44 protein-coding genes, 4 tRNA genes and 1 riboswitch are annotated in these 41915 nt (G+C 56.5%); of the genes, 28 read left to right on the forward strand and 20 right to left on the reverse strand.

All coding sequences use genetic code 11. The features are described from left to right. Positions 1-109 (forward strand): IS3 family transposase (locus tag Q6A51_RS25745; protein WP_304574666.1); only part of this gene is annotated, 109 nt, incomplete at its 5' end. A gap of 94 nt (positions 110-203) precedes the next feature. On the opposite strand, the gene Q6A51_RS25750 is transcribed toward Q6A51_RS25745, so the two are convergent. The 7 genes from Q6A51_RS25750 to Q6A51_RS25780 are packed head-to-tail and all read right to left on the reverse strand — an operon-like array spanning position 204 to position 5541. Continuing rightward, positions 204-524: a hypothetical protein gene (locus tag Q6A51_RS25750; RefSeq protein WP_198728076.1), complete on the reverse strand. Its 321-nt coding sequence runs from the start codon at positions 522-524 to the stop codon at positions 204-206. Then, the gene (locus Q6A51_RS25755; protein WP_232924628.1) at positions 521-1180 is read right to left on the reverse strand and encodes a DUF1178 family protein; all 660 of its coding nucleotides are present in this window, start codon (positions 1178-1180) and stop codon (positions 521-523) included. Before Q6A51_RS25755 ends, Q6A51_RS25750 begins: the two co-directional genes overlap by 4 nt. After that, the gene (dnaB, locus tag Q6A51_RS25760) at positions 1177-2523 is read right to left on the reverse strand and encodes a replicative DNA helicase (protein WP_304576024.1); all 1347 of its coding nucleotides are present in this window, start codon (positions 2521-2523) and stop codon (positions 1177-1179) included. The genes Q6A51_RS25755 and dnaB overlap by 4 nt, the downstream gene beginning before the upstream one ends. Next, positions 2520-3218, reverse strand: coding sequence for a DUF2786 domain-containing protein (locus tag Q6A51_RS25765; RefSeq protein ID WP_304576025.1), 699 nt, complete (start codon positions 3216-3218; stop codon positions 2520-2522). The genes dnaB and Q6A51_RS25765 overlap by 4 nt, the downstream gene beginning before the upstream one ends. After that, positions 3218-3898: a hypothetical protein gene (locus Q6A51_RS25770; protein ID WP_198728073.1), complete on the reverse strand. Its 681-nt coding sequence runs from the start codon at positions 3896-3898 to the stop codon at positions 3218-3220. Before Q6A51_RS25770 ends, Q6A51_RS25765 begins: the two co-directional genes overlap by 1 nt. Position 3899: 1 nt before the next feature. Then, positions 3900-4679 carry a hypothetical protein gene (locus tag Q6A51_RS25775; RefSeq protein ID WP_198728072.1) on the reverse strand — a complete coding sequence of 260 codons (780 nt, stop codon included), beginning with the start codon at positions 4677-4679 and terminating at the stop codon, positions 3900-3902. Position 4680: 1 nt separating this feature from the next. Further along, positions 4681-5541 carry a ParA family protein gene (locus Q6A51_RS25780; RefSeq protein WP_304576026.1) on the reverse strand — a complete coding sequence of 287 codons (861 nt, stop codon included), beginning with the start codon at positions 5539-5541 and terminating at the stop codon, positions 4681-4683. Positions 5542-6001: 460 nt separating this feature from the next. On the opposite strand from Q6A51_RS25780, the gene Q6A51_RS25785 reads away from it, so the two are divergent. Continuing rightward, on the forward strand, positions 6002-6472 hold the full coding sequence (locus Q6A51_RS25785) for a cyclophilin-like fold protein (RefSeq protein ID WP_304576027.1): 471 nt from the start codon (positions 6002-6004) through the stop codon (positions 6470-6472). Positions 6473-6496: 24 nt separating this feature from the next. On the opposite strand, the gene Q6A51_RS25790 is transcribed toward Q6A51_RS25785, so the two are convergent. Further along, entirely contained in the window at positions 6497-7390 is an 894-nt protein-coding gene (locus tag Q6A51_RS25790) for a LysR family transcriptional regulator (protein ID WP_304576028.1), read from the reverse strand. A gap of 290 nt (positions 7391-7680) precedes the next feature. On the opposite strand from Q6A51_RS25790, the gene Q6A51_RS25795 reads away from it, so the two are divergent. After that, positions 7681-8697, forward strand: a complete 1017-nt coding sequence (locus tag Q6A51_RS25795; protein WP_201017846.1) for an XdhC family protein — start codon at positions 7681-7683, stop codon at positions 8695-8697. A 140-nt stretch (positions 8698-8837) separates the two neighbouring features. Here Q6A51_RS25795 and Q6A51_RS25800 read toward each other — a convergent pair whose 3' ends face one another. Then, a complete protein-coding gene (locus tag Q6A51_RS25800) occupies positions 8838-9746 on the reverse strand; it encodes a LysR family transcriptional regulator (protein WP_304576029.1) in 909 nt (302 codons plus the stop codon). Between the two features lie 169 nt (positions 9747-9915). On the opposite strand from Q6A51_RS25800, the gene arfB reads away from it, so the two are divergent. Continuing rightward, complete coding sequence (gene arfB / locus Q6A51_RS25805) at positions 9916-10329, forward strand: alternative ribosome rescue aminoacyl-tRNA hydrolase ArfB (RefSeq protein WP_201003453.1); 414 nt, start codon at positions 9916-9918, stop codon at positions 10327-10329. On the opposite strand, the gene Q6A51_RS25810 is transcribed toward arfB, so the two are convergent. Both Q6A51_RS25810 and Q6A51_RS25815 read right to left on the reverse strand, forming a co-directional pair. After that, positions 10323-11537: an MFS transporter gene (locus Q6A51_RS25810; protein WP_201003451.1), complete on the reverse strand. Its 1215-nt coding sequence runs from the start codon at positions 11535-11537 to the stop codon at positions 10323-10325. The two genes, arfB and Q6A51_RS25810, sit on opposite strands and share 7 nt — an antisense overlap. A gap of 150 nt (positions 11538-11687) precedes the next feature. Beyond that, the gene (locus Q6A51_RS25815) at positions 11688-11867 is read right to left on the reverse strand and encodes a hypothetical protein (RefSeq protein WP_201003449.1); all 180 of its coding nucleotides are present in this window, start codon (positions 11865-11867) and stop codon (positions 11688-11690) included. Between Q6A51_RS25815 and Q6A51_RS25820 the strand changes: the two genes are divergently transcribed. Beyond that, positions 11847-12257 (forward strand): hypothetical protein, encoded by a 411-nt coding sequence (locus Q6A51_RS25820; RefSeq protein WP_304576030.1) that lies wholly within the window; start codon positions 11847-11849, stop codon positions 12255-12257. The genes Q6A51_RS25815 and Q6A51_RS25820 overlap by 21 nt on opposite strands. 5 nt (positions 12258-12262) lie before the next feature. Here Q6A51_RS25820 and Q6A51_RS25825 read toward each other — a convergent pair whose 3' ends face one another. Both Q6A51_RS25825 and phhA read right to left on the reverse strand, forming a co-directional pair. Continuing rightward, entirely contained in the window at positions 12263-12619 is a 357-nt protein-coding gene (locus Q6A51_RS25825; RefSeq protein WP_201003447.1) for a 4a-hydroxytetrahydrobiopterin dehydratase, read from the reverse strand. A gap of 14 nt (positions 12620-12633) precedes the next feature. Continuing rightward, positions 12634-13437, reverse strand: a complete 804-nt coding sequence (gene phhA, locus Q6A51_RS25830; protein WP_304576031.1) for a phenylalanine 4-monooxygenase — start codon at positions 13435-13437, stop codon at positions 12634-12636. Positions 13438-13663: 226 nt separating this feature from the next. On the opposite strand from phhA, the gene acs reads away from it, so the two are divergent. The 14 genes from acs (at position 13664) to astE (ending at position 29346) form a co-directional block, all read left to right on the forward strand. Beyond that, positions 13664-15619 carry an acetate--CoA ligase gene (gene acs, locus Q6A51_RS25835; protein WP_304576032.1) on the forward strand — a complete coding sequence of 652 codons (1956 nt, stop codon included), beginning with the start codon at positions 13664-13666 and terminating at the stop codon, positions 15617-15619. A gap of 522 nt (positions 15620-16141) precedes the next feature. Next, a complete protein-coding gene (locus Q6A51_RS25840; RefSeq protein WP_201017842.1) occupies positions 16142-16918 on the forward strand; it encodes an ABC transporter substrate-binding protein in 777 nt (258 codons plus the stop codon). Between the two features lie 84 nt (positions 16919-17002). After that, complete coding sequence (locus tag Q6A51_RS25845) at positions 17003-17692, forward strand: ABC transporter permease (RefSeq protein ID WP_201003439.1); 690 nt, start codon at positions 17003-17005, stop codon at positions 17690-17692. After that, on the forward strand, positions 17689-18387 hold the full coding sequence (locus tag Q6A51_RS25850; protein WP_201003437.1) for an ABC transporter permease: 699 nt from the start codon (positions 17689-17691) through the stop codon (positions 18385-18387). The genes Q6A51_RS25845 and Q6A51_RS25850 overlap by 4 nt, the downstream gene beginning before the upstream one ends. 1 nt (position 18388) lies before the next feature. Beyond that, entirely contained in the window at positions 18389-19501 is a 1113-nt protein-coding gene (locus tag Q6A51_RS25855; protein WP_304576033.1) for a succinylglutamate desuccinylase/aspartoacylase family protein, read from the forward strand. A gap of 22 nt (positions 19502-19523) precedes the next feature. Further along, positions 19524-20288 (forward strand): ABC transporter ATP-binding protein, encoded by a 765-nt coding sequence (locus Q6A51_RS25860; protein WP_201003433.1) that lies wholly within the window; start codon positions 19524-19526, stop codon positions 20286-20288. Positions 20289-20420: 132 nt separating this feature from the next. Next, positions 20421-21413 carry a GlxA family transcriptional regulator gene (locus Q6A51_RS25865; protein WP_304576034.1) on the forward strand — a complete coding sequence of 331 codons (993 nt, stop codon included), beginning with the start codon at positions 20421-20423 and terminating at the stop codon, positions 21411-21413. A 232-nt stretch (positions 21414-21645) separates the two neighbouring features. Then, a complete protein-coding gene (locus Q6A51_RS25870) occupies positions 21646-22863 on the forward strand; it encodes an aspartate aminotransferase family protein (protein ID WP_201003429.1) in 1218 nt (405 codons plus the stop codon). A 135-nt stretch (positions 22864-22998) separates the two neighbouring features. Next, positions 22999-24030: an arginine/ornithine succinyltransferase subunit alpha gene (gene aruF / locus Q6A51_RS25875; protein ID WP_201017840.1), complete on the forward strand. Its 1032-nt coding sequence runs from the start codon at positions 22999-23001 to the stop codon at positions 24028-24030. 61 nt (positions 24031-24091) lie between these two features. After that, complete coding sequence (astA, locus tag Q6A51_RS25880; RefSeq protein ID WP_201017839.1) at positions 24092-25117, forward strand: arginine N-succinyltransferase; 1026 nt, start codon at positions 24092-24094, stop codon at positions 25115-25117. Beyond that, entirely contained in the window at positions 25114-26583 is a 1470-nt protein-coding gene (astD, locus tag Q6A51_RS25885) for a succinylglutamate-semialdehyde dehydrogenase (RefSeq protein ID WP_304576035.1), read from the forward strand. Before astA ends, astD begins: the two co-directional genes overlap by 4 nt. 54 nt (positions 26584-26637) lie before the next feature. Continuing rightward, positions 26638-27984, forward strand: coding sequence for an N-succinylarginine dihydrolase (astB, locus tag Q6A51_RS25890; RefSeq protein ID WP_304576036.1), 1347 nt, complete (start codon positions 26638-26640; stop codon positions 27982-27984). Between the two features lie 64 nt (positions 27985-28048). Beyond that, positions 28049-28339 (forward strand): topoisomerase II, encoded by a 291-nt coding sequence (locus tag Q6A51_RS25895; protein ID WP_201003420.1) that lies wholly within the window; start codon positions 28049-28051, stop codon positions 28337-28339. 14 nt (positions 28340-28353) lie between these two features. Then, on the forward strand, positions 28354-29346 hold the full coding sequence (gene astE, locus Q6A51_RS25900; protein WP_304576037.1) for a succinylglutamate desuccinylase: 993 nt from the start codon (positions 28354-28356) through the stop codon (positions 29344-29346). Between the two features lie 70 nt (positions 29347-29416). Here astE and Q6A51_RS25905 read toward each other — a convergent pair whose 3' ends face one another. Further along, a complete protein-coding gene (locus Q6A51_RS25905) occupies positions 29417-29929 on the reverse strand; it encodes a 6,7-dimethyl-8-ribityllumazine synthase (protein ID WP_201017836.1) in 513 nt (170 codons plus the stop codon). Between the two features lie 124 nt (positions 29930-30053). Next, positions 30054-30222: riboswitch (FMN riboswitch) on the reverse strand. Positions 30223-30434: 212 nt separating this feature from the next. Here Q6A51_RS25905 and ltaE point away from each other — a divergent pair. The 7 genes from ltaE to Q6A51_RS25940 all read left to right on the forward strand — a co-directional run bounded on the left by ltaE (position 30435) and on the right by Q6A51_RS25940 (position 36401). Next, positions 30435-31439, forward strand: coding sequence for a low-specificity L-threonine aldolase (ltaE, locus tag Q6A51_RS25910; protein WP_201003414.1), 1005 nt, complete (start codon positions 30435-30437; stop codon positions 31437-31439). Between the two features lie 144 nt (positions 31440-31583). Next, a complete protein-coding gene (gene alaS, locus Q6A51_RS25915) occupies positions 31584-34208 on the forward strand; it encodes an alanine--tRNA ligase (protein ID WP_201017835.1) in 2625 nt (874 codons plus the stop codon). A 93-nt stretch (positions 34209-34301) separates the two neighbouring features. Further along, positions 34302-35534 carry an aspartate kinase gene (locus tag Q6A51_RS25920; RefSeq protein ID WP_122313746.1) on the forward strand — a complete coding sequence of 411 codons (1233 nt, stop codon included), beginning with the start codon at positions 34302-34304 and terminating at the stop codon, positions 35532-35534. A gap of 175 nt (positions 35535-35709) precedes the next feature. Beyond that, positions 35710-35898, forward strand: a complete 189-nt coding sequence (gene csrA / locus Q6A51_RS25925; RefSeq protein WP_002554426.1) for a carbon storage regulator CsrA — start codon at positions 35710-35712, stop codon at positions 35896-35898. Between the two features lie 62 nt (positions 35899-35960). Beyond that, a tRNA-Ser gene (locus tag Q6A51_RS25930) sits at positions 35961-36051 on the forward strand. A 109-nt stretch (positions 36052-36160) separates the two neighbouring features. Next, positions 36161-36237, forward strand: a tRNA-Arg gene (locus Q6A51_RS25935). Between the two features lie 87 nt (positions 36238-36324). After that, positions 36325-36401: transfer RNA gene (locus Q6A51_RS25940), tRNA-Arg, on the forward strand. Between the two features lie 43 nt (positions 36402-36444). On the opposite strand, the gene bamE is transcribed toward Q6A51_RS25940, so the two are convergent. After that, on the reverse strand, positions 36445-36924 hold the full coding sequence (gene bamE / locus Q6A51_RS25945; RefSeq protein WP_201018086.1) for an outer membrane protein assembly factor BamE domain-containing protein: 480 nt from the start codon (positions 36922-36924) through the stop codon (positions 36445-36447). A 322-nt stretch (positions 36925-37246) separates the two neighbouring features. Between bamE and mgtE the strand changes: the two genes are divergently transcribed. After that, positions 37247-38689 (forward strand): magnesium transporter, encoded by a 1443-nt coding sequence (mgtE, locus tag Q6A51_RS25950; RefSeq protein ID WP_201003408.1) that lies wholly within the window; start codon positions 37247-37249, stop codon positions 38687-38689. 63 nt (positions 38690-38752) lie between these two features. Here mgtE and Q6A51_RS25955 read toward each other — a convergent pair whose 3' ends face one another. From Q6A51_RS25955 to Q6A51_RS25970, 4 genes are all read right to left on the reverse strand, one after another. Further along, positions 38753-39832 carry a polyamine ABC transporter substrate-binding protein gene (locus Q6A51_RS25955; RefSeq protein WP_304576038.1) on the reverse strand — a complete coding sequence of 360 codons (1080 nt, stop codon included), beginning with the start codon at positions 39830-39832 and terminating at the stop codon, positions 38753-38755. Between the two features lie 189 nt (positions 39833-40021). Then, on the reverse strand, positions 40022-40348 hold the full coding sequence (locus Q6A51_RS25960; RefSeq protein WP_002554423.1) for an Arc family DNA-binding protein: 327 nt from the start codon (positions 40346-40348) through the stop codon (positions 40022-40024). 440 nt (positions 40349-40788) lie between these two features. Beyond that, complete coding sequence (locus tag Q6A51_RS25965) at positions 40789-40974, reverse strand: PA3371 family protein (protein WP_201003404.1); 186 nt, start codon at positions 40972-40974, stop codon at positions 40789-40791. Positions 40975-41010: 36 nt separating this feature from the next. Then, positions 41011-41511, reverse strand: coding sequence for a hypothetical protein (locus Q6A51_RS25970; RefSeq protein ID WP_236250172.1), 501 nt, complete (start codon positions 41509-41511; stop codon positions 41011-41013). A gap of 41 nt (positions 41512-41552) precedes the next feature. Between Q6A51_RS25970 and Q6A51_RS25975 the strand changes: the two genes are divergently transcribed. Further along, a tRNA-Arg gene (locus Q6A51_RS25975) sits at positions 41553-41629 on the forward strand. Between the two features lie 177 nt (positions 41630-41806). On the opposite strand, the gene Q6A51_RS25980 is transcribed toward Q6A51_RS25975, so the two are convergent. Beyond that, positions 41807-41915, reverse strand: a 109-nt coding sequence (locus tag Q6A51_RS25980) for an IS3 family transposase (RefSeq protein ID WP_304574666.1), incomplete at its 5' end; no start/stop codon positions are given.

Genomic DNA, 41915 nt, shown 5'->3' on the forward strand with positions numbered 1-41915 from the left:
TGATTACATCGAGATGTTCTACAACGCAAAACGCCGCCATGGTTTCAACAATCAGCTCTCACCGGTAGAGTTTGAAAAACGTTACACAATGAGCTTGCAAGGTGTCTAGAGAATCCGGGGCGATTCAAACCGCACCTTGAAGCTGTCTTCTTTTTTCATATTGAGCATGACGTTGAACTGGTCATCGAGGACTGGCTGCTGAATCATTTTGCTGGCCTTCTTTTCAGAAATGATTGGCTCCGGAATGGAATCCGGTGTTTCACCGCAATATCCCGACAGCGTTGTTGAGGTTGGCCAAGTTCAATTGCCGCCTCAGCCAGTGTTCTTTTCTCGGTGGCCAGACGCTTGAGCTTTGCTAAGAGGTCTTCGTCGTTGAGAGGAACTGTGCAATCATGATCCGCAGAGATCACCTTGCGCCCGCTGGCCAAGAACTCTGCAATCGCTTTAGCCAAGCTTTCTTGTTCTTCTACCTTGGCAGCCAGCGGAGGTGGATCGTTATCCGATGTATCGAATCGATCTCTCATGTGCGACCTCCCTGATATTGATCAAGATGGCCAGCTTGAATGTGGACGATCTCAGCTTCCTGCTGATCGTTAAATTTCTCAGCGAGTTTTACGAGAAAGTCGCTCGAAGACTCACGGGTTCCAATGACTCTGAAAACGACCGTGCAGTGCTGGACTTCGCCTACGGGTTCAAGATTAGGTAAGACTGCAACTTGGTAACCACGACTTTGTAGGTGATGAGGTACCCACACTGACCAGAAGTAGCTTGATAGCAAAGCTGACGGGCAAAGTAGGTCTACCTGCTGAGTGCCCTGTGTGGTTGGTTCAAGTTTGATGTAACCGAGCTCGGCCATCGTTTGTAAAGACTCAGCCTGGTTGTTAGTGATGATCGTGTTGCTGTGTTTCATCAGCCGTTGTATGGCCTGTGCAAGAGCATCCAGCTCGATACCATTGATGCCGTGCGCGTGAGCGTACGCAAACGTTGAGTTTTGAAAGTCTTGTTGTGCATGAAAGCGAGGCAACCTGGGCTCTGACGCACTTAACAGGCTCTCTAGCTCGGTGCTGCCGCACACTGGACAGGCGAGAGTCGACTGATGGCGAATCTTGTGTTCTGGATGATGAAGGTTACATCCCAAGCACTGGTGGGTAATACGAAGCTCGTTTGAAGGCAAACTCATGCGGGTGCTCCTTGCCAAGTGCTGGCTGCAAGATTCTCAAAGCGGGTCTGATTAGCTATGAACGCTGTGCGTACAGTTCCAGTCGGACCGTTTCGGTTTTTACCGATGATCAGCTCAGCAATTCCTTTGTGCTCAGTCTCTGGGTGATAAACCTCATCTCGATACACGAACATGATCACATCAGCATCTTGCTCAAGTGATCCTGACTCGCGCAGATCTGCGTTCACTGGTCGTTTGTTTTGCCGCTGTTCCAAAGAGCGATTCAGTTGTGATAAGGCCACAACAGGGCAGACCATTTCTTTGGCCAACGCTTTCAATCCATTGGAAATCTCTGCGATCTCATTATTTCTATTTTCTTTGCCCGGACACTTCATCATTTGCAAATAATCGACCATGATTAAGCAAGGTTTACCGAAGCGTCGTGAGGCTCTTCTAGAGCGGGCACGAATCCCTGATGGCGTTTGGTCAGAAGAATCATCTATGACTAAACGTTCCCCATAACTATTGATGCGGCTGATTGCATATGTGAGTTTTGGCCAGTCTTCATCTTTAAGAGCACCGGTCATGAGGTTTTTTACGTCAATTCGGCCCAAAACTGCAATCAAACGGTACAGCAACAATCTGGCAGGCATCTCAATACTGTAGATTTGCACCGAGGACTCAGGATTCTTTTCGAGTGCAGCATCTACAAAGTTTAATGCAAGGCTTGTTTTGCCCATGCTTGGCCTGGCAGCCACAATAATTAATTCTGAGTCAGTCAATCCTCCGGTGAACTCATCCAGGCCTTTTATTCCGGTAGCCAGACCAACTACGGTTTCACCCTTATTGAACCGTGTGTCAATTTCATCAACCACCTGAGACAGAACTGTGTTGATATTTATGAAGTCGGACTTCTGGTGATTTTGGCCTATGCTGAATAAGTGTTGTTCAACTGCATCCTGAACATGGGCTGCATCTACCCTTTCTTCTGAGGCTTCACGGGTACACTGATAGCCGAACTGGATTAACCGGCGCAAATGAGCACGGTTTCTCACAATCTCAGCATATGCCTTGATGTTGGCCACAGATGGGGTGTTCTTGGCCAACTCCGATAGATAGGGCAGGCCACCGCTCTGATCAATCTCGCTCATCGAGGAGGACAGGGTGACAACGTCGAATGGACTGCCCAGTTTTGCCAGGCCTTCGATGGCCTGGAAAATCAGCTTGTGCTCACGGCGGAAAAAGTCTTCTGCCGTGACCACATCTGCAATCAGGTCCCACGCATCGTTATCAAGCATGAGCCCGCCGAGGATGCCTTGTTCGGCTTCGGTCGAGTGGGGTGGGGATAGTTCTGCGATGTTCATCGTCTACCCCCAATCGCGAGCACCGGCTGTGTGGTGTTGGCTACGCCACGATGCAGGGCAGCGTTTGCGCCTTGTTCCCATCCTGCGATTAACGACCGCTGATCGTGCCCAACTGCTTTTGTGGTTTTGTGTTCAGTTGTTGTCACGTTCGGATGGTGGACTGCCAGATATGCCGTAATGGCTTGCTGAGCTTCCGGATCCAGGTCCCCTGCAAATTGATTGACTTTGCTGCTCACTGCGGAAATCCATCCTTCAGCGAATATCTGCCCCCGCCGACGCTTCGTCGCCAGTTTGCACCGCTTCTGCGCTGAAACATGCTGGCTACGTGCTTGACGCAATTGGAGAACAAGCGAGGAATAGGCGTAAGCAGCTAGCTCGGGCGAGATTCCGACACCCACAAACTTGAATGACCAGCCTGTGTTATATGAGTTGTAAGCGAGGTAATCGCAATCAAAAGCTTGTGCGCAGACACCTGCTAGAGAGTGCATCCAGCCCGATGGCTGTCGTAATGTCTTTGTCGTGACGCTGTGTTCCGACGCAAGCGAGGCGTGCAACTCATCCTCAAGCAGATTGTGCTGCTTCATCAAGTTTCTGGCCTGACGTAGAGCCGTCTCAACTTCGTTCGGTGATGCGCCCTGCGAGTGCGCAAGAGCAAAGCACTTGGCTACTTTCTCTATGATTCTTTTACGGTCCATCAGTGAGCCCTCCCGGTTGAAGACGATGCCGAGGGGGAGGGCTCAATGGCCTGTACCAGATTGCTCAGAAACTCACGTTCGCTGTCACAGATCTTCAGTACACAGGATGTGACCAGGAATTTGAGTTCTTCAAGGTTTGCCTTAACGCTTTCATGTGGGTAGCTATTCAGGTACTCCCGAATAACCCCTTGGCATTCAGCAAACAGGTTGAAAGTGAAGTTTTCCACTCCACCATTTTTACGAGCAGCTCTGGCGTCAACAAGCAGCTCGGATTTGAATTCCTCAGGTGACTTTTCTGGCCTGAGCAGTACCAACTGGTTCAAGCAAATGGTTATGCATAGGCCACCGATCTGCTGGTCCAGTGAGTCGTTCAGAAACGGAAAGTGGGTGGCGGTGAGATCTTGTTCTTGCACACTCCTGGACTCATCAAGCTTGCGTGCTTTTGCGGCTTCAACGCCTAGATTGACTTTCTGTAGCAGCTCAATTGAGCGCTGTAGCAGATCCAGTTCGACAGGGGGGAGCAGCTTCCCGAGCCCTTGCTCAATGTTGACGACTTGGGACAGTACATTGGATGTTCTGGTCAGCTTGGCTTGGAATACGCGCAGTTGGCGGACATTCTGAAAGAGAGAAAGCTCCAACAGTTGATCAATCGGCAAATTCACAGCTTTTGGGAGGCTCATATTAATTGACCTCCTTCGCGACGTTGTCATCAGGCTTCACTTCTGGAGCCAGAGCCTCAGTCCACAGGCGGATGGTTTCCTGTTCTTCAGTGGTGAGTGAGGCACGGGCGAGTGCGTCACTGACTTTCTGTTGTAGAGCTTTGAGACGTTCGTCGACTTCAGAGCCGTCGTCGTATGCGATATCGGAAGTCAGATCACTGATCAGATCCCAGCGAATTGAGCTGAGGGTGTTTGCACGGTACGAGGCAAGGTTTGGCCACCCCAGGAGTCTAACGGGAGGGGCAAGCTCGTTGCGGTACTCTTGGTTTAGTTCAGAGGGTAAATGGTAGGTGCGGTAAACACCTGCACGATTGAATATCAGAGCTGCCTTGAGCAGGTTCAACAGATCGTATGTACCTGTGGTGGGCAATGGGTAATTGGTAGCTATAAGTTGTTTGGCGCGAGCGTCCCGAGCTTCCTGGCGACGCTTTGAGGCTTTTTCTACACGGACTTTCTTCTCTTTGGCGTGCTCAACCTGAGTGTTGACCGAGTCAATAAGCTCTGCAGCCTCACGAAGCAACTGGCGCTGTTCGAGGCTCAGGTGATCGCCCAGACGTCCCAGAAGGGCATCTTGGCGGTTGGAAGACATCTTTCCTCCATTACCTAACTTACGAAGCTCCCGTGCTGTACTGGTCAGCTTGGTCTGTATGCCTCGAAGCTCTTGTGAAGAATAGTGTTGATTCAACCGTTGCATGACTTCAGGCGTAATGCCTTCGGCTTTGGTCATAGGGGCTTTGGCCATTTCAACGACCCCCCGCCGATATTTTCGCTACTGCTTCTTCCGTGAGCACGTCAAAGTGCTCTTTCCATTCAGGAAACAACTCGATTGCCAGGCTCCGCACAATTTCCAATGCAGAAGGCGCGACCCGGTTGCTGGGCTGACGGTACTCAAGTCGGTGGGCTGCTATGCCCTTAGTGGAGGACACATGGAAGATTGTCAGCGCAGGGATGACGTTTTTGATGATCTGAATATATTCATTGTTTTCAAACGACTCCCGGATGGCTTGGTGAATTTCCCGAGCATCGGTTGTGTTATCCAACATGTTCACCACCACCCTGACAGGTGGAACCGGAAGCCCCAATAGGGCGTAGGAGCGTAGCCCTTCAAGCATCTGGACTGTGCCGCGGTGAAATTCACGTGCGGCCAGCATGTTAGGCGGAAGAGGTGAAACCGCGAGATCTGCTGCCAGCATGCACATTTCGAGCACGACACTACGTGCTCCCTGTGTATCGATCAGTACCAGATCGAACTGGTCTTTGAATGCCTTGATTAGTTGTGCCAGCCGCAGACGACCGTCTGGTGCCTGGAGCAGCAGGTTGATCAGTTGGTTGTTTTCATCATTTGAAAGGATTACCGACAGGTTCGGGATAACCGTCCTTGAAATGACCCGTTCTGGTCTGGTCTCGTTGGTTGCTATGAGCTCATAAATGCCGCCTGGAGCCTCATATGCAAGGGGAAAATAGGACGACAGTGATGGCTGAATTGGATCAAGGTCGATCAAAAGGGTGCGACGTCCAGCATCAGCACTGATTGCGCCCAGGTTTGCGCATACCGTGGTTTTCCCGGCACCGCCTTTGGTGTTTGCTACAGCAACAACTTTCATGGATTTAGCCTCTAATGGGGGACATTAGAGGCTGCTAAAGCTAGAGGTAAATCAGTGGCTTATGGCTTCGTTTTAAGGCTGAATCCAATTGACTTTTAACCAATTGGTCGTAGGTTCGAATCCTACACGACCCACCATTTTTCAGGTCTTGAGTAATTCGCTCGGGGCTTGTCTAAACAGATCCAATCAAGCGATCTGGCAGAAGTTTTAAGATCTTGTAGAGGGCCTGGAGACTATATGTCTCCGGGCCTTTTTCATTCAGGGTTTCCAATCTCCCACATCATTTCTCTGTATTCGCCGCATGACTAGCCGTTGAGGGCGTCGGAATCGCGCCGAGCCTGCTGGCGAGGCGAGAATCTTTGATGACTCTGATTCATGACTCCATTCGCTCCGGCAGGGTGCTTTCATCCGGCAGGTCGTTAAATATGACGACTTCATCCGAACGCTTCAGGAGACATGCATGCCGATCAGGACCGCTGCACTGATGGCTTGTCTGCTTGTGATCCCCATGGCTGCCGGTATCGTGGAAGCAGCGGGGACGCAAGACCGGTCCAGCACTCGTCAGGAGAACTCAATGCACATCAGCATCGAAATAGAAGGAACGACCCTCGCTGCCACACTGGAGGACAGTGAAGCGGCCAGGGATTTCGCATCTCTGTTACCCCTGACGCTGACCCTCAAGGATTATGCCGCGACCGAGAAGGTCAGTGATCTGCCCAGGCCTTTATCCACTGCTGGTGCTCCAGAAGGGGTGACACCTCGAACCGGCGACCTGGCCTACTATGCGCCTTGGGGCAACCTGGCGATCTACTACAAGGACTTCGGTTATTCCAAAGGGTTGGTAAAACTGGGGCGTCTCGATTCGGGGGTGGAGTTGATGCGTCAGCCAGGTACATTCAAGGCCACAATCCGCAGGGCACGGCAGCCATAGGGCATGCCATCGAAGGATGGCAGGCTACTCTTCGTAGCGCAGCTCATTGATGAGCGTCTGCATGGCCCGTGATTTTTCCCGCTTGCTGGAGTAGTAGAGGTGCAGGCCCGGAAAGCTCGGCCACCAGCTTTCCAGGACCGGGATCAGCGTGCCGTCATCAAAATGCGGCTGGGCCATGTCTTCGGGAACGTAGGCCAGCCCAAAGCCGGATACGGCGGCATTGAGGATCTGCTTGATGCCGTTGAAAATCAGTTTGCCTTTGACCCTGACGTTGATTTCCTGGCCGTCTTTCTTCAGTTCCCAGGCATAGAGCCCGCCGCGAGTTGGCAATCGCATGTTGATGCAGTCGTGATCTGTGAGGTCCTGGGGCTTGGCAGGCATGGTGCGCGATGCCAGATAGGACGGCGCACCCACAATAACCAGACGCATGTCCGGAGCTATGCGTACAGCTTCGGTTTCTTTCGTCAGCCCGTCCCCCAGGCGAATGCCGAAGTCGAAGTTTTCAGCCACGATATCGGTCAAGCCATAGTCGATGCACATCTCTACGTTGATTTGCGGATACTTGGGCAGGATCTGCGCCAGCTTCGGCCAGAGCAGGCTATCGATGGTGTGGTCGGTGGCCGTGATGCGTATATTGCCTGCAGGTGTGTCGCTGAGTTCTGCCACGGCGATCAACTCGGCCTCGATTGCCTTGAGTCGTGGCCCGACCGTTTGCAGCAGTCGCTCGCCGGCTTCGGTCACTGAAACACTGCGCGTGGTGCGGGTGAGAAGGCGCACGCCCAATCGTGCTTCAAGTCCCTGAATCGTATGACTGAGCATGGATTGAGAAATCCCCAACTGAGAGGCCGCGCGCGTGAAGCTGCGCTCGCGCGCAACTGCAATGAGTGCGAGCAGGTCACTGTAGTTTTCCTTGGGCATTAATCAACTCTCTGCATGGGAGGTGCGCAACTGTATCAAGACGGACACGGTGCTGCAGCTTTGAACTGTGCAGCATTTCTGTTTCGGCCCATGGCAGCGATATTGATCAATATCGCTCATGACTATATTCGTCCATATGGCCTTTTCTTGCAGTCGTCCGGGCTCTCTAATGAGTCATATCCCGAAAAGGGTGGGGGCGCGGATTTCAGCGCTGTCTTCTATATTTCCCGGCATGAGCAAACACATGGCCCAGGCTTTTCGCCACATCTTGAATGGACAGGACGTTGATCATGGCGAGTATTGATGTGCTGGTGCTGCGCACGGCCTGTGACTGGCTGGCCAGTGGTCATAAGGTTCTGCTTGCCACGGTTGTGCGGACCTGGGGTTCATCGCCCAGGCCTGTTGGTTCGATGATGGTGCTTCGCGATGATGGCAGGGCGGTTGGCAGTGTTTCCGGTGGCTGCATCGAGGATGATCTTATCCATCGCTACACCACGGCTTACAGTTCGGGCAGCATCCCGCAGATGCCGCCGGAGGTGGTGCGCTACGGAGTGAGTGCCGACGAAGCGCATCGGTTCGGGCTGCCATGTGGCGGCACACTGGAGCTGGTTCTGGAGTTCAGCCCTCCGCTGCAAACCCTGGAGCAACTGGTTGCCCGGCTTGAGCAGGGTTCTCTGGTGCGGCGCATCGTGAACCTGGCCGATGGCAGCGTGAGTCTGGAGGCGACGCCGACCCCTGAAGAACTCAAGTTTGACGGTGAGCGTCTGGTCAATACCCTTGGCCCAGGCTATCGCATGCTGCTGATCGGTGCCGGTGCCCTGGCCGAATATGTCTCGATCATGGCTCTGTTCAACGGGTTCAAGGTGACCGTGTGCGACCCGCGAATCGAGTACATGGATACCTGGGCAGTTGAGGGCGTGGAAAAGAGCACTGGCATGCCCGACGATGTGGTGGCGGCGTTTCGGCCCGACCTTCGGACCTGCATTATTGCCCTCAGCCACGACCCCAAGCTGGATGATCTTGCGCTGCTGGAGGCTCTGAAAAGTCAGGCGTTCTACATTGGCGCGATCGGATCGCGGCGCAATAACCAGAGCCGCAGAGAGCGGTTGATAACTCACTTTGGCGAAACCGAGGCTTCGTTGCAGCGCCTGCGTGGTCCTATCGGCGTCTATATCGGCAGCAAAACCCCAGCGGAAATCGCCGTCAGCGTCATGGCTGAAATTCTCGCCGCCAAGAACAATGTTCCACTGCCCAGAGAGGCTTCGGTCGCTATTGCGAAGAGGCTGGAGGAAAGTTGTAAGCTGTAAGTTTCAAGCGCCAAGCCTCAAGCTGCAAGCTTCAAGTCAAAAGCTTGTAGCTTGTAGCTTGTAGCTTGTAGCTTGTAGCTTGTAGCTTGTAGCTTGTAGCTTGTAGCTTGTAGCTTGTAGCTTAAGGCTTACAGCTGCTTTCATTCTTCATGCCTCAGCGCGGCGATCAGCAGAGACATTGCTCCCGAAGGCTGTCTGCGGCTCGGGTAGTACAGGTGAAAGCCCGACCACAGCGGGCACCATTCTTCCAGGCACTGGATGAAATGCCCGGAGCGGATATAAGGGCTGGCCATGTCTTCGGCGATATAGGCCAGACCCAGACCGGCAATCGCGGCGTCCAGGACTTCATACATGCTGTTGTAGACCAACTGACCCTCGACACGCACGTTGAGTGTGTTGCCATCGCGTTCAAGTTCCCAGGGCCACAGGCCGCCATGAGTGGCGAGCCTGAGGTTGATGCAGTTCTGGTTAACCAGATCCTCGGGAGTCTGAGGTATTGGGTAGCGGTCGAAGTAGGCCTTGGTGCCCACCACGGCAAAGCGGATGTCGGGGCTGATACGGACTGCAATCATGTCCTGATCAAGAAACTCACCGAGCCGCACGCCCGCGTCGTAGCGTTGCGCCGCGATGTCCACGATCTGGTTCTCGGAGCAAAGCTCGACCTTGATGGCGGGGTATCTGGGCAGAAACTTCTTCAGTTTTGCAGACAGCACGCTGCGGATGGCATGGTCGGAGGCCGTGATGCGGATTGTGCCGGTCGGGGTATCTCTCAGTTCTTGAAGCGACGCCAGTTCTGCGTCGATCTCTTCAAGTTGCGGGGCGACACTGCGCAGCAACCGCTCACCGGCTTCGGTAGGGGTGACGGTGCGGGTGTTACGCGCCAGCAGACGAACGCCCAGTGAGGTTTCCAGCCCTCGCACTGCATGGCTGACCGCCGACTGCGAAAGGCCCAGTTGTGCGGCACCACGGGTAAAACTGCGCTCACGGGCTACAGCAATGAATGCCAACAGGCCACTGAAGTAATCGCGCAGTGCGAAGTCCCTGATCATTTATGACTCTCTTGTCTGGTTCCGGGCTCTGCTCCCGGTCCGGGCAGCATACCTCTATTGTTCATGATCCAGAAAAGTCTGTCTGAGTGCATAAGGCCATGAATCAGATTGATCAGTGTGATTTTTTAATCGCGAGTAAGATGCTCTCTGCAATTGCCACGAGAACCCAATGTTAATCATCTCCAACAATGTTCATCTGCCGGACGCTGAAATCGAGTGGACGGCCATTCGTGCGCAAGGCGCGGGTGGGCAGAACGTCAACAAGGTTTCCAGCGCGGTGCATTTGCGTTTCGACATCAACGCTTCGTCGTTGCCGCCGTTCTACAAGGAAAGGTTGCTGGCGTTGCGCGACAGCCGCATTACCGGTGACGGGGTCATTGTGATCAAGGCGCAACAGTACAGGACCCAGGAGCAGAACCGGGCCGATGCGTTGCTGCGTCTGAGCGAGCTGATCGTCAGCGCCACCAAGGTAGAAAAGAAGCGACGCCCCACCAAGCCGACTCTGGGTTCCAGGACCCGTCGGCTGGATACCAAGAGCAAACGGGGTTCGATCAAGGCCGGGCGGGGCAAGGTGGATTACTGATGAAGTTTCTGTTCCCGTAATACCTGCGCCTGCTTGTACAGATAGATGCTCAAGGCCAGCCCGCTCAGCGAGGCCAGCGCCGCGAACAGGAAGATCGACACAAAGCCGAACCCGGCAGCAATGGCGCCTGCCAGCGGGCCGGTGATGCCCAGTGACAAGTCGACGAACAGCGAGTAGGCACCCACCGCTGCGCCTCGGCTGGCAGCCGGCACCAGATTCACGGCTTCGACGCCCAGTGCCGGGAAGACCAGCGAAAACCCGAAACCGCTCAAGGCCGCTCCGGCCAGTGCCAGGCTTGGCGTGGGAGCTACCCAGAGCAGCAGCAATCCCAGGCTTTCCACCGACAGGCAGGCAATCGCCACACGAAAGCCGCCCAGGCGATTGATGAGGTTGCCGAACAGCAGGCGCGCAATGATGAAGCAGGCCCCGAACAGGCTCAGGCACAAGACCGCGTTGGGCCAGTTGTTACTGGCGTAATACAGGGTGATGAAGGTCGCGATGGTGCCGAAACCGATAGCACCCAGCGCCAGGCCCATGCCATGGGGGAAAACCAGCTTCAGCACATGGGTAAAGGGCAGGCGTTCGCCCTGCACGATAGGCGCTGCCTGTTTTTTCAGGGTCAGCAGAAGACCGAGCGAGGACAGTGCAATGATGCTCGCGCCCATGGTCCACAGGCCTAGCGACTTGACCAGCCACACACCCAGGGGCGCGCCGATCGCCAATGCGCCATAGCTGGCGATACCGTTCCAGGAAATGACTTTGGCGGTGTTGTTCGCGCCGACCCGACCGATGCCCCAGCCAATCGACCCGGAGCCCACGAGGCTTTCGGCGCTGCCCAATAAGATCCGGCCGACAAACAGGCTGATCAGGCTCGCAACAGGCCAGCCGGACATACCGATGGGCAGCAGCATGAAGACGCCGCTGAGCCCGCATCCCGCCAGACCGTACTGCACGGCTTTCTTGCAACCCAGGTTATCGATGATGCGGCCTGCCCATGGCCTGCTGACCAGTGTGGCCAGATATTGCACGCTGATGACCAGCCCGGCCGTTACTGCACCGAACCCCAGATCGGTATGCACATAACCGGGCAGCACTGCGAGCGGGATACCGATATTCAGGTAGCCGATGAACGTGAAAAAAACGATGGAAACGACTTGCAACGTAACCTTCAAGGGTGGTTGCGGGGTGGCGTCTTGTATCTGGGGCATGGGGTGGCGGACCCTTGTGGCGACGGATTGGCGAGAGGCGGGCATGAAACTGGCGCAGGAAAAATCCTTAGCAAGCTCTCGAAGTTGCCATGATAACGATCCAGCGGCGGGTAGAGGTGATAAAAGCGAGGTTAAAGCGCAGTGAGTGACTTACCCGTTGCTGGAAGCCACGAGCTGAGTGGTGATCAGGGCTGCCAGAGCGTTTTCCTGAGTGCCGAAACGTGCGAGCAGGGCGCTCTGTTTCTCCGGGCTGAGGCGCTCCCAGATATTGATCATTTTTTCGGCAGCGCCAATAAGGGCTTTGGCCTGGTGTTCGGTAAAGTCGGTCATGAATCCGTTTTTTCGTCGGTGGTTTTCCAGGCGTATCGAAACTCGGTCAAACCGGTTTCCATACGCCTGAAAACAATCGCCTTCAGTCTTTGCTTCGGGCTTTTTGGCTGGTTTGAGCCAGCGATGCTGCTTTCATTGCTGCAGTTTGACCAAGCTCCTGTTGAGCCAGGGGAGACTGCTTTGGTTCCTGTTGACTTGGGAAGGGGAAGTTTGGAATTTCATGCATCGTCGTCGCCTCGCAAGGGTTTGCAGATTGAACCGTGCTTTAAAAAGCTCCTGCAGGATACAACACTGAAAATGACAAACCGGATATTTTTTCAGTCCGTTGGTCCATTCGTGAAACAAAAAACGATTTTCAGTGTCCTGCGCAAGGCGCTCCAGTGCCAGTAAAACCGTTACTTGCGGCCCTCGGCGCCCTGTGCAACCTGGTCGGTGCGGGCTGCCATGATGAAGTCGTTGCGATGCAGCCCCTTGATCGAATGGCTCCACCAGGTAACGGTCACTTTGCCCCATTCGGTCAGCAGGCCTGGATGATGGCCTTCGGCTTCGGCAATCTCGCCGACTGCATTGGTGAAGGCCAGGGCGAATCTGAAGTTCTTGAAGAGGTAGACCTTCTCAAGCTGCATCACGCTGTCGCGCACTTCAATGTTCCAGTCGGGGATCTGTTTGATCAGATCGGCCAGTTCGGTTTCGCTGACCTGCGGCGCGTCGGCGCGGCAGGCTTCGCAATGGGCTTGGTTCAGAGATGACATGCCAGGACTCCTGTTCAGGCCGCATGGTTTTTTGTGGGCGGCCGTGGCTCGAATTTAGGGGAATGCAGGCCCATCTGCATGGCTTGCCCGACCAGACTCATGATGTCTTCATGAGCCAGATCAAACAGACGCTTCAGGCTGGGCAATACGAAATAAACGGGTTGCAGAATGTCGATGCGATAAGGCGTGCGCATCGCTTCCAGTGGGTCGAAAACCTGATGTTCCGGTGCCGTGGACAGGCTGTAAACCGCTTCCTTGGGTGAAGAAAGGATGCCGCCGCCATATATCCTGCGCCCTTGTGCCGTATCCACCAGGCCAAACTCGATGGTCATCCAGTACAGCCGCGCCAGATAGACGCGCTGTTCCTTGCTCGCGTTCAGGCCCAGCTTGCCATAGGTGTGGGTGAATTCGGCGAACCAGGGGTTGGTCAGCAACGGACAGTGGCCGAAGATCTCATGGAAGATATCGGGCTCTTGCAGGTAGTCGAGTTCTTCTTCGGTGCGAATGAAGGTTGCCACCGGAAAGCGCTTGCTGGCCAGTAGCTCAAAGAAGGTCTGGAAGGGAATCAATGCAGGTACACGTTCAACCTGCCAGCCGGTTGTGGCACCCAGCACCTTGTTGATTTCACCAAGCTGCGGAATGCGTTCATGGGGCAGGTTCAACTGTTCGATGCCGTCCAGATATTCCTGGCAGGCACGGCTCTCGATCACCTTCATCTGACGGGTGATCAGGGTGTTCCAGACTGCGTGTTCGGCAGGCGGATAATCAATGAAGCCTCTGGCGTCGGGTTCGCGGGCCACGTATTGCGTCTGGCTCATGCTGACCTCTCCCTCGGGGAGTTATTGTTTTTTTACAGGGTAGCCTGATTGGGCTGGCGGCGACATACCGTTGTGGGCGCGCTGAACTTTTTTCTTCGGCTTGTCCCCCTTGCACATGGGGGCGCGAAAGAGTAAAGGCGGTAAGACCATCGTCGAATGGCCCCATGAGTTGTGGCGGGATACAACAGAGTCATAAAACAACAACTATTCCACCGAGGTATCCAAGATGAGTGCAGCTTCTCTGTACCCCGTGCGCCCAGAAGTCGCAGCCAATACGCTGACCGATGAGGCGACCTACAAGGCCATGTATCAACAGTCGGTGGTCAACCCCGACGGTTTCTGGCGCGAGCAGGCCGGGCGCCTCGATTGGATCAAACCATTCACTAACGTCAAACAGACTTCCTTTGACGATCACCGGGTCGACATCAAGTGGTTTGCCGACGGCACACTGAACGTCGCTTACAACTGCCTGGATCGCCATCTGGAAGAGCGTGGCGACAGCATCGCGATCATCTGGGAAGGTGACGATCCTTCCGAGCACCGCAACATCACCTACCGCGAGTTGCATGAAGAAGTCTGCAAGTTCGCCAACGCCCTGCGTGGTCAGGATGTGCATCGCGGTGATGTCGTCACCATTTATATGCCCATGATCCCCGAGGCTGTGGTCGCCATGCTGGCTTGCGCCCGGATCGGAGCGATTCACTCGGTCGTGTTCGGCGGCTTCTCGCCTGAAGCGCTGGCCGGCCGGATCATCGACTGCCATTCCAAGGTCGTGATCACCGCCGATGAAGGTTTGCGCGGCGGCAAGAAAACCCCGCTCAAGGCCAACGTCGACCGGGCATTGACCAACCCTGAAACCAGCAGCGTGCAGAAGGTCATTGTCTGCAAGCGTACCGGTGGCGAGATCGAGTGGAACCGTCACCGCGACATCTGGTACCACGCTCTGCTGGAAGTGGCATCGAGCATCTGTGCGCCGAAAGAGATGGGCGCTGAAGAGTCGCTGTTCATCCTTTACACCTCCGGCTCCACCGGCAAGCCCAAAGGCGTGCTGCACACCACTGCCGGTTATCTGTTGTATGCCGCGCTGACCCATGAGCGCGTGTTCGACTACAAGCCAGGCGAAATCTACTGGTGTACGGCGGACGTGGGCTGGGTCACTGGTCACAGCTACATTGTCTACGGCCCGTTGGCCAATGGCGCGACCACTCTGTTGTTCGAGGGCGTGCCGAACTATCCGGACATCACCCGCCTGTCGAAAATCGTCGACAAGCACAAGGTCAATATCCTCTATACCGCGCCGACCGCGATTCGCGCCATGATGGCCGAAGGCACCAAGTCCATGGAGGGTGCAGACGGTTCCAGTCTGCGCCTGCTGGGTTCGGTGGGCGAGCCGATCAACCCTGAGGCCTGGGGCTGGTACTACGACACTGTGGGCAAGAAAAACTGCCCGATTGTCGATACCTGGTGGCAGACCGAAACCGGCGGCATCCTGATCAGCCCGTTGCCGGGTGCAACAGCCCTGAAACCCGGTTCGGCCACACGTCCGTTCTTCGGCGTGATTCCGGCGCTGGTGGACAATCTGGGCAACCTGATCGAAGGTGCGGCTGAAGGCAATCTGGTGATTCTGGATTCCTGGCCAGGTCAGTCGCGTTCGCTGTATGGCGACCATGACCGTTTCGTCGATACCTACTTCAAGACCTTCCGTGGCATGTACTTCACGGGTGACGGTGCTCGTCGCGACGAAGACGGCTACTACTGGATCACCGGGCGCGTGGATGACGTGCTCAACGTTTCCGGCCACCGCATGGGTACCGCCGAGATCGAGAGCGCGATGGTTGCGCACCCGAAAGTCGCCGAAGCCGCTGTGGTGGGTGTGCCCCATGATCTGAAAGGGCAGGGCATCTACGTTTACGTCACCCTCAATGCAGGCGAAGTGCCGGACGAAGCATTGCGTATCGAGTTGCGTAACTGGGTGCGCAAGGAAATCGGGCCGATTGCCTCACCTGATTTCATTCAGTGGGCGCCGGGCTTGCCGAAAACCCGTTCTGGCAAGATCATGCGCCGTATCCTGCGCAAGATCGCCACGGGCGAATACGACGCACTGGGCGATATCTCGACCCTCGCCGATCCGGGCGTGGTCCAGCATCTGGTCGATACCCACAAGACCATGAGCGCTGCATGACCTCCTGAGTCAACGAAACGCCCCGTCCAGTACGGGGCGTTTTCATTTTCAGGAACGGATTCATGGTTTTGAAAAGGGATATATATCGATGTGTTACCCGTTCACTCAGCCCGCATCAGGTGTGCTTCCTTGTGGGACGAATTGATAGGGATTTGTAGGAATACGGTGCAATTACTGGCCTCTCGTCAGCGGTATGCAATGCTGGACTTGCCGTATTAGAAGGCTTTGCCAATAATGGGCGCGATTTTTGCTGCATTAACTGCTTTTCTTGATTTTTAGAATCATGAAGTTTTTGATAAGTCAATGAGGTGTTGTGGGTTTCTCGGTGCATCTGTAACTAGTTGTCGCATTGAAGAAATATCGACTTCGTACCTGCCGCTAAAATGCCCCTCACTTGTCAGAGGTCCTCTGGCCGGAATTCGGTATCAGTTGCCTGGCGTCGCTCTCTCCGGATTGTTCTTTCGCATCTTGGGCTACCGCTCACTTTGCCATTTGTCGTGTTTTACCGATGGAGTCCTGTAAATGAAAAAGCTCATGCTTCTTGGCGCGCTGGCGTTGTCTGTGCTTGCCCAGCCGGTTTTTGCCGATGAAAAACCGCTCAAGATCGGTATCGAAGCCGCTTACCCTCCGTTCGCCTCCAAAGCACCCGATGGCAGCATCGTGGGTTTTGACTACGACATCGGTAATGCCCTGTGTGAAGAGATGAAGGTCAAATGTACCTGGGTCGAGCAGGAGTTCGACGGCCTGATCCCGGCACTCAAGGTGCGCAAGATCGACGCAATCCTGTCTTCGATGTCCATCACGGACGATCGCAAGAAGTCCGTGGACTTCACCGGCAAGTACTACAATTCCCCGGCTCGTCTGGTGATGAAGGAAGGCACCGCGGTCAGCGACAGCCTCGCTGAACTCAAGGGCAAGAAAATCGGTGTGCAACGTGGCTCGATCCATGAGCGTTTTGCCCGTGAAGCCCTGGCACCGCTGGGTGTGGAAGTCACGCCTTACGGTTCCCAGAACGAAATCTACCTGGATATCACCGCTGGTCGTCTGGACGGCACCGTTGCTGATGCGACTCTGTTGCAGGACGGCTTCCTGAAAACCGACGCTGGCAAGGGCTATGCTTTCGCCGGGCCTTCGTTCACCGATCCGAAATACTTCGGTGAAGGCATTGGCATCGCCGTTCGTAAGGGCGACAAGGCCAACCTGGACCGGATCAACGCTGCCATCGCTGCGATTCGTGCCAACGGCAAGTACAAGGCAATCCAGGACAAGTACTTCGATTTCGATATCTACGGCAAGTAACGTCAGGTTCCTGATCTGGATGGCGCAAACAGGGCAGCCTGGATTGCGCCATTTTTTATACCCATGCTTGAGGACCGCACACACATGTTGAAAGGCTACGGGGCTGTAATCCTCGAAGGTGCCTGGCTGACCTTGCAGTTGGCCCTGTCATCGATGGCCCTGGCAATCGTTCTCGGTCTGATTGGCGTGGCGCTGCGTCTGTCGCCGCTGCGCTGGCTGGCGTGGTTGGGGGATCTTTATTGCACGGTGGTTCGCGGCATTCCCGATCTGGTCCTGATTCTCCTGATCTTCTACGGCGGTCAGGACCTGCTCAACCGGGTCGCGCCCCTGCTGGGCTTCGACGACTATATCGACCTCAACCCTTTGCTGGCCGGGATCGGTACGCTGGGGTTCATCTTCGGTGCCTACCTTTCCGAAACCTTTCGCGGTGCCTTCATGGCCATTCCCAAGGGGCAGGCCGAGGCTGGCATGGCGTATGGCATGAGCCGTCTCAAGGTGTTTTTCCGGATACTGGTGCCGCAGATGATTCGCCTCGCGATTCCCGGTTTTACCAATAACTGGCTGGTACTCACCAAGGCGACCGCGCTGATTTCCGTGGTCGGCCTGCAAGACATGATGTTCAAGGCCAAGCAGGCGGCAGATGCCACCCGCGAGCCTTTTACCTTTTTCCTGGCGGTAGCTGCGATGTATCTGGTGATTACCAGTGTTTCGCTGCTCGCCTTGCGTTATCTGGAAAAACGCTACTCCGTGGGCGTAAAGGCGGCTGACCTATGATCTTCGACTACAACGTCGTCTGGGAAAGCCTGCCGCTGTACTTTGGCGGCTTGCTGGTAACCCTGAAACTACTCGGTATTTCCTTGGCTTTCGGTTTGCTCGTGGCCTTGCCGCTGGGCTTGATGCGGGTCTCAAAGCGTCGCTGGGTCAATCTGCCGGCATGGCTGTATACCTACGTGATTCGTGGCACGCCTATGCTGGTGCAGTTGTTCCTGATCTATTACGGGCTGGCCCAGTTCGAGGCAGTGCGTGAAAGCGTCATGTGGCCGCTGCTGTCCAGTGCCAGCTTCTGCGCCTGTCTGGCGTTTGCGATCAATACCAGCGCCTACACGGCCGAGATCATTGCTGGCAGTCTCAAGGCAACACCGGCTGGCGAGATCGAAGCGGCCAGGGCTGTGGGCATGTCGCCGCTCAAGATGTATCGCCGCATTCTGCTGCCTTCCGCACTGCGCCGGGCGCTGCCGCAATACAGCAATGAAGTCATCATGATGCTGCAGACCACCAGTCTGGCCTCCATCGTGACTCTCATCGACATCACGGGCGCGGCGCGCACGGTCAATGCTCAGTACTACCTGCCTTTCGAGGCTTATATAACCGCAGGCGTTTTCTATTTGTGCCTGACATTCATTCTGGTGCGGCTGTTCAAGATAGCTGAACGTCGCTGGCTGGGTTACCTGGCCCCACGGAAGGTCTGACATGCAAAGAACCGATCATGTATTGCCGTGGGGCAGCCTCGGCACCGAGCGTCAACTGAGTGTCTTCCGCTTCGGCAGCGGCGAACGCAAGGCCTATATCCAGGCCAGCCTGCACGCCGATGAATTGCCGGGTATGCGTACGGCCTGGGAGCTGAAAAAGCGCCTCGGTCAGCTTGAAGAGCAGGGCGCGCTCAAGGGCGTCATTGAACTGGTGCCGGTGGCCAATCCGCTGGGGCTTGGGCAACTGCTGCAGGGCGCGCATCAAGGGCGCTTCGAGTTTGGCAGCGGCAAGAACTTCAACCGCGATTTCACCGAACTGAGCGAGCCAGTCGCCGAGTTGCTTGAAGGCCAGTTGGGTGACGATCCCCGCGCCAATATTCAACTGATTCGTCAGGCCATGACCGTTGCGCTTGAGCGTCTGCCTGCGCCGCAAAGCGAGTTGCAAGGCATGCAGCGTGTGCTGCTCGGTCATGCCTGCACCGCCGATGTGGTGCTCGATCTGCATTGCGATGCCGATGCGGCGCTGCACATGTATGCCTTGCCGCAACACTGGCCGCAGTGGCGTTCACTGTCGGCGCATCTGGATGTGAAGGTCGCGCTGCTGGCTGAAGACTCGGGCGGCAGTTCCTTCGATGAAGCCTGTTCGTTGCCGTGGTTGCGCCTTTCGCGAATTTTCCCCGAGGCACAGATTCCCCTGGCCTGTCTGGCGACGACCATCGAACTGGGCGGTCAGGCCGATACCGGCAAGGCCGAGGCCGAAGCTCATGCCGAAGGCATTCTGGCGTTTCTGGCCGAGCAGGGCTTTATCAGCGGCGACTGGCCGAAACCCGATCGAGAGGCCTGCGAAGGCATGCCGTTCGAGGGCACCGAATTGCTCTATACACCTCATCCCGGCGTGGTGACGTTCCTGCGCGCTGCCGGGAGCTGGGTCGAGGTCGGCGAGCCCTTGTTTGAAGTCATCGATCCGTTATCCGATCGGGTCAGCACCATCTGTGCGAATACTGCCGGTGTGTTATTCGCCATCGAGCGGCTTCGCTATGCTCAACCGGGTTTCTGGCTGGCCAAAGTGGCGGGGCGTACTGCGCTGCGTCACGGGCGTCTGCTCAGTGACTGACTGTCTTGTGAGAATCGAAAGCATGAACAAACTGGAAGTCCAGGACCTGCACAAGCGTTATGGCAGTCATGAAGTGATCAAGGGAGTTTCCCTGACAGCCAAGGCAGGCGATGTCATCAGTATCATCGGCTCCAGCGGCTCGGGTAAAAGCACATTTCTGCGTTGCATCAATCTGCTTGAACAACCCCATGCCGGCAAGATCCTGCTCAACAACGAAGAACTCAAGCTGGTGCCGAACAAGGAAGGCGGCCTGAAGGCGGCCGACCCCAAGCAGTTGCAGCGCATGCGTTCGCGTCTGTCCATGGTGTTTCAGCACTTCAACCTGTGGTCGCACATGACGGCCTTGCAGAACATCATCGAAGCGCCGGTGCATGTGCTGGGCGTGCCGAAAAAGGAAGCGCTGGAAAAGGCCGAGCATTATCTGGCCAAGGTGGGCGTAGCCCATCGCAAGGATGCCTATCCGGGTCATATGTCCGGTGGCGAGCAGCAGCGAGTGGCGATAGCCCGTGCCTTGGCCATGGAGCCGGAGGTCATGCTGTTCGATGAACCGACCTCTGCGCTGGACCCGGAGCTGGTCGGCGACGTGCTCAAGGTCATGCAGGGGCTGGCTCAGGAGGGCCGGACCATGGTGGTGGTCACTCACGAAATGGGTTTTGCCCGTGAGGTGTCGAACCAGCTGATTTTCCTGCACCAGGGTGTGGTGCTGGAGCGGGGAGACCCGCGAGAGGTGCTGGTCAATCCGCAGTCCGAGCGTTTGCAACAGTTCCTCTCGGGCAGCCTCAAGTAATCATCGGCGTCGCTTCGGCGATGTCTTTTACAACAGAACAGGGCATGCTGCGCACCACGCAACATGACCTGGCCACTCCAGAGCGAGCCTGTTGAGGTTCAGCCCTTGAGGCGATACGTATCGGATGTCCCAATGACTGCCCATCGAATAGGTTTCCTTGTCTGGCCCGGCACCAAAGCCTTGACCCTGGCGTTGGCTGAGGAAGCCTTGCGTGTTGCCCAGAGCGTTCACCCTGACGTGGTCTATGAATTGTCATTCCTCCAGGCCGAGGTTGCCGACGAACCTGCTGTCGCGGGTGAATGGCAATTGCCGGGTGAGCCGTGGACCGGTCGCATCGACGGGTTTCAGAAGCTGTTCCTGCTGGCGGACGAGCCGCCCGCTCCGATGTCGGCAGCTCTGGCCAGTGCCCTCAAGCAAGTGGTGCGTGCCGGGTGTGCGATTGGTGGGCTTTCTGCTGGCGTGTATCCGCTGGCACAGCTTGGCTTGCTCGATGGTTATCGGGCCGCCGTGCACTGGCGCTGGCAGGATGATTTCAGCGAACGCTTCCCCAAAGTCATTGCTACCAGTCACTTGTTTGACTGGGATCGTGACCGGCTGACCGCCTGTGGCGGTATGTCGGTGCTGGATCTGTTGCTGGCGGTCCTGTCCCGTGATCATGGCGCGGAACTGGCCGGTGCCGTCTCCGAAGAGCTGGTGGTCGAGCGCATTCGCGAAGGCGGCGAGCGCCAGCGCATCCCGTTGCAGAATCGCCTGGGCTCCAGCCATCCGAAGCTGACCCAGGCGGTCCTGTTGATGGAGGCCAATATCGAAGAGCCGCTGACCACCGATGAAATCGCCCAGCATGTCTGCGTGTCGCGTCGGCAACTGGAGCGGATCTTCAAGCAGTACCTCAATCGCGTGCCAAGTCAGTATTACCTGGAGCTGCGTCTCAACAAGGCGCGGCAGATGCTGATGCAGACCAGCAAATCGATCATCCAGATCGGCCTGTCCTGCGGCTTCTCCTCCGGCCCGCACTTCTCCAGCGCCTACCGCAATTTCTTCGGCGCCACCCCGCGTGAAGACCGCAACCAGCGCCGCAGCAACAGCCCTTTCGAGCTATCTTCCGTTCCAGCCGAGCGTGGTTGATGGGCTTCGCGAATGAATTCGCTCCTGCGAGGTGTAGGAGCGAATTCATTCGCGAAAGCAGATAAACTGCGCCTTTGTGACGCAATATGTCGCATTGCCGAAAACTCTGAAAAAAACCGGTTTTGCGCTGTAACAAGATGTCGCCTGGCGACAAGGCCGAACAGAAATCAATCCTTACAATCTTCCCATCGCTTGCCGGTTTCAGGCAGGCGTTCCTCTTCAGGAGACTCCGATGTCCGTTGAGCAAGCTGCGGTGCAACGCGCCGATTTCGACCAGGTGATGGTCCCCAACTATGCACCGGCCGGGTTCATCCCCGTGCGTGGCGCGGGCTCCCGGGTCTGGGATCAGGCCGGGCGTGAGCTGGTGGATTTCTCCGGCGGGATTGCCGTCAACGTACTGGGCCATTGCCATCCGGCGCTGGTCGGTGCATTGACTGAGCAGGCCAACAATCTGTGGCATGTCTCCAACGTCTTCACCAACGAGCCGACCTTGCGTCTGGCCCGCAAACTGGTGGACTCGACCTTCGCCGAGCGCGTGTTCTTCTGTAACTCCGGTGCCGAGGCCAACGAAGCGGCCTTCAAACTGGCGCGTCGCGTTGCCCACGACCTTCATGGCCCGGAAAAGTACGAAATCATCGCGGCCCTGAACAGCTTCCACGGCCGCACCCTGTTTACCGTAAGCGTCGGTGGCCAGCCCAAGTACTCCGATGGTTTCGGGCCGAAGATCACGGGTATCAGCCATGTGCCATACAACGATCTGGAAGCACTGAAAGCCGCCGTGACCGACAAGACCTGCGCCGTGGTTCTGGAGCCGATCCAGGGCGAGGGCGGTGTCTTGCCTGCCGAGCTTGAATATCTGCAAGGCGCTCGCAAGCTGTGCGACGAGCACAATGCATTGCTGATCTTCGATGAAGTGCAGAGCGGCATGGGCCGTAGCGGCCATCTGTTTGCCTACATGCATTACGGCGTGACCCCGGACATCCTTTCCAGTGCCAAGAGCATTGGTGGCGGTTTCCCTCTGGCGGCAATGCTGACCACCGAGAAACTGGCCAAGCACTTTGCCGTTGGCGTACACGGCACGACCTACGGCGGCAACCCGCTGGCTTGTGCGGTAGGCGAGGCGGTGATCGATGTCGTCAATACCCCTGAGGTATTGAAGGGCGTAGAAAGCAAGCATCAGAAGTTCAAGACCCGTCTGGAAGCGATCGGCCAGCAATATGGCGTGTTCACTGAAGTGCGCGGCCTTGGCCTGCTGATCGGTTGCGTGCTGTCCGATGCCTGGAAAGGCAAGGCCAAGGACATCTTCAACGCGGCAGAAACCGAGAACCTGATGATCCTGCAAGCCGGCCCGGACGTGGTTCGCTTCGCGCCAAGTCTGGTTATCGAAGATGCCGACATCGAAGAAGGCCTGAACCGCTTCGAGCGCGCCATCGCCAAACTGACAGCCTGATTCATCGCTTGACCTTCCGGTGTTCGCCTTGTGGCGGGCGCCGGACATTTTTCCTGTGCCGGGCGGCTTTCAGGCTGCTCGGTGCTCTTTTTAGTGCCGGTGTTTCCGGCCTGTGATCTGGTAAGGAGTGGCACCATGCTGGTGATGCGCCCCGCGCAAATGGCTGACCTGGCAGAAGTCCAGCGCCTCGCCGCCGACAGTCCGATTGGTGTGACGTCCCTGCCTGACGATGCTGGTCGCCTGGGCGACAAGATCAGCGCTTCGGAAGCATCGTTCGCGGCTGAAGTCAGTTTCAATGGCGAAGAAACCTACTTCTTTGTGCTTGAAGACAGCGAGAACGGTCGTCTGGTGGGTTGTTCCGGCATCGTCGCTTCCGCGGGTTACTCCGAGCCGTTCTACAGCTTTCGTAACGAGACATTCGTGCATGCCTCCCGCGAGCTGAAGATCCATAACAAGATCCACGTCCTGTCCCAGTGCCATGACCTGACCGGCAACAGCCTGCTGACCAGCTTCTATGTGATCCCCGAACTGGTGGGCACGGCCTGGTCGGAGCTCAATTCCCGCGGCCGCTTGCTGTTTGTCGCCAGCCACCCCGAGCGTTTCGCCGATTCGGTGGTGACCGAGATCGTGGGCTACAGCGACGAGAACGGCGATTCACCGTTCTGGGATGCCATCGGCCGCAACTTCTTCGACCTGAACTACGCCGAGGCCGAACGCTTGTGTGGCCTGAAAAGCCGGACCTTCCTGGCCGAACTGATGCCGCATTATCCGATCTATGTTCCGCTCCTGACCGACGCCGCTCAGGAGGCCATGGGGCAAGTACATCCTCGTGCCCAGATCACCTTCGACATCCTGATGCGCGAAGGCTTCGAGACAGATCATTACATCGATATTTTCGACGGAGGCCCGACCTTGCACGCTCGGGTATCGGGTATTCGTTCGATTGCCCAGAGCCGTCTGGTGCCGGTCAAGATCGACACCGGCGCAACGGACGATGCCGGAAAAGGCGGGCGCCTGTATCTGGTGACCAATGGGCTGTTGCAGGATTACCGCGCAACCTTGCTGGAGCTGGACTGGGCACCCGGTCGCCCGGTGGTGTTGAGCCTGAAGGCCGCCGAGGCTCTGGGTGTCGGCGAAGGTGCCAGCGTGCGCCTTGTCGCAGTCTGATTTCGATCCAGCAGATTAGCCAGTTTTCCGGGCTCCATGAGAGCCCGGTCGAGGAGATAACATGATCGTTCGCCCCGTACGCAGCAGTGACCTGCCCGCACTGATCGAGTTGGCGCGCAGCACTGGCGCAGGCCTGACGACATTGCCTGCCAATGAGCAGCGCCTGGCGCATCGGGTAGGTTGGGCAGAGAAGTCCTTTCGTGGCGAAGCCGAGCGTGCCGATGCCGATTACCTGTTCGTGCTCGAAGACGATGACGGGCGTGTGATCGGGATTTCTGCCATTGCCGGCGCCGTGGGATTGCGCGAGCCCTGGTACAACTACCGCGTCGGGCTGACAGTCAGTGCCTCTCAGGAACTCAATATCTATCGTGAGATTCCGACCCTGTTCCTGGCCAACGACCTGACGGGCAACTCCGAACTGTGCTCGCTGTTCCTGCACAGTGATTCGCGCACCGGTCTCAATGGCCGCCTGCTGTCCAAGGCGCGCATGCTGTTCATTGCCGAGTTCCCGAAACTGTTCGGCAACAAGATCATCGCCGAGATGCGCGGCATGTCCGATGAGAACGGGCGTTCCCCGTTCTGGGAAAGTCTGGGGCGACACTTCTTCAAGATGGAGTTCAGCCAGGCCGATTACCTGACCGGTGTTGGCAACAAGGCTTTCATCGCTGAATTGATGCCCAAGTTTCCGCTGTACACCTGTTTTCTTTCGCAAGATGCGCGCAGTGTCATTGGCCGTGTTCATGCTGACACCGAACCCGCTCTGACGATGCTCAAGAGCGAGGGGTTCAACTATCAGGGTTATGTCGACATCTTCGATGCAGGCCCTGCCATCGAGTGTGAAACCACCAGGATCCGTGCCGTGCGTGACAGCCAGACACTGGTGCTGGCCATCGGTACGCCCGGTGATGATGCGCCGAAATTCCTGATCTATAACCGCAAGCGCGAAGAGGGCCGGATTACCATCGGGCAGGCTCGCATGGCGGCCGGTGCGCTGGTGGTCGACCCGCTGACGGCCCGGCGTCTGCGCATGAGCCCGGGCGACAATGTGCGTGCGGTGCCTTTGTCTGCGGTGCGGGAGGGCGTTTGATGAGCACGCTGTATATCGCAGGTGCCTGGCAGGCCGGGCAGGGCGAAGCATTCGATTCGTTGAACCCGGTGTCCCAGCAAGTGCTGTGGTCCGGTCAGAGTGCAAGTGCCGCTCAGGTCGAGACGGCCGTGCAGGCGGCGCGTCAGGCTTTTGCGGACTGGGCTTCGCGCTCGCTGGAAGATCGTATTTCGGTGCTGGAAGCGTTTTCCGCCAGCCTCAAGAATCATGCGGACGAACTTTCGCATTGCATTGGTGAGGAAACCGGCAAGCCGCTCTGGGAGTCGGCTACCGAAGTGACCAGCATGGTCAACAAGATTGCCATCTCGGTGCAGAGCTACCGTGAGCGAACCGGCGAAAAGAGTGGTCCGCTGGGCGATGCCACAGCGGTGTTGCGCCACAAGCCTCATGGCGTGGTGGCGGTCTTTGGCCCTTACAATTTCCCCGGCCATTTACCCAATGGGCATATCGTGCCTGCACTGCTGGCGGGCAACACGGTGCTGTTCAAACCCAGTGAGCTGACGCCAAAGGTTGCCGAGTTGACGGTCAGGTGCTGGATCGAAGCCGGCTTGCCCGCTGGTGTATTGAATCTCCTGCAAGGCGGGCGCGAGACGGGTATTGCTCTGGCGGCCAATCCGGGGATCGACGGCCTGTTCTTTACCGGCTCCAGCCGTACCGGCAATGCCTTGCATCAGCAATTCGCCGGGCGTCCGGACAAGATTCTGGCACTGGAGATGGGTGGCAATAACCCGCTGGTGGTCGATCAGGTTCAGGATGTCGATGCCGCGGTGTACACCGTGATTCAATCGGCCTTCATTTCGGCTGGCCAGCGCTGTACCTGCGCCCGTCGCTTGCTGGTGCCGCAAGGTGCCTGGGGCGATGCATTCCTGGCTCGGCTGGTGGCAGTGACTGCAACCCTTGAAGTCGGAGCGTTCGACCGGCAGCCTGCGCCGTTCATGGGGTCGGTGATTTCTCTGGAAGCGGCTTCTGCATTGCTTGCCGCTCAGGCGGATCTGCTGGCCAAAGGCGCAGTTGCGTTGCTGGAAATGACCCGGCCGCAGGATCAGGCCGCCTTGCTCACGCCGGGTATTCTCGATGTGAGCGCTGTCAGCGAACGTCCTGACGAGGAACTGTTCGGCCCGTTGTTGCAGGTGATTCGCTACGTCGATTTCGATGCCGCCATCGCTGAAGCCAACGACACGCAATATGGTCTGGCCGCAGGCCTGCTGTCGGACTCCGAAGCGCGTTACAAGCAGTTCTGGCTGCAAAGCCGCGCCGGTATCGTCAACTGGAACAAGCAACTGACCGGGGCGGCGAGCAGTGCGCCTTTCGGTGGTGTCGGGGCTTCGGGCAATCATCGGGCCAGCGCCTATTACGCCGCGGATTATTGCGCTTATCCGGTAGCGTCGCTGGAGGCTGGGGCGTTGACCTTGCCCGCAGCGCTGACACCGGGCGTCAAGCTTGATTGATAGCAGCACTGCACAAAGATGCACCTATAAAAACAGATCTACGGAGCCTTGCCGATGAAATCCTGTGAAGTCAATTTTGACGGTCTGGTTGGGCCTACTCACAACTACGGCGGTCTGTCCTACGGTAATGTGGCTTCTCAGCGCAATAGCCAGCAGTGCTCCAACCCTCGCGAAGCGGCATTGCAGGGGCTGGCGAAAATGAAGGCGCTGATGGACATGGGATTTACCCAGGGTGTACTTGCACCCCAGGAGCGTCCTGATGTGGCGGGCCTGCGTCAACTGGGTTTCAGTGGCAGCGATGCTCAGGTGATCGAGCAGGCTGCAAAGGATGATATGCCGCTGCTGGTCGCCAGTTGTTCGGCATCGAGCATGTGGGTCGCCAATGCCGCGACTGTCAGCCCGAGTGCCGACACCGCCGATGGCCGCGTGCATTTCACGGCCGCCAACCTGAACTGCAAATATCACCGCAGCATCGAGCATCCGACCACCAGCCGTGTGCTGAGCGCGATGTTCGCCAACGAGCACCATTTTGCCCATCATGCTGCGCTGCCAGCGGTTGCACAGTTTGGCGATGAAGGTGCGGCTAACCATACGCGCTTCTGCCGGGATTATGGCAAGGCGGGGGTGGAGTTTTTCGTGTTCGGGCGCAGTGCTTTTGACACGCGCTACCCTGCGCCGCAGAAATACCCGGCCAGGCAGACCCTTGAAGCGTCCAGGGCTGTGGCCCGGCTGCACGGCCTGAGTGATAGCGGCGTGGTCTACGGTCAGCAGAACCCGGCCGTGATCGATCAGGGCGTGTTTCATAACGACGTCATCGCGGTGGGCAATGGCGAAGTGCTGTTCCATCACGAGGATGCGTTTCTCAATACCGAATCGATGCTGAACGAACTGCACGACAAGCTCAGCCGTACCGGTGGCCTGTTTCAGGCGATCTGCGTGCCGCGAGACGAAGTGTCGGTCGAGGACGCCGTGCGTTCCTACCTGTTCAACAGCCAGCTCTTGTCCCGCGCCGATGGTTCGATGCTGTTGATCGTGCCTCAGGAGTGCCAGGCCAATCTGCGCGTCTGGAATTACTTGCAGCGACTGCTTGCCGATGGCGGCCCGATCCGGGAAGTGAAGGTCTTCGACCTCAAGCAAAGCATGCAGAACGGTGGGGGGCCAGCGTGCCTGCGCTTGCGTGTGGCCCTTAACGAAACCGAGCTGGCGGCGGTCAACCCTGGCGTCATCATGACTGTGCCGTTATACGAAACCCTGACCCGATGGGTCGACAAGCACTACCGTGATCGCATGAGCGAAAGCGATCTGGCTGACCCACAATTGTTGACTGAATGCCGCACAGCATTGGATGAGCTCACGCAAATCCTTAAACTGGGCAGCGTTTACCCCTTTCAACTGGTTTGAAAGTTCTGACGCGCAGGCACTGATGCCCTGCGCGTGATTTCCATCTCTATAGAGAATCCCGAACATGAGCGACGCCCTGCAACTGATCCTTGAAGACACCGATGGCACCCAGCTGGAAACTTCCTGCACCCGCGTAGCCGTCCTCTGGCAGGGTAAAGAGCTGTGGATTCAGCAAGACGGCCGTGGCCAACTGCTGATTGGTGTCGACGTTGAAGAAGGCGATGCCGAATACGCTAACCTCCTGCTGCGCCCTCTGGCCACCAACCTGGTCAGCCTGCAACTGGAAATGGAGCCGGCTGATCCGAGTGACGCTGAAGAAGACGGTCACGTACACGGCCCGGACTGCAATCACTGATCAGGAGCCTGCCTATGCTCGCCCTCGGTAAACTGCTTGAACTGACTCTGGCCGGGCGCGAGCCCACGGAAAAGACTCAACTGACCGTCGGCGGCGTGCGTATGCGCTGGCTGGGCGAAGGTGCGCTGGAAGTGCGTGCGCCTCAGGACCTGGACAACGGCACTGACTTGCTGTTGTCTGCCGGTATCCATGGCAACGAAACAGCGCCCATCGAGCTGCTGGACGAATTGATCCGCAGCATTGCACGCGGCGACCTCAAGCCGCGTGCCCGTATTCTGTTCCTGTTCGGCAACCCCGAGGCCATGCGACGTGGCGCGCGTTATGTCGAGCAGGACGTCAACCGGCTGTTCAACGGCCGTCATGAGCAAAGTGGCGGTTCGGAGGCCATGCGTGCCTGTGAGCTGGAGCGTCTGGCGGCCAGCTTTTTCAGTGTGCCGGACCGCTATCGCTTGCATTACGACCTGCACACGGCCATTCGCGGCTCGACGATCGAGCAGTTTGCCCTGTATCCCTGGAAAGAAGGACGCCAGCATTCCCGCCGTGAACTGGCGCGCCTGCGCACTGCCGGCATGAGCGCGGTACTGCTGCAGAACAAGCCTTCCATCGTATTCAGTGCCTATACCTATGATCAGCTCGGAGCCGAGTCTTTCACGCTGGAACTGGGCAAGGCCCGGCCATTTGGTCATAACCAGCAGGTTAACCTCACGCCTCTGCGCAAGGTTCTGGAGCAGATGATCGAAGGTGTCGAACCTGAGTCGAGCGATGACCTGGAGGGCTTGCAGCTATTCAGCGTGGCGCGGGAGATCATCAAGCGCAGTGATGCATTCACCCTCAACCTGCCTGACGATGTGCAAAATTTTGCGCCGCTGGAAAAAGGCTATGTGCTTGCCGAAGACGCGGGTGGCTCGCGCTGGGTGGTGGAGGAGGAAGGGGCGCGGATCATCTTTCCCAATCCGAAAGTGGGGAATGGTTTACGCGCCGGGATTCTGATCGTCCCGGCGGTGTAACTTTATCGGCTTCTTCGCGAATGAATTCGCTCCTACTGGACCGGTGTAGGAGCGAATTTATTCGCGAAAATCAGCTGGCGGCTTTCTGCAGCGGCTCAAGACGGCGCAGTGCGCGAACCTTGTTCAGGGTATCGGCACAGGTCTTGGCCGCTTCCTCACCCTTGTGTACGAAATGCTCGAAGAAGAACTTGTGATGCTCTTCGCCTGCATGGAAATGGTGAGGGGTCAGGACCACCGAGAAAACCGGCACTTCGGTTTCCAGTTGAACCTGCATCAGTGCGCTGACCACTGATTGCGCCACGAACTCGTGACGATAGATACCGCCATCCACCACCAGACCGGCAGCGATGATGCCTGCATAGCGGCCAGTGTTGGCCAGCAGTTTTGCATGCAGGGGAATTTCAAAGGCGCCGCCGACTTCAAAGAAATCGATATCACTCTCGGTGTAGCCATGGTTGGCCATTTCAGCGACGAAGCCTTTGCGGCTCTGGTCGACAATATCCTTGTGCCAGCAGGCCTGGATAAAGGCAATGCGCTCGTTCGAGTGGTTTTTGCTTTTGCTGTCGATTGCAGTAGGTTGCACGTGTTCTGACTCCTGTTTATGAAAAAAACAGGGCATTGGATCGAAAGGGATGCAGGTTACGTAAGAAAACCTCATGAACCTTGTAGTTCATGCAGAGGTTTTGCAGACGGTCCTGTGGACGCTATCCCGTTCTCTCTTCATCCGGACTATGACCGTCGGCCCCGGAATCACACCGGGTCTGCTGACCTTGAAGAGCTTCAGTTCAAGCCTGAATCCCGCCAAGCGCTCGCGGGCTAGACGCATTGCGCGCCATTACCGCCGGTGGGGAATTACACCCCGCCCTGAGAACGTTACCGACATTGTCTGTTGTCGGGGCGGGATTTTTATCACAGTTTTTTCCATCATGCATGGACACTTTCGTACGGTGTCCCTACCTTTTGCTTATAAGAGGATTGGAGTGCCGTCGGCCTGGGACCTTGATTATCATGTCAAACCTCAGTAATGCCTTGTTGCAACCTTGAGGTTGCCTGCATTATCGGCCTTCGAGTTTTCAGGGAGCGTTTTCGTGACTGTTATCGATCTGCGTAGTGACACTGTGACCCAGCCAACCGCTGGCATGCTTGACGCTATGGCGCATGCCCCCGTCGGGGATGACGTCTACGGTGAGGACCCCACAGTCAATCTTCTTGAAGCCACACTGGCGAAGCGCCTGGGTTTTGCTGAGGCTCTGTTTGTGCCCACGGGGACGATGAGCAACCTGTTGGCCTTGATGGCGCATTGTGAGCGTGGTGATGAATACATCGTCGGCCAGCAGGCTCACACCTATAAATATGAAGGTGGCGGAGCGGCGGTATTGGGTTCGATCCAGCCTCAGCCGCTGGAAGTCCAGGCCGATGGTTCGCTGGACCTGAATCAGGTGCTGGCAAGCATCAAGCCCGATGATTTTCATTTTGCCCGCACACGTCTGCTGGCTCTGGAAAACACCATGCAGGGCAAGGTGTTGCCATTGAGCTATCTGGCAGCTGCCCGCAAGTTCACCGAAGAGCACGGTCTGGCCCTGCATCTGGACGGTGCGCGTTTATATAACGCAGCGGTCAGGCTTGGCGTCGATGCCCGTGAAATTGCTGGCTACTTCGATTCGGTGTCGGTGTGTCTGTCCAAGGGGCTTGGCGCACCAGTGGGGTCTGTGCTGTGCGGTTCACCGGAACTGATCGCCAAGGCTCGTCGCCTGCGCAAGATGGTCGGTGGCGGCATGCGTCAGGCCGGGATTCTGGCGGCTGCCGGCTTGTATGCGCTTGATCATCAGGTCGAACGCCTGGCCGAGGACCATGCCAATGCGGCATTTCTGGCCGCGGGCTTGAGCGAGCTGGGGTATGAGGTCGAGCCTGTGCAGACCAACATGGTGTATGTGCAGATGGGTGAGCGTGCTCATTCGCTCAAGGCATTCTGTGCCGAGCGCGACATCAAGCTCAGCGCTGCGCCACGCCTGCGCATGGTTACTCACCTTGATGTATCCCGTGCTCAGCTTGAACGGGTCATTGCAGTATTCGCCGAGTTTTCACGCATATAAGATGCCGATAGTCCAGTTACTGGTTTCTATCGTACAAACACGCTGTACCGAGGACGCAACGCCTATATAATGCGGCCCTTTGCCGTTGCTACGTCATTTTGGCGTCATGCACTGCTTCTGGCCGCAGTCTCCGTGGAAGAACCTATGAAAAGCGCAGAAATCCGTGAAGCCTTCCTTGGCTTCTTCGAAGAGCAAGGCCACACACGTGTCGCCTCCAGCTCCTTGATTCCGGGCAATGACCCAACCCTGCTGTTCACCAACGCAGGTATGAACCAGTTCAAGGATTGCTTCCTGGGCCAGGAAAAGCGTGCCTATACCCGCGCTGTCACCAGCCAGAAATGCGTGCGTGCCGGTGGCAAGCACAACGATCTGGAAAACGTCGGCTACACCGCTCGTCACCATACTTTCTTCGAGATGCTGGGCAACTTCAGCTTCGGTGACTATTTCAAGCGCGATGCGATCACTTACGCCTGGACCTTCCTCACTTCTGAAAAGTGGCTGAACCTGCCCAAGGAAAAACTCTGGGTAACGGTCTACGCCACCGATGACGAAGCCTACGATATCTGGACCAAGGACATCGGCATTCCGGCCGAGCGCATGGTCCGTATCGGCGACAACAAAGGCGCGCCTTATGCGTCCGACAACTTCTGGACCATGGGCGATACCGGCCCGTGCGGCCCTTGCTCCGAGATTTTCTTCGATCACGGCCCTGAAATCTGGGGTGGCCCGCCAGGCTCGCCGGAAGAAGACGGCGACCGTTACATCGAAATCTGGAACAACGTTTTCATGCAGTTCAACCGTACTGCCGATGGCGTACTGCACCCGTTGCCAGCACCGTCGGTGGATACCGGTATGGGGCTTGAGCGTGTCAGCGCAGTCCTGCAGCACGTGCATTCCAACTATGAAATCGACCTGTTCCAGAGCCTGCTGGCCGCTTCGGCCAAGGCCATCGGTTGCAGCAACGACAATCAGGCATCGCTCAAGGTCGTAGCGGATCACATTCGCTCCTGCGGTTTCCTGATTGCCGATGGTGTTCTGCCGTCCAACGAAGGTCGTGGCTATGTATTGCGCCGCATCATTCGTCGGGCCTGCCGCCATGGCAACAAGCTGGGTGCCAAGGGCAGCTTCTTCCATCAGATCGTGGCCGCTCTGGTTGCCGAGATGGGCACTGCATTCCCTGAGCTGACTCAGCAGCAGGCGCATATCGAGCGTGTGCTCAAGGCTGAAGAAGAACAGTTTGCCAAGACTCTGGAGCAGGGCCTGAAAATCCTTGAACAGGATCTGGCCGAGCTCAAGGGCACTGTTGTGCCTGGCGAAATCGTGTTCAAGCTTTACGACACCTACGGTTTCCCGATGGACCTGACGGGCGATATCGCCCGCGAACGTAACCTGACCCTCGACGAGGCGGGTTTCGAGCGCGAGATGGAAGCCCAGCGTGAGCGTGCCCGTTCGGCCAGTTCGTTCGGCATGGACTACAACAGCCTGGTCAAGGTTGATGTCGCGACCCAGTTCACCGGCTATACCGCCACCAGCGGTGCAGCACAGATCGTTGCTCTTTATAAGGACGGTCAGTCGGTCGAGCAGTTGAGCGAAGGCGAAGAGGGCGTCGTGATTCTCGACACCACGCCGTTCTATGCCGAATCGGGTGGTCAGATCGGTGACAGCGGTTACTTGCAGGCGGGGGCCGTACGTTTCGATGTTCGCGATACCACCAAGACCGGCGGCGCATTCCTGCACCACGGCGTTGTTGTCGCTGGCAGCCTGAAAGTCGGTGTGCAGCTTGAAGCCCAGGTTGCTGCCGAGGTTCGTCTTGCGACTTCGCTGAACCACTCTGCCACTCACTTGCTGCACGCTGCATTGCGTCAGGTGCTGGGTGAGCATGTCCAGCAGAAAGGCTCGCTGGTCGACAGTCAGCGTCTGCGCTTCGACTTCAGCCATTTCGAGGCCATCAAGCCCGAGCAACTGCGGGCTCTGGAAGATATCGTCAACGCTGAGGTTCGCAAGAACACTCCGGTCGTCACTGAAGAAACCGATATCGAAACCGCCAAGAAGAAGGGCGCCATGGCGCTGTTCGGCGAGAAGTACGGCGACAGCGTGCGCGTACTGAGCATGGGCGGTGAATTCTCCGTTGAGCTGTGTGGCGGTATTCACGCCAACCGTACCGGTGATATCGCACTGTTCAAGATTGTCAGCGAAGGTGGCGTGGCCGCAGGCGTGCGCCGTATCGAAGCTGTGACCGGTGCAGCCGCACTGGCCTGGCTGAACTCGGCTGAAGATCAACTCAAGGAAGCCGCGACCCTGGTCAAGGGGAATCGCGACAACCTGCTGGACAAGTTGTCGGCTGTGCTTGAGCGCAACCGTCAGCTGGAAAAACAACTGGAGCAGTTGCAGGCCAAGGCTGCCAGCGCGGCGGGCGATGATCTGTCTGCCGCTGCCCTGGACGTCAAAGGGGTCAAGGTTCTGGCTACCCGCCTGGATGGTCAGGATGGCAAGGCGCTGTTGGCGCTGGTCGACCAGTTGAAGAACAAGCTCGGCCGCGCAGTGATCCTGCTCGGCAGTGTTCATGAGGACAAGGTTGTCTTGGTTGCAGGCGTGACCAAGGACCTGACTGGCCAACTCAAAGCCGGTGATTTGATGAAACAAGCGGCCGCTGCCGTCGGTGGTAAAGGTGGCGGGCGTCCTGACATGGCTCAAGGTGGTGGTGTCGATGCCGGTGCTCTGGATGCAGCGCTGGCTCTGACCGTTCCTTTTGTAGAGCAGGGTATCTGAGTCGAACCTCCAGGCCTGTCAGTGCATGACAGGCCCGGCACTTGGATTTGAGAATTAATGGGTGCCCTTAACGGGTTCTGAGGCGGCTTTGAGATGGCTTTGATCGTACAAAAATTTGGAGGCACCTCTGTTGGCTCTGTAGAGCGCATCGAGCAGGTAGCCGACAAGGTTAAGAAGTTCCGTGAAGCGGGCGATGATCTGGTGGTCGTATTGTCGGCCATGAGCGGTGAAACCAATCGCCTGATCGAACTGGCCAAACAGATCAGCGATCAGCCGGTTCCTCGTGAACTGGATGTGATCGTGTCCACCGGCGAGCAGGTCACCATTGCCTTGCTGGCGATGGCGCTGATGAAGCGCGGCGTGCCTGCGGTGTCCTACACCGGTAATCAGGTGCGTATCCTGACCGACAGCGCCCACAACAAGGCGCGTATCCTTCAGATCGACGATCAGAAGATCCGCTCCGACCTCAAGGCAGGTCGTGTCGTGGTTGTCGCCGGTTTCCAGGGTGTCGACGAGAACGGCAACATCACCACGCTCGGTCGTGGCGGTTCCGACACCACTGGCGTGGCGCTGGCTGCTGCCTTGAAGGCCGACGAGTGCCAGATCTACACCGACGTGGATGGCGTGTATACCACCGATCCGCGTGTCGTTTCGCAAGCTCAGCGTCTGGACAAGATCACCTTCGAAGAGATGCTGGAAATGGCCAGCCTCGGTTCCAAGGTGCTGCAGATCCGTGCGGTAGAGTTCGCAGGCAAATACAACGTCCCGCTGCGCGTTCTGCACAGCTTCAAGGAGGGGCCGGGCACCCTCATTACCATTGATGAAGAGGAATCCATGGAACAGCCGATCATTTCTGGCATCGCTTTCAACCGCGATGAAGCCAAGCTGACTATCCGTGGTGTGCCAGACACGCCGGGTGTTGCCTTCAAGATTCTCGGCCCGATCAGTGCTGCGAACATCGAAGTCGACATGATCGTGCAGAATGTCGCGCACGATAACACCACCGATTTCACCTTCACGATCCATCGCAACGACTATCAGTCGGCGTTGCAGGTCCTGGAAACCACCGCCCGCGAAATCGGTGCTCGTGAGGTTTCCGGTGATACCAAGATTGCCAAGGTTTCCATCGTCGGCGTCGGCATGCGTTCCCACGCAGGTGTTGCCAGCCGCATGTTCGAGGCTCTGGCAAAGGAAGGTATCAACATCCAGATGATCTCCACTTCGGAAATCAAGGTCTCGGTGGTGATCGAAGAGAAGTATCTGGAGCTGGCCGTGCGCGCATTGCACACAGCCTTTGAGCTGGATGCTCCTCGGCAGGGTGAGTGATCTGCCATTGACGGGCGCGGCTTGACCGCGCCTTTCGTTTTCCTGTGCTGCACGCAAAGACTGTTCTTTTCTTCGCGTTAGTCAATACTCAGGCTTGGCTCGTGGCTTTTTCGTCGCAGGCTTGTGCCTACTGGTTTTGCAGACTGTTGTTCCTGAAATGCATAAGGAGAAAGGTATGCTGATTTTGACTCGTCGGTGCGCAGAAAGCCTGATCATTGGTGATGGTGAAATCACAGTGACTGTGCTCGGCGTCAAGGGTAATCAAGTGCGTATTGGTGTCAATGCGCCCAAGGAAGTTGCTGTGCATCGTGAAGAAATTTACCTGCGCATCAAGAAAGAGAAGGACGAAGAACCAAGCCATTAATTTTTATTGAATTTTTGGTTTGCAAACGGGGGAAAGGGTGGTTATTATACGCCCCGTGTTGCGGAGAGCTGGCCGAGTGGCCGAAGGCGCTCCCCTGCTAAGGGAGTACACCTCACAAGGGTGTCGGGGGTTCGAATCCCCCGTTCTCCGCCATTATTTCTGTAGTGCGTTGAATCTGGCTTCTTCTGTAAGTTGTTGAAATTACTAGAAAAAGTGCTTTACAAAATGATTTAACGACCTATAATGCGCGGCACCAACACATGCACTCGTAGCTCAGCTGGATAGAGTACTCGGCTACGAACCGAGCGGTCACAGGTTCGAATCCTGTCGAGTGCACCATTTAAGGTTAACTGGTCTGATGTAGTTAAATACAGACTTCCAGATAACCGGCTTCAACCAGAGGTGATCTGGTCTAAAAATACCAATGCACTCGTAGCTCAGCTGGATAGAGTACTCGGCTACGAACCGAGCGGTCACAGGTTCGAATCCTGTCGAGTGCACCATACACCAGAAAGCCCACATCGAAAGATGTGGGCTTTTTGCTTTCTAGCGTTTTCCTTTCACACATCCATTCTCATCGAATGTCACATTGTTGCTGCGACCATTTTTCAACTGGTAGGTGTAGCGCAGTTCTCCGTTGCGGTTTGTGATCTTGTCCGGGCGGCCCAGCAGGCTTTCAACGTCGCGCTTTGTCATGCCCGGCGGTGTACGCTGATTGATAACGGCTTGCCGGCGCTGTGCTGCGCTCAGTCGATTACCGCAGCCATCGTCTTGCTGGCCTACCACCACGATTTCCTTGCTGGCTTTATTGTTTCGCCTGTCTGCGCCAGGAAGAAGGGGCGTGATGCTTCCCGGAGGCGCATTGAAGGCTTCTTGCGGCTGACTGTTTTGCCCGGCTGGGCAGCCCAGGGTGGTAAAGAGGATTCTTCCGGACGGGTCTTCACATCGCTGAACAGTATTGGCTTCTGTGTAAAGTGGCAGGCAGAGCAGGTTGCTCCATAAGAAAATGCGGGGCGTGATACGCATTGCCGAGTCCTCCATGACGTGCCAGGCCATCCTAGTGGTGGTCTTTCCCATGGGCGAGCGTGTTTTCTTCGCTGAATGTAACGTCGTAACCCTGTCTGTTCGCAAAACATTCAGGTTTGTCTCGCAAGCGCCTGTTCTAGCCTGAATTTTCTCGCGTGCGATCCGCCCAAAGCGGTGTATCATTGCGCCCGTCAGCCCCGCCGGGGCTTGTGGAATACCTCCATGGACTTACCCAGTAGTTACTCAATAGCTCGTTTCACCAATCAAGAATCAACTGATTGATCCTCCCGGCGTGCTCCGCTGCTGGGAGTGGAGTTCGCCTATGACTGAAATAGAAGTTAAAAAAACGCAGGAAAGCTTGCAGGATCGCCTTGCCCAAGTGGTCGATCTGTTGCAGCGTCAGCGTGTGGTCGAAGACCTGATCCACCGCCAGGAAGGTCAGAATCAGGATCGCGTAGAAAACCTCGTTCATCGTCAGAACCTTGTCGAGCTGCAACGCAAGCTCGATGACCTGCACTCTGCGGACGTCGCTTACATCCTCGAGGCACTGCCTCTTGAGGAGCGCCTGACCGTCTGGCAACTGGTCAAGGCAGAGCGCGACGGCGATATCCTCCTTGAAGTGTCCGATTCCGTCCGGGAAACCCTGATCGCCGACATGGATGATCACGAGTTGCTGGCGGCGGCCAAGGAGATGGACGCTGACGAACTCGCAGACCTGGCTCCCGAACTGCCTCGCGATGTCGTTCACGAACTGATGGAAGCGCTGGACGTCCAGCAGCGTGAGCGTGTCCGTTCTGCGCTCTCCTACGACGAGGAGCAGGTCGGTGCGCTGATGGACTTCGAGATGGTGACGATCCGCGAGGATGTCAGCCTGGAAGTCGTATTGCGTTACCTGCGGCGCTTGAAGGAGCTGCCGAGCCATACCGACAAACTGTTTGTGGTCGATTACGACGGCGTGCTCAAGGGCGTGCTCCCGATCAAGCGTCTGCTGGTCAATGATCCGGACAAGCAGGTCGGCGAAGTCATGGCTGACGACCCTGTCAGCTTCCACCCGGAAGACGATGCCTACGACGCCGCACAGGCTTTCGAGCGTTATGACCTGATTTCCACGCCGGTGGTCGACAAGAGCGGCAAGCTGATTGGCCGTTTGACCATCGACGAAATGGTTGACCTGATTCGTGAGGAGAGCGAGAGCGAAGTCCTCAACATGGCGGGTTTGCGTGAAGAGGAAGATATCTTCGCTTCCGTATGGCGCTCGCTGCGTAACCGCTGGGCCTGGTTGGCGATCAACCTGATTACAGCGTTCCTGGCTTCGCGTGTCATCGGCCTGTTCGAGGGCTCGATCGAGAAGCTTGTGGCTCTTGCGGCGCTGATGCCGATTGTGGCCGGTATCGGCGGCAACTCCGGGAACCAGACCATTACCATGATCGTTCGCGCCATGGCGCTGGACCAGGTCAGTACCGGCAATACCACGCGCTTGCTGCGCAAGGAACTGGCGGTCGCTTTGCTCAATGGTCTGATATGGGGCGGGGTGATCGGTGTTGTGGCCTATATGCTCTATGACAGTTGGTCGCTGGGCGTGGTCATGACGGCAGCAATGACGCTCAACCTGCTGCTGGCTGCTTTTATGGGGGTCTTGATCCCTATGACGCTTGCACGTCTTGGCCGCGATCCAGCCATGGGTGCCAGCGTCATGATTACTGCGATGACGGACAGTGGCGGTTTCTTTATTTTCCTGGGGCTGGCAACCATTTTTCTGCTTTGATCGCTTTCACCATAAAAAAACCGCCTGTTCAGGCGGTTTTTTGTTTTGGGGCTGCAAAGGTAGTCACTGTCTTTCTTTGACTTCCTTCCATGTGCGTAGCCTCAGCGCGTCAATGTCGGCAGGCGTCGCTTGCTGGACGAACAGGGTGCCAAGGGTTTCCTCATCGGGGTAGATTCTGGGGTCGTTGCGTACTGCTGCGTCCACCAGTGCCTCGGACTTCTCGTTTCCGTTCGCATAATGCAAGTAGTTGGAGATGCCCGCGATTACCTTCGGCGTGAGCAGGTAGTTCATAAAGACGTAGGCGGCTTTTTCGTCAGGTGCATCGGCGGGCATGGCGATCATGTCAAACCACATCGGAGCGCCTTCCCTGGGGATTACGTAGTCGATTTTGATGCCGTTGCCTGCCTCCTGAGCGTTGCGCTCCGCCAGCATGACATCTCCTGAATAGCCGACCGCGACGCAGATCTTGCCACTGGCCAGATCCGTAATGTACTGGGTCGAGTTGAAATAGCGCACGTAGGGTCGGATCGCCAGCAAGGCAGCTTTTGCCTTGGTGTAATCCTCGGTTTTTTCGCTGTGGGGTGGCAGGTTCAGATAGTTGAGCGCAATGGGCACTATGCTGGGGGCGCTGTCGATAAAGGCTACGCCGCATGCAGCCAGCTTTTTAATGTTCTCGGGCTTGAAGATCAAGTCCCAGGAATTGAGTGGCGCATCCTTGCCCAGAACAGCCTTGACCTTGGCCGCGTCATAGCCGATGCCGGTGGTCCCCCATAGATAGGGAAAGGCGTGCTCGTTGCCAGGGTCGATGCTTCTGAGCGCCTTGAGCAGAACCGGGTTGAGGTTTTTCCAGTTTGATAGCTGGCTTTTGTCCAGCTTCTTCAAGTCCCCGCGCTGAATCTGGCCAGCCATGAAGTGGCTCGACGGCACCACAATGTCGTAACCGGAGTTTCTCGCCTTGAGCTTTTCGTCCAGGGCATCGTTGCCGTCGTAGGTGTCATAGGTGGCTTCAATGCCGGTGTCTTTCTGGAAGTTTTTCAGCGTGTCCGGTGCGAGGTAATCCTCCCAGTTGAATACCTTGACGGTCTGGGCAGCCTGGCTCATTGATGCAACCAGCATCAGGGGGATGAAGGCTTTACCGAGCATTTTGTGGCTCCTCGCATGACTTGATAATCGCGATGCACGGGAAAACCATCGCCTCAGGAGCCGTGACCAGGGAAAGCATTGGCTGAGATGTCTACATTATAAGAAAGAGTCTTATAAGTATTGGGGAAAAGGACTACGGCAAAAAAAAGCCAGCTTTCGCTGGCTTGAATGCTTTTTTTCACTGATTTCTTACGACTCTTCTGAAGCAAGTTCCGTGTCGTGAGCAATCAGGGACACCAGAGCGTTCTGCTGGCGGTGTGAGAGTTGACGAAAGCGTTGCAGCAACTCGCGTTCGTGCAGGGACAGCTCAGGACTATCAAGGCGCAGACTTGGCTCATCACCAAGAGCTCCTTCCTGAATCAGGCTCTGTTCGAGTCGAGCAATGATTTCCGAGTTCATGCTGCGATGGTGGTTTTTGGCTACCTCTTGCACGCGATTACGCATGCCGTCTGGTAGGCGAACGACGAACTTGTCAGCCGTGCGGCTGGAATAAGTAGCCTGTTTCATAGGGCTCATATATTTAACCGGTTAGTTCAGGGGGAGCGGTTTCGCAAGTGGCCGCAAGATTGTCAATGTAGGACAGTCCTTTTGGCCAAATGTTCAACCGAGTTATCCAAAGGGCGCGGCATCATGCCCTATTACGTCGAATCCTTGGCGTCAATTCTGTGACAAATATTGACTCAGATAAAGGCGTTTAGCCAGCACCAATTATCAGAATTGCGAGCAGATTTGCAAAGCTTGCCAATTCCAGCCCATCCGGGTGACACGACGAACGCCTGACTACTTTTTGCCATGATGGCTATCTGTCTTCAGCGTAGATGGTTATTCACAAGAATACGAAAGATGCCGACGGGCGTGTCATGGCGGGAGAAGGCGAGGGGAGGCTGAGAGGCCGATGACCTAGTCAGCAGTGGCTTGAGCCCTGTTGACCAGTACAACCATCAGCGGATATTCAGTCAGCGTAGAACCGGATCGAACTTGAAGCGACGCCCGATGACCATGGCCGCAACGAAGAGGCTGACAAACAGCCCTGCGGCAATTTTGGAGGCGGAATTCAATGCATGCGCCTGCTCGGGGAGGAGAAGATCAGTGGCAACAGCCATCAGTGCCAGGATCATGAATGACAATGCGGGTTTTGACATGGCTACTCTCTCGTGAAGGTGGGCTATGTGACGATCTCAGAAGATCCAACGCTCTTCAGCACGATTTGGCAGCGGGGCTTCCTTGACCTCATGACCCAGCGTAGCTGCATTGACGCTTCTGTCACTCATGATGGCCAATTGAGGGGCCTTGCGAACCAGCTCATAGGATTGAGGTTGCGTGCCGATCTTGTCATCGTGAATGCGGGTATCCTGAAAATGAAATGCCACCAGAGCCACCAGAGCTACTGCATTCAACACTGAGAGAGTCATGTTCATTTTCAGGTACCTTGCGTGGAGTATCGTCACTGGTACTGATAATGCAGCCTGCATGCCAGATTTATTTTGAATAAAAATCCTTATAAAACAATGGCTTGTGATTGTTTTAAAGCGATTAAACATTGCGTTTTGCAATGATGGCTTTTTGGGGTAATGCAAAATGCACGACCGCCCCTGCAAGCGCTCTACGCCGGGATGTGGACTACGATTATCGAAGGCAATGACGACATGACAAAATCCCTCCATGCCGTTAACATGCACGCCGTCCTCGCTGGCACCGTTCGGTGTGCTGGCAACTCAGTGTCTCAGTAGCTCAATTGGATAGAGCATCCCCCTCCTAAGGGGAAGGTTGGCAGTTCGAACCTGCCCTGGGACACCAATATGATCAGGTGGTTAGCTGGATTTCCCGATAGCTCCTCGATTGAGTTTTCTCTCAAGTCTCCACTTCTCTGAGTGTTCGGTATTGAGTCAACTTTTCAAGGGAATCGGATTCTTCTGGCCGATTTTTGAAATTGATGCTTAGGCCGTTCTCTCTACCTGAATCGCCCCGGATTCTCTAGACACCTTGCAAGCTCATTGTGTAACGTTTTTCAAACTCTACCGGTGAGAGCTGATTGTTGAAACCATGGCGGCGTTTTGCGTTGTAGAACATCTCGATGTAATCA

It is taken from the genome of Pseudomonas serbiensis (assembly GCF_030580745.1).
In the GTDB taxonomy this organism is placed as follows: Bacteria; Pseudomonadota; Gammaproteobacteria; order Pseudomonadales; family Pseudomonadaceae; genus Aquipseudomonas; species Aquipseudomonas serbiensis.

Coding starts and splice junctions, on each gene's coding strand:
- Q6A51_RS25750 (WP_198728076.1), bottom strand. CDS start 524: ATGAGAGATCGATTCGATACATCGGATAACGATCCACCTCCGCTGGCT.
- Q6A51_RS25755 (WP_232924628.1), bottom strand. CDS start 1,180: ATGAGTTTGCCTTCAAACGAGCTTCGTATTACCCACCAGTGCTTGGGA.
- dnaB (WP_304576024.1), bottom strand. CDS start 2,523: ATGAACATCGCAGAACTATCCCCACCCCACTCGACCGAAGCCGAACAA.
- Q6A51_RS25765 (WP_304576025.1), bottom strand. CDS start 3,218: ATGGACCGTAAAAGAATCATAGAGAAAGTAGCCAAGTGCTTTGCTCTT.
- Q6A51_RS25770 (WP_198728073.1), bottom strand. CDS start 3,898: ATGAGCCTCCCAAAAGCTGTGAATTTGCCGATTGATCAACTGTTGGAG.
- Q6A51_RS25775 (WP_198728072.1), bottom strand. CDS start 4,679: ATGGCCAAAGCCCCTATGACCAAAGCCGAAGGCATTACGCCTGAAGTC.
- Q6A51_RS25780 (WP_304576026.1), bottom strand. CDS start 5,541: ATGAAAGTTGTTGCTGTAGCAAACACCAAAGGCGGTGCCGGGAAAACC.
- Q6A51_RS25785 (WP_304576027.1), top strand. CDS start 6,002: ATGCCGATCAGGACCGCTGCACTGATGGCTTGTCTGCTTGTGATCCCC.
- Q6A51_RS25790 (WP_304576028.1), bottom strand. CDS start 7,390: ATGCCCAAGGAAAACTACAGTGACCTGCTCGCACTCATTGCAGTTGCG.
- Q6A51_RS25795 (WP_201017846.1), top strand. CDS start 7,681: ATGGCGAGTATTGATGTGCTGGTGCTGCGCACGGCCTGTGACTGGCTG.
- Q6A51_RS25800 (WP_304576029.1), bottom strand. CDS start 9,746: ATGATCAGGGACTTCGCACTGCGCGATTACTTCAGTGGCCTGTTGGCA.
- arfB (WP_201003453.1), top strand. CDS start 9,916: ATGTTAATCATCTCCAACAATGTTCATCTGCCGGACGCTGAAATCGAG.
- Q6A51_RS25810 (WP_201003451.1), bottom strand. CDS start 11,537: ATGCCCCAGATACAAGACGCCACCCCGCAACCACCCTTGAAGGTTACG.
- Q6A51_RS25815 (WP_201003449.1), bottom strand. CDS start 11,867: ATGACCGACTTTACCGAACACCAGGCCAAAGCCCTTATTGGCGCTGCC.
- Q6A51_RS25825 (WP_201003447.1), bottom strand. CDS start 12,619: ATGTCATCTCTGAACCAAGCCCATTGCGAAGCCTGCCGCGCCGACGCG.
- phhA (WP_304576031.1), bottom strand. CDS start 13,437: ATGAGCCAGACGCAATACGTGGCCCGCGAACCCGACGCCAGAGGCTTC.
- acs (WP_304576032.1), top strand. CDS start 13,664: ATGAGTGCAGCTTCTCTGTACCCCGTGCGCCCAGAAGTCGCAGCCAAT.
- Q6A51_RS25840 (WP_201017842.1), top strand. CDS start 16,142: ATGAAAAAGCTCATGCTTCTTGGCGCGCTGGCGTTGTCTGTGCTTGCC.
- Q6A51_RS25845 (WP_201003439.1), top strand. CDS start 17,003: ATGTTGAAAGGCTACGGGGCTGTAATCCTCGAAGGTGCCTGGCTGACC.
- Q6A51_RS25850 (WP_201003437.1), top strand. CDS start 17,689: ATGATCTTCGACTACAACGTCGTCTGGGAAAGCCTGCCGCTGTACTTT.
- Q6A51_RS25855 (WP_304576033.1), top strand. CDS start 18,389: ATGCAAAGAACCGATCATGTATTGCCGTGGGGCAGCCTCGGCACCGAG.
- Q6A51_RS25860 (WP_201003433.1), top strand. CDS start 19,524: ATGAACAAACTGGAAGTCCAGGACCTGCACAAGCGTTATGGCAGTCAT.
- Q6A51_RS25865 (WP_304576034.1), top strand. CDS start 20,421: ATGACTGCCCATCGAATAGGTTTCCTTGTCTGGCCCGGCACCAAAGCC.
- Q6A51_RS25870 (WP_201003429.1), top strand. CDS start 21,646: ATGTCCGTTGAGCAAGCTGCGGTGCAACGCGCCGATTTCGACCAGGTG.
- aruF (WP_201017840.1), top strand. CDS start 22,999: ATGCTGGTGATGCGCCCCGCGCAAATGGCTGACCTGGCAGAAGTCCAG.
- astA (WP_201017839.1), top strand. CDS start 24,092: ATGATCGTTCGCCCCGTACGCAGCAGTGACCTGCCCGCACTGATCGAG.
- astB (WP_304576036.1), top strand. CDS start 26,638: ATGAAATCCTGTGAAGTCAATTTTGACGGTCTGGTTGGGCCTACTCAC.
- Q6A51_RS25895 (WP_201003420.1), top strand. CDS start 28,049: ATGAGCGACGCCCTGCAACTGATCCTTGAAGACACCGATGGCACCCAG.
- astE (WP_304576037.1), top strand. CDS start 28,354: ATGCTCGCCCTCGGTAAACTGCTTGAACTGACTCTGGCCGGGCGCGAG.
- alaS (WP_201017835.1), top strand. CDS start 31,584: ATGAAAAGCGCAGAAATCCGTGAAGCCTTCCTTGGCTTCTTCGAAGAG.
- Q6A51_RS25920 (WP_122313746.1), top strand. CDS start 34,302: ATGGCTTTGATCGTACAAAAATTTGGAGGCACCTCTGTTGGCTCTGTA.
- csrA (WP_002554426.1), top strand. CDS start 35,710: ATGCTGATTTTGACTCGTCGGTGCGCAGAAAGCCTGATCATTGGTGAT.
- bamE (WP_201018086.1), bottom strand. CDS start 36,924: ATGCGTATCACGCCCCGCATTTTCTTATGGAGCAACCTGCTCTGCCTG.
- mgtE (WP_201003408.1), top strand. CDS start 37,247: ATGACTGAAATAGAAGTTAAAAAAACGCAGGAAAGCTTGCAGGATCGC.
- Q6A51_RS25955 (WP_304576038.1), bottom strand. CDS start 39,832: ATGCTCGGTAAAGCCTTCATCCCCCTGATGCTGGTTGCATCAATGAGC.
- Q6A51_RS25960 (WP_002554423.1), bottom strand. CDS start 40,348: ATGAGCCCTATGAAACAGGCTACTTATTCCAGCCGCACGGCTGACAAG.
- Q6A51_RS25965 (WP_201003404.1), bottom strand. CDS start 40,974: ATGTCAAAACCCGCATTGTCATTCATGATCCTGGCACTGATGGCTGTT.